Source organism: Kitasatospora sp. CB02891 (assembly GCF_002803145.1).
GTDB classification, from domain to species: Bacteria; Actinomycetota; Actinomycetes; order Streptomycetales; family Streptomycetaceae; genus Kitasatospora; species Kitasatospora griseola.
In genome coordinates this window covers 113,991-169,530 of the sequence record NZ_NNBO01000018.1, presented here as the reverse complement: position 1 = coordinate 169,530, position 55,540 = coordinate 113,991, and the positions used below count along the sequence as shown (strand labels likewise).

Genomic DNA, 55,540 nt, shown 5'->3' with positions numbered 1-55,540 from the left:
GCGGCGGAGGACCAGCCAGCGGCCGTGCAGCAGGTCGTCGGAGGTGGCGACGGCCTCCTCGTCGGTGACCTTGGCGTTGTTGAGGTAGGCGCCGCCTTCCTTGATGGTGCGGCGGGCGCCGGAGCGGCTGGGGGCCAGGCCGGATTCGACCAGGAGGTCGACGAGCTGGCCGAGTTCGGCGACGGTGGCCTTGGGGACCTCGGCGAGGGCCGCGGCCAGGGTGTCGGGTTCGAGGTCGGCGAGGTCGCCCTGGCCGAACAGGGCCTTGGAGGCGGCGACGGCGCGCTCGTACTGCTCGGCGCCGTGGACGAGGGTGGTGAGTTCCTCGGCGAGGGCGCGCTGGGCGAGGCGGGCGGCGGGGCGTTCGGCGGTGTCGCGCTCCAGCTGCTCGATCTCCTCACGGGTGCGGAAGGAGAAGATGCGCAGGAACTTGGCGACGTCCCGGTCGTCCGCGTTCAGCCAGAACTGGTAGAAGGCGTAGGGGGTGGTGAGTTCGGGGTCGAGCCAGACGGTGCCGGACTCGGTCTTGCCGAACTTGGTGCCGTCCGCCTTGGTGATCAGCGGGGTGGCGAGGGCGTGCACGGAGCGGCTCTCGGCCTTGCGGATCAGGTCGGTGCCGGCGGTGAGGTTGCCCCACTGGTCGCTGCCGCCGGTCTGCAGGGTGCAGCCGTAGCGGCGGTTCAGCTCCAGGTAGTCCATGCCCTGCAGGATCTGGTAGCTGAACTCGGTGTAGCTGATGCCCGCGTCGGAGTTGAGCCGACGGGCCACCGCCTCCTTGGCGATCATGTTGTTGACCCGGAAGTACTTGCCGACGTCACGCAGCAGGCTGATCGCCGACATGCCGGACGTCCAGTCCAGGTTGTTGACCATGCGGGCCGCGTAGGGGCCCTCGAAGTCGAGGAAGCGGGCCACCTGGCCGCGCAGGCGCTCGACCCAGGCGGCCACCGTCTCGGGGGCGTTCAGGACGCGCTCGGCGGTGGGCTTGGGGTCGCCGATCAGGCCGGTGGCTCCGCCGACCAGGCCGAGCGGGAGATTTCCGGCCTGCTGGATGCGGCGCATGGTCAGGATCTGGACCAGGTTGCCGAGGTGCAGGCTGGGCGCGGTCGGGTCGAAGCCGCAATAGAACGTGACCGGGCCGTCCGCGAACGCCTTGCGCAGTGCGTCCTCGTCAGTGGACAGGGCGATCAGCCCGCGCCACTGGAGCTCGTCGACGATGTCGGTCACGGTCCCGCGTCTCCTTCGGTCGTGGGTCCGGCGCGGTCGGGCCCGGTGGGCTCGCGCCGGACGGTTCCAGCGGGGTAGAGCCTACGCGGTCGCGGCCTGCGGGTTCGGGGACAGGTCGGTGGGTGGGACGGAAATTCCGTTGTTCGAGGCGGGACGGACCTTCACAGTGGGTGCCACCGCCGACCGGCGGAGCGAGCACCGGAGGTGGCCCGTCATGCGCAACACCCTTGTCCTGAACGCGAGCTACGAACCACTGACCACGGTGCCGCTGCGCCGTGCGGTGGTGCTGGTCCTGCAGGACAAGGCGGTGGTCGAGCAGGCGCATCCGCTGCGGGTGGTGCGCGGTTCGGGGGTGCAGGTGCCGGTGCCGCGGGTGATCAGGCTGACCAGGTACGTGCGGGTGCCGTTCCGACAACGGGCTCCGTGGTCGCGGCGGGGTGTGCTGGCGCGGGACCAGCACCGGTGCGCGTACTGCGGTCGGCGGGCCACCACCGTGGACCACCTGGTGCCGCGGTCGCGCGGTGGTGCGGACAGCTGGCTGAACACCGTGGCGGCCTGCGCGGAGGACAACCAGTACAAGGCGGACCGGACGCCGGAGCAGGCCGGGATGCGGCTGCTGCGGCGTCCGTTCGAACCGACGCCGGAGGCGACGTTGATGCTCGCGCTCGGGCTGCGGGCGGGTGAGCTCGGAGAGCTCGCCGCCTGGCTGCCTGCGGGCGCGTGAAAGGCCGACGGGCCCGACCTGATCAGGGGACAGGTCGGGCCCGTCGTCGTACGGGCGGGGCCGGCGGGTCAGCTCTTGCTGGTGAACCCGGTGGCGATGCCGAAGTTGGTGGCGACCTCGGGGACGGCGACCACGTGTCCGGCGGTGGTGAAGACCCGGCCGGCGGAGAGCAGCGAGCCGGTGCCCTGCGGGAAGGCGCCGCCCTGGGTCTCCTGCCCGCCGGCCAGCGCGAAGCGGCTGAGGTGGGCGGGCTGGTCGGCGCGTTCGTCGACGACGACCAGCAGGCCGCTGCTGTCGACGCCGGCGGGGCGCGCCCGGCCCTTCTCGGCGATGGGGGTGCGCCACTGCGGCTTGCCGGTGCCCAGGTCGTAGGCGGCGATCGCGGTGGGGCTGCCGCCGCCGTCGGGGACGACCGCGGCGAGCATGGTGGTGCCCTGGAAGTGGACGCCGGGGACGGCGGCGAAGCTGCCGCGGGCGACGTCCAGGCGGCCACCGCCCTCGACGGCGAGCGGGATCTCGACGCCGGGGTCGCCGTTGGCGCCCCAGGCGAAGACCCGGTCGTCGGTGGGCTTGCTGCCGGTGGTGAGGACGACGGCGGGCTCGGCGGACAGCACCGTGACGGTCGTCGGCTGGTTGTTGAGGCCGCGCCAGTACTTGACCTTGCCGTCGGACACGTTCAGCGCGACGGCCTGCGGGCCCGGGGTGGAGTCGGCGCAGTTGCTGTGCAACAGGACGGTGGTGGGGCCGGAGCTGCCGGAGAGGGTGCAGTACTTGCCCTGGCCGGTGTACTGCCAGGCCTCGGCGCCGTCGTTGGCGGCCCAGGCGGCGGCCTTGTCGTCGCCGACCGCGATCACCTTGTCGTCGGTGACGGCGACGTGGGCGGCGTACTTCCCCTTGGTGTCGGACAGCGTCTTCGACCAGGTGATCTTTCCGGCCTTGGTGTCGACCGCGACGGCGGTGCTGCACGGGCCGTTCGGGTCGGCGGCGGGCCGGTAGACCACGGCGCCGATGCCGCCGGAGCTGACGCTCGGGGACAGTCCGCAGGGGACGGCGCCGTCGGCGGGCGGGGCGAGCGTCCAGCCGGGCTTGCCGTCGGCGAGGCTGTAGGCGTGCACGCCGGTGGCGTCGGCGCGGACCACCGCGTCGGCGAGCAGCCAGCTGCCGACCAGGGTGTCGTCGGCGCCCTGGGCTCCGGCGGCGGCCGGGTCGGCGGCGGCGGTCCAGGCCTTGGTGTGGGCGACCGCGATGTTCTGGGGGGCGCCCTGGGCGCCCTTGTCGGCGGCCGGCTTTCCGCTGTCGCTGTCGGAGGTGGCCAGCACGGCGGCGGTGCCCAGCACGGCGAGTGCGGCGACGCCGGCGCCTATCCGGATGGCGAGGCCGCGCTTGCTGGGCGCGCCGGGCCCGGAGGTGACGGCGGCTCGGGCCCGGGCGGCGAGGCCGCCGGCCGCCGGCCGGCCGTCCGTCGACGTGTCGTCATCGACGGTGTGGGCAGCGAGAGTTGAGGTGCCGTCGGCACCGGGCGCGAACGGGTCGGCGGCGCTGGTCTGCGGGTAGCCGGTCGCGGTGACCGGGCTCGCCCCGGCGGCGGGCTGCTCGAACGCGCCCGGCGTCGGCGGCGTCTCCGGCTGCGCGAACGGGTCGGTGGGCGCGTACAGCTGCTGGGCGGCGGGGTCGGCGTACGCGTCGGGCTGCGGGTAGCCGCCGTAGGCCTGCTGCTGCTCGGCGTAAGCCTGCTGCTGGTCGGCGTAGAGCTGCTGCTGACCGTAGGTCTGCTGGTCGACCCAGCCCTCCGGGTAGCCCTGCTGCTGACCGTACGCCTGGGCGTAGTCCTGCTGCTGGTAGGGCTGGTCGGGGCGGCCGTAGAGCTGCTGCTGGGCGGCCGGGTCCACCTGCCCCCCGGGCTGCGGGTAGCCGCCGTAGGCCTGCTGCTGCTCGGCGTAGGCCTGCTGCTCGGCGTAGGCCTGCTGCTCGCCGTGGACCGGCTGCTGCCCGTACGCCTGCTGCTCGCCGTAGGTCGGCTGCGGCTGGGGGTACCAGGGCTGCTGCTGGTCGTACCCGGGGGTCGTGGAGGGTTCCTGAGCCATGCGTTCCGTCCGTCCCGACTGCGGTCTGGCAAGCAGAAAGCATCTCACGCTTCGTGGGCGGGTTTTGGCCGGGGCGCGGGGGGTGGGTCAGGAGGCGGTGTCGAGGGCCTGGTCGATCAGGTGGGCAAGGGTGAAGTCGAGGCCGGTCAGGCCGCCCGCGCTGTGGGTGCTGAGGACGAAGGTGAGGGTGCGCCAGCGGATGTCGATGTCGGGGTGGTGGTCGAGGGCTTCGGCCTGTTCGGCGACGGCGTCGACGACCTTGATCGCGGTGGGGAAGCTCGCGGTCTCGGCGGTGCGGGTGAGCGCCTCGCCGGTGCGGGTCCAGTGCGGGAGGTCGGCGAGGGCGGCGGTGATCTGGTCCTCGGTGAGGCGGGTGCGGCTCATGGCGTTCTCCGTCCGGGTGGTGCGGCGGCTGTCGGGCCGAGCCTACGACGGGTCAGAGGAACAGCAGCTTGGTGACGGCGGCGAGTCCGACCACGACGATCAGGGTGCGCAGGGCGATCGGCGGGAGGCGGCGGCCGACCTTGGCGCCGAGCAGGCCGCCGAGGGTGGAGCCGACGGCGATCAGGGCGGCGGCGGTCCAGTCGACGGTGGAGGTGAAGACGAAGAAGACCGCGGCGACGCCGTTGACGATCAGCGCGAGGACGTTCTTGATGCCGTTGATCGTCTGCAGGCTGTCGGGGAGCAGCATGCCCATCAGGGCGAGCAGCAGGACGCCCTGGGCGGCGCCGAAGTAGCCGCCGTAGACGCCGGTGAGGGCGATCAGCAGGAGCAGCAGCGGGCCGCCGTCGGTGGCGGGCGGCAGGGTGCCGGCGGCGCGGCGGGCGGCCATCGCGCGGGCGACCCGGGGTTGCAGGACGACCAGGACCAGCGCGGTGAGGATGAGGACGGGGACCACGGCGTCGAACGCGCCGGGGAGCACGATCAGCAGGGCGGCGCCGACGAGTCCGCCGGTCAGTGAGGCGGCGCCGTAGCGGAGCAGTCGGCGGCTCTGGCCGGCGAGTTCGGCGCGGTAGCCGATCGCGCCGGCGAGTGAGCCGGGGGCCAGGCCGAGGGTGTTGGAGACGTTGGCGGTGACGGGGGGCAGGCCGATGGCGAGCAGCACGGGGAAGGTGATCAGGGTGCCGGAGCCGACGATGGCGTTGATGGTGCCGGCGGCGGTTCCGGCGAGCAGGACGGCGAGCGCCTCCCACATCGTCATCTGCGTTCCCCTCGTTGGCTGCTGTCGGGCCGGTCGATCATGCCGGAGGGCGCGGCGTTTGGCCAGGGGCGGTCCGGGATGCGATCAGGCCCTCAACATGCCCGCAGGCCCCGTCCGTCGGTTCGGGCAGGGCCTGCGGGGGTGGGGCCGGCTACTCGTCGATCTTCGGGTACTCGCGGGTGGGCTCGACCCGGGGGCGGAGGGTCTTGTCGGTGTCCACCGGGCGCGGGGCGTTGGCGGGGTCGACCGGGACGCGGGCGGCGGTCGGCGGGACGACCGGGGCCGCGGGGGCCGCGCCGTTGCCGCCGCCGGTCGCGCCCTGGAACGCGCCGCCGAGGCCCTTGAGCGCGTCGCCGACCTCGCTGGGGATGATCCACAGCTTGTTGGCGTCGCCCTTGGCGAGCTCCGGCAGGGTCTGCAGGTACTGGTAGGCGAGCAGCTTCTGGTCGGCGTCGCCCTCGTGGATGGCCTCGAAGACGGTGCGGATCGCGGCGGCCTCACCGTCGGCCTTCAGCACCGCGGCCTGGGCCTCACCCTCGGCCTGGAGGACGGCGGCCTGCTTCTCACCCTCGGCGCGCAGGATCTGGGCCTGCCGGGCGCCTTCGGCAGTGAGGATGGCGGCGCGCTTGTCACGGTCGGCGCGCATCTGCTTCTCCATCGAGTCCTGAATGGAGGTCGGCGGCTCGATCGCCTTGAGCTCGACCCGGTTGACCCGGATGCCCCAGCGGCCGGTGGCCTCGTCGAGGACGCCGCGCAGGCCGGCGTTGATGACCTCGCGGGAGGTCAGGGTGGACTCCAGGTCCATGGAGCCGATGATGTTGCGCAGCGTGGTGACGGTGAGCTGCTCGATGGCCTGGATGTAGCTGGCCACCTCGTAGGTCGCGGCCCGCGGGTCGGTCACCTGGTAGTAGATGACGGTGTCGATGTTGACGACCAGGTTGTCCGAGGTGATGACCGGCTGCGGCGGGAACGGGACGACCTGCTCGCGCAGGTCGATCCGGTTGCGGATGGTGTCGATGAACGGCACCACGATGTTCAGGCCGGCGCTGAGAGTGCGGGTGTAGCGGCCGAAGCGCTCCACGATCGCGGCGCTGGCCTGCGGAATCACCTGGATCGTCTTGATCAGGGCGATGAAGGCCACCACGACCAGGACGATCAGCACGATGAGGACGGGTTCCAACGCTTCTCCCCTAGACGACCAGGGCGGTCGCGCCCTGGATTTCGACGACGTCGACCTGCTGGCCGGGCTCGAAGACCGAGCCCGGGTGGAGCGCCCGGGCGGACCAGATCTCGCCGTTGAGCTTGATCCGGCCGCCCACCCCTCCGTCGACGGTTTCCTGTACCACTGCGGTGGCGCCGGTCAGCGCCTCCACGCCCGTGCGGTACCCCGGGCCCTGCTTCAACTGGCGGTAGGCGATCGGTCGGACGAACACCAGGAGTGCCGCCGACACTCCGACGAACACCAGGAACTGCGGAACCACGCCGCCGCCCAGGCCGGCCGTCAGGGCGGCCGCGCCGGCGCCGACCGCGAACATCGCGAATTCGGGCATCGCGGTCGCCACCAGCGGAATGCCCAGGCCGACTGCGAGCAGCAGCCACCAGATCCAGCCGTCCACGCGTCCATCCTAGGGAAGTCTGAGCTCTTCAGGCGTAGCTTCCCGCAGCTGGGGGTGCGGAAACCGGCCAGGTGTGCGACCGGTCCGGTCTGCGTATCGGATCCGGCCGTCAGCCGAGCGGCAGGCCGTGCGCGGTCCAGCGGTCGCCGCGCTGCTCAAGGGTCAGCGGCAGGCCGAAGCAGTGCGAGAGGTTGCGGGCGGTGAGGGTGCTCTCGATCGGCCCGGCGGTCATGACCTTGCCCTGGCGGATCATCAGGACGTGGGTCATGCCGGGGACGATCTCCTCCACGTGGTGGGTGACCATCACCATGGACGGCGCGTACTCGTCCTGGGCGAGCGCGGCGAGGCGGCGCACCAGGTCCTCGCGGCCGCCGAGGTCGAGGCCGGCGGCGGGCTCGTCCAGCAGCAGCAGTTCGGGGTCGGTCATCAGGGCGCGGGCGATCAGGGTGCGCTTGCGCTCGCCCTCGGAGAGGGTGCCGAACTTGCGCGTGGTGAAGGCGGCCATGCCGAGCCGGTCGAGCAGCGCCAGGGCGCGGGCCTCGTCGGGCTTCTCGTAGGTCTCCTTGCCGTGCACGGTCAGGCCCCAGGCGGCGGTCAGCACCGTCTCCAGCACGGTCTGGTTGCCCGGCAGCTTGTCGAACATGGCGGCGCTGGCGAGGCCGATCCGGGCCCGCTGCTCGAACACGTCGATCTCGTCGAGCTTCTCGCCGAGCACGACGGCCTGGCCCGAGCTCGGGAACAGGTACGCGCCGGCGATCTGGAGCAGCGTCGTCTTGCCCGCGCCGTTCGGTCCGAGCACCACCCAGCGCTCGCCCTCCTTGACCGTCCAGGACACGTGATCGACGAGCGCGCGTCCCTCCCGGACCACGGAAACGTCCACCAGCTCCAGAACGTCGCTCATGCCTACGCCTTCCCCAAATGCAAGAATCCGGCCGTCCGTGGAACCTGCGCGAAGGTCCTCGGGGTGCGGTCCAACCTGTGTCAGGCCAAACCTACGCCACCCGCCCCGCCCGGTTGTCCGTAGGCTGGTCCGATGCTCGCGACTCCTGCCGACAATCCGTACCAAGAGCCCCGTTCGGGGCGGCTCACCGCGTGGGGCAACGCGCTGCTGGCCGGCGCCTGCTCCCCCGACGACGCGGCGACGGCCGTCCAGGGCACGGACGACGCCCACCGGGTGACCGGCCTGCCCGGCGACGAGCCGGACGCGCTGCACGGCCTCACCTGGGCGCTGGGCAGGCTCCGCGTGCTGGGCGCGAAGGGCCTGCGGCTGGCGCTGCCGGTGGCCGGGCACCCGCTGGGGCTGACCGGGCCGCCGGCCTTCAACGCGCTGGCGATGGGCGCCGGGGAGGCGGTCCTCGCGGTGGGCGTCCCGTACGGGCTGGTGCCGGAGGTCGAGGTGTACGGCCCGGAGGGCGACCAGGGCGTGCGGGTGCTGTGGCAGTGCCTGCCGGTCAACGACGCGCTGCCCGCGGACGTGCCCTCGCTGGACGAGGCGGAGCGCGAACTCGCGGACGGGCTGCGGCAGGCCACCGTCCTGCTGACCCGGCTGGACGTGGCCGGCGCCGGGCCGGAGACGCTGCGCGCACTGGAGGGCTTCCGCCGCCGCGGCCACCACGAGCTGCTCGCGCCCGGCTACCCGCCGCGCGCGGTGCGGGTGCTGGAGTCGGCCCGGCAGGTGTCGGCGCTGCTCGGGATCGCCGCGGGCGGCCACGGCGCGGCGGTCTCCGCGTCCGAGATGGCGACCCGGCGGGAGATCCTCGCCCCGCTGGACCGCACGGCCCGCCGGGCCCAGGTGGCGGCGTACAACGCGATCGTGGACGAGCGCGACTGAAGGACCGTCAGGACTGGTTGCGGACCGCCCACAGCGCGGCCTGGGTGCGGTCCGCGACGTCCAGCTTCATCAGGATGTTCGACACGTGGGTTTTGACTGTCTTCTCACTGAGGTGCAGCGCACGGGCGATCTCCCGGTTGGAGCGGCCGTCGGCGAGGTGGGAGAGGACCTCGCGCTCGCGGTCGGTGAGGCTGCCGCCGCGGCCCTGCGAGGGGGCGGGGACGTCCTCGGCGAGGAGTGCGGCGGCCAGTTCGGGCTGCAGCAGGACGTGGCCGGCGTGCACCGAGCGGATCGCCCCGGCCAGCGCCTCCGGGTCGACGTCCTTGTACACGTAGCCGGCCGCGCCGGCCCGCAGGGCGGGGACCATGGTGCGGTGCTCGGTGAAGCTGGTGACGATCAGCACCTTGGCCGGATTGGCCTGTTCGCGCAGCAGGCGCAGGGCCTCGATGCCGTCCACCCGGGGCATCTTGAGGTCCATCAGCACCACGTCGGGGGCGAGCTCGCCGGCCCGTTCGACGGCTTCCGCGCCGTCGGCGGCCTCGCCGACCACCTCGATGTCGTCCTGCACCTCCAGGAAGGTGCGCAGGCCGCGCCGGACCACCTGGTGGTCGTCCACCAGCAGCACGCGGATCGGTGACGCGGTGTCAGGCACCGGGGACCTCCAGTTCGACCAGGGTGCCCCGGCCCGGGGCGGACTCCAGGGACAGTCGGCCGCCGACCGCGGCGGCCCGGTCGCGCATTGACACCAGGCCCAGGTGGCGGCCGGCCCGGCGGACCGATTCGGGGTCGAAGCCGCGGCCGTCGTCGGCGACGGTCAGCCGGACGCCGCGGCCGGGCGTGCCGGTGAGGGTGACGGTGACGGACGTCGCCCCGGCGTGCCGCAGCGCGTTGTGCAGGGCCTCCTGGGCGACCCGCAGCACCGCCGCCTCCTGGCCGGCGGGCAGCGCGCGCACACCGGTCGCGGTGAACCGCACGGCGGCGCTGTGCGCCCGGTCGAGGACCTGGGTCTGCGAGGCGAGGGTGGCGACCAGGCCGTCCTCCTCCAGCGCGGCGGGGCGCAGCTCGACCACCACGGCGCGCAGTTCGTCGGCGGCCTCGGCGGCCAGCCGGGCGACCTCGGCGAGGTTGTCGCGGGCCCGTGCGGGGTCGCGTTCGACCAGGGTGGCGGCGGCCCGGGCGGTGAGGCGCAGCGAGAAGAGCTTCTGCGAGACGGCGTCGTGCAGGTCGTGGGCGATCCGGGCGCGTTCGCCGGACAGCGTGAGTTCGCGGCTGCGTTCGTAGAGCCGGGCGTTGCCGAGGGCGAGCGCCGCGTGGGCGACCAGGATCCGCAGCAGGGCCTCGTCGTGCTCGGTGAAGCCGCCGGGCTTGTTGGCCAGGAACAGGGCGCCGGCGATCTCGTCCTCGTCCATGATCGGCATGCCGAGGAAGTCGGTCATGTCGGGGTGCGCCTCCGGCCAGCCGCCGAAGTCGGGCGCGGTGTGGACGTCCTTGAGCCGGGTGGGTTCGCGGTCGTGCAGCATCGAGGCGAGCACGCCGTGCTGGCGGGGCAGCGGGCCGATCGCCCGCCACTGCTCGTCGCTGACGCCGTCCACCACGAACTGCGCGAACCCGCCGTGGTCGTCGGGCAGGCCGAGGGCGGCGTACTCGGCGCCGAGCAGGGTGCGTGCGGAGGCGGTGATCCGACGCAGCACCTCGCGCACTTCGAGCGGTCTGCTCATCGCCAGTACGGCCGCGCTGACCGCCTCGATCCCCTTCAGTGAGGGATCGCACCCGGGACTGTCCATGCGGCCACGCTACCGCCGCGATCATGGCGGGCGCCTCGGGCGGCAGACCTACGTCGAAGGGCCGGGGAAGCGTGTGCTCCCCCGGCCCCGTCCGACCCTCGCGGGCGTCAGCCCTTCTGCATGACCTCGGGCTCGTGGCGCTTCTGGAAGCGCTGGATGGCGAACGCCAGGCCGACCGAGATGGCGATCATCATGGTCCAGTTGAGGAACATGATCCCGGCGGAGTGGTTCCACAGGGTGTCGTACGGGCCGGTCTCCGGGGGCTTGACCACCACGACCGGGGAGATGTGCGCCAGGTCGAGGGTGTTGCCGCTGGCGGCGACGCCCCAGCGGGCGGGCATCAGCCAGGCGAACTGCTCCAGGCCGGGCTTGTCGAAGAGCTGGAAGATCGCGCCGGTGAACACCATCTGCACGATGGCGAACATCACCAGCAGCGGCATGGTCTTCTCGGCGGTCTTCACTAGCGAGGAGATCGCCAGGCCGACCATCATCGAGGTGAAGCTGAGCAGGATCACGCCGATCGCCATCTCCGCGGCCGGCAGGTGCTTGAGCAGCAGGCCCTCGGCGGGCAGCGTGCGGACCTTGAACGCGATGGCGGAGATGATGCCGCCCTGCAGGAAGCTGATCGCGCCCAGCACGATGATCTTCGACATCAGGTACGCCGTCCGGGACAGGCCGGTGGCGCGTTCCCGTTCGTAGATCGCCCGTTCCTTGATCAGCTCGCGGACGGAGTTCGCCGAGCCGGACAGGCACGCGGAGAACGCGACCACCATCAGGATCAGCCGGGCCACGTCGTTGCGGCCGTTGCTGGCGCAGGGCGCCAGGCCGCACTTGTCGGGGATCACCGCGGAGACCGCGCCGAGCACCAGTGGCAGCAGCAGGGACAGCAGGATGAAGCCCCGGTCGGAGGCGATCACCGCCAGGTAGCGGCGGACCAGCGTCCACAGCTGGGAGCCCCAGCTCTGCGGCTTCGGCGGGCGCAGCTGGGTGAGCGCGTTGGGCTGGACGTGGGTGACGGCGGCGTCCACGTTCGCCGAGTACTGCTGGTGGTGCACCGAGTTGCGGTAGCGGCCGGCCCAGTCGTGGTCGGGGTAGTTCTCGAAGGCCTGGAAGACGTCCGCCCAGGTCTCGTAGCCGAAGAAGTGCAGGGCCTCCGCGGGCGGGCCGAAGTAGGCTACCGAGCCGCCCGGGGCCATCACCAACAGCCGGTCGCAGAGCGCGAGTTCGGCCACCGAGTGGGTGACCACCAGGACGGTGCGGCCGTCGTCGGCGAGACCGCGCAGGGTCTGCATGACCTCGCGGTCCATGCCCGGGTCGAGGCCCGAGGTCGGCTCGTCCAGGAAGATCAGCGACGGCTTGGTGAGCAGCTCCAGCGCCACCGAGACGCGCTTCTGCTGACCGCCGGAGAGCGCGGTGATCCGGTTGTCGGCGCGCTTGTCCAGGCGCAGCTCGTACAGCACCTCGTCGATCCGGCGCTGGCGCTCGGCGGCCTCGGTGTCGCCGGGGAAGCGCAGCCGGGCGGCGTACTTGAGGGCGGTGCGGACGGTGAGTTCCTTGTGCAGGATCTCGGACTGCGGCACCAGGCCGATCCGGGAGCGCAGTTCGGCGAACTGCCGGTACAGGTTGCGGCCGTCGTACAGCACGTCGCCGCGGTCGGCGGGCCGGTAGCCGGTGAGGGCGCGCAGCAGGGTGGACTTGCCGGAGCCGGACGGGCCGATCACCGCGACCAGCGACTTCTCCGGGACGGCGAACGAGACGTCGTCGAGCAGCGTCTTCTTGCCGCCCTTGAAGTCGACCTCGACGGTCAGGTGGTGGGCGGAGAAGGTGACGGCGCCGTTGTCGACGAACTCCTGCAGCTGGTCGCCGACCAGCACGAAGGAGGAGTGGCCGACGGTCAGCCGGTCCTGCGGGCCCATCAGCTGGCGGCGCGTCGGCTGGCCGTTCAGGAAGATCCCGTTGTGGCTGCCGAGGTCGACGATCTCCCACTGGTTGCCCGGCAGCTGGCGCAGTTCGGCGTGGTGCCGGGAGACCTGGAGGTCGGACACCACGATGTCGTTGTCCAGCGCGCGGCCGATCCGGATGGTCCGCCCGCCGCTCAGGCTGCGGATCATGGTCGGGCTGCCGAGCCCGCCGGCCGGCCCGGGCTGCTGCGGCGGCACCGGGTGGTGCTGCTGCGCGGGCGCGGGCGGCTGCTGGAACTGCTGCTGCACGGGCGGCTGCTGCTGGAACTGCGGCGGGACGGGCGCGCCGCCGCCCTGGGCGGGGAAGCCCTGCTGCTGTTGCTGCGGGAAACCCTGCTGCTGCGGGAAGCCGGGCCGCGGGGTGGGCGCGTCCCAGCTCTGCGGGATCGGCTGCTCGACCGGCGGCGGCCGGTGGCCGGGCCGGGCGGCCGGACCCGGCCCGAACGACGGCTGCTGGACGGGCGGCTGCTGGAACGGCGGCTGCTGCTGGAACGGCGGTTGGGCCTGCGGGCCGGGGGCTCGGCCGGTGACGGCCTCGTGCAGCGGGCCGGGCTGCACGGGCGCGGGCGCGGCGGCGGGCGCGGTGAAGGCCAGCCGGGGACCGTTCTGGCCGTTGCCGAGGTGCACCACGGTGCCGGGGTGCAGGGCGGTCCGCTCGACCCGGGCGCCGGCCACGAAGGTGCCGTTGGTGGAGCCGTGGTCGGTGAACAGCCACGCCGTGCCCTCGAAGCCGATGGTGGCGTGCCGCCAGGAGACCCTGGCGTCGTCGAACGGGAAGTCCGACGCCGGGTCACGGCCGATGGTGTAGGCGCGGCCGGGTTCCAGTACCCGCTGCCGGCCGTCGATTTCAAGTACGAGTTGCGGCAACTCTCCGCCCGCCCCGCTCTCCGGTCCCCCAGGATGTTGCATCTGACGGGGGGAATCATTCCAGCCGGGGCAGTGGGCCCGGAAGCCGGGACACGGTTCTGTGACCGCCCGGCTACCGCTCGCGGACCTGGCGAGGTGTCCGCCGGGCGTCCCACGAGCCGGACGCGGGCGGCTCGCGCGGGGAGGCTCCGGGTAGCGTGGGGGGCACCATGAACGCAACAGATCCGGCCGCTCAGGCCCTTTCCGCCGCGCCGCCCGTGAGCACCGACACCGAGCGAACGCTGCTGGTCAAGGTGTTCGGCAAGGACCGCCCCGGCATCACCGCGGGCCTGTTCACCCAGCTCGCCGGTTTCGGGGTCGAGGTGATCGACATCGAGCAGGTCGTCACCCGTGGCCGGATAACGCTGTGCGCACTGGTCACTCCCCCGCCCGCGCCGGGTGCCGAGGGCGCCCTGCGGGTGACGGTGCACCGCTGGGCGGAGGAGCACCGGCTGCAGGCCGAGATCATCTCCGGCACCGGCGACAACCGCCCGCGCCGGGAGGGCCGTTCGCACGTCACGGTGCTCGGCCACCCGCTGACCGCGTCCGCGGTGGCGGCGCTGTCCGCCCGGGTCTCGGAGGCCGGCGGCAACATCGACCGGGTGTTCCGCCTGGCCAAGTACCCCGTGACGGCGGTGGAGCTGACCATCTCCGGTGTGCCGACCGAGGAACTGCGCGCGGTGCTTGCGGCGGAGGCCGCCGTGCAGCGGGTGGACATCGCGGTGGTCCGTTCGGGGCTGCACCGGCGGGCCAAGCGCCTGGTGGTGATGGACGTCGACTCCACGCTGATCCAGGACGAGGTGATCGAGCTGTTCGCCGCCCACGCGGGCTGCGAGGCGGAGGTCGCCGAGGTCACGGCGCAGGCGATGCGCGGCGAACTGGACTTCGCCGAGTCGCTGCGCGCCCGGGTGGCGCTGCTGGCGGGCCTGGACGCGACGGTCACCGAGAAGGTCCGCTCGGAGGTCCGGCTCACCCCCGGCGCCCGGACCCTGATCCGCACCCTGAAGCGGCTCGGCTACCAGGTGGCGATCGTCTCCGGCGGTTTCACCCAGGTCACCGAGCACCTGGTGGAGCGACTGGGCCTGGACTTCGCGGCCGCCAACACCCTGGAGGTGGTGGACGGGAAGTTCACCGGCCGGGTCACCGGCGAGATCGTCGACCGGGCCGGCAAGGCCCGCTGGCTGGCCCGGTTCGCCGAGCGGGCCGGGGTGCCGCTGGAGCAGACGGTGGCGATCGGCGACGGCGCCAACGACCTGGACATGCTGAACGCGGCGGGCCTGGGCGTGGCGTTCAACGCCAAGCCGGTGGTCCGCGAGCAGGCCGACACCGCGGTGAACGTGCCCTTCCTGGACACCGTGCTGTACCTGCTGGGCGTCACCCGCGAGGAGGTCGAGGCGGCCGACGAGGTGGACGGCGCGCCCACCGGGGACTGATCCGGCACGCACGTCGAAGGGGCGGGGTCCGGTCGGACCCCGCCCCTTCTGCTGCCGTCAGTCCTGCGGCATGAAGTACGACTCCAGCCGGGCCACGCCGGGCTCGACCAGCTTCCACGGGCCGTTCAGGCTGAGCACCGCCACCGCGGCCGGCGGGAAGCCGTTCAGCCGCATCCGGTTGAGCTCCTCGGCGTCGCCCTCGTCGCCGGCCAGCACCTGGGTCAGGCCCAGCACGCCGGGGTTGTGGCCGACCAGCAGGAGGTCGGCGTGCTCCTCGGGGGTCTCCTGGATCACCTCGATCAGCCGGCCGGGCTGGGCCTCGTACACCCGGTCCTCGTAGACCGTCTTCCGGGGCCGCTTGGGCAGCTCGTGGGCGACCAGCTTCCAGGTCTCCCGGGTGCGCAGCGCGGTGGAGCAGAGCACGTGGTCCGGGTTGACGCCGGAGTCGGCGAGCCAGCGGCCCGCCTCGGTGGCCTGGCCGCGCCCGCGGTCCGCCAGCGGGCGGTCGTGGTCGTCGACCTGGTCGGGCCAGTCGGCCCGGGCATGGCGAAGAACGATGATCCTACGGGGAGTGTCGGCGCTCATACCCCTAGAGCTTCGCAGAAAACCGCCGCCCGGTCGCGTGGTCGGCGAAGCTGCCACCCCTGCGGGTGGCCGCTCCCCCGCTCGGCGCGGGCGGCGGCCGCGAGGCCGGATCAGCCCATGTTCTGGGCGACGGTCGCGACGATCGCGATCAGCACCACGATCCCGGCGATCACGCCGAGCATCTGCAGCAGCTTCTTCTGGCCGCCCTGGGGATTCGGTTCGAGAACTGGCATGTCGCCGAGCCTAACCGACGACCTCGTCCTCGATGTGCCGGGCCCGGGCGGCACGCACGCCGACCAGGATCTGCGGCACCAGCAGCAGCGCCAGCAGGCCCAGCGGCAGGTACCACTCGCCGGTGTTCTCGTAGAGCGCGCCCATCACGATCGGGCCCGGGATGCAGATCAGGTAGCCCAGGCTCTGCGCGAACGCCGACAGCTGGGCCACCCCGCCCGGGGTGCGGGCGCGCAGGCCGAGCATGGTCAGCGCCAGCGGGAACGCGCACATCGACAGGCCGACCAGGATCGCCCACAGCCACGGCACCGTCCCGGCGGCCAGCATCAGCCCCAGGTAGCCGGCGATGCCGCACAGGCCCAGCACCACCACGTACAGCCGCTGGTCGCCGCCCCGGGCGGCCAGGTTGGGCAGCGCGAACGAGACCGGCACGCTGATCGCCATCACCAGGGCCAGCAGCACCCCGGACGCGGACTCCGAGACACCGGCGTCGTGGTAGATCTTCGGCAGGAAGCCCATCGCGCTGTACGCGCTGGTGGACTGCAGGCCGAAGAACGCGCCCAGCGCCCACGCGGTGCGGCTGCGCAGGATCGGCAGCCGGACGTGGACCGGCGCGGGCTCGGCCGAGGCGCTGCCGCCCTTCTCGCGGCGGACGAACAGCACCGCCAGCCACAGCACCAGCGCGAGCACGGCGGGCAGCGCCCAGACGCCGAGGCCCAGCCGCCAGGAACCGCCGAGCGCGTCGGCCAGCGGGACGGTGGTGGCGGCGGCCAGCGAGGTGCCGACCGACAGCGCCATCGAGTACAGGCCGATCATCGGACCGACCCGGTCCGGGAAGTACCGCTTGATCACCACCGGCAGCAGCACGTTGGCCAGCGCCACTCCGGCCAGCGCCAGCGCGGTGAGCAGCAGGAACACCGCGGTGGAACCGGTGAAGGAGCGGGCCAGCACACCCGCCGTGATGGCGCCCATCGCGGCCGCCACCACGGTGATCGGACCCAGCCGGCGGGCCAGGCCCGGGGCGGCGACGCCCAGCGCCGCGAAACACAGCGGCGGCACCGCGGCGAGCAGGCCGGCCACCGTGGCGCTCATCCCGAGGTCCTTCTGGACCGGGTCGAGCAGCGCGCCGAGGCTGGTCACCACGGGACGCAGGTTGACCGCGGCGGCGGCCACGCCGACGGCCAGCAGGGCGGCGCCGGCATTGCGAACCGCCGGCGACGGGCCGGCGGCGGTGGAGGTGGTGGACGAAGGGGATGGTCGAAGGCTCTCGGTCTCGGTTGCTGAGGGGTCTGCTGCGGTAGACATGGCGCAATCATAGAATCATGGGATGACTTAAGTCGCCCCGGTATCCTGATGACGTAAACCACAGAAGGAGTCCGACCTTGGCGCTGTCGACCACTCGCCGCACCCCGCTCTCCGACCAGGTGATCGCCCAACTCCGGGCCCAGATCACCTCGGGCGAGTGGCCGGTGGGATCACGCATCCCGACCGAGGCGGAGCTGGTCGACCAGCTCGGCGTCGCCCGCAACACCATCCGCGAAGCCGTCCGCGCCCTCGCCCACAACGGGCTGGTCGACATCCGCCAGGGCTCCGGCACCTACGTCCTGGCCACCAGCGAACTCGCCGGCGTCATGCACCGCCGGTTCGCCGACGCCGACCAGAGCCAGGTCGCCGAACTCCGCGCCACCCTGGAGACCTCCGCCGCCGGCTTCGCCGCGACCCGCCGCACCGCGCGCGACCTCGAACTCCTCGACGCGGCGCTGGCCCGCCGCGACGCCGCCTGGCACGCCGGCGTCCCCGAGGACTTCATCCAGGCCGACGCCGCCTTCCACCACGCGGTGGTGGCCGCCGCCCACAACGACGTCCTCGCCGCGATCTACGCCGACCTCGGCGAGGTCCTGCTCGCCCACCTGCGCCACGACGTCGGCCCCGACCTCCTCCCCCACCGCTGGGTCTCGCACTCGGACATCCTCGACGCGATCAGGTCGGGCGACGCGGAGACGGCCGCGAAGGCCGCCGGCCAGGCGATCGGGGGGAACAGCGAGGGGCCCGGGGAACGGCGAGGCCAAGGCTGCTGGTGATCGACGGGGCGCGGACAGGTCCCGTTGTTCCGGGTCCCGTCCGTCACCGACAGCGGCCACGACCGACCGCCGTCCTCGACCACCAGCAGCTCGACCTCGCAGTTCTCCGAGCCCCTGGAAAAACTCGTTACGCGCCGATCGCGTGCAGACCGCCGTCGACGTGGATGATCTCGCCGGTGGTCTTCGGGAACCAGTCGCTGAGCAGCGCGACGACGCCGCGGCCGGCCGGCTCCGGGTCGGAGAGGTCCCACTTGAGCGGGGAGCGGGTGTCCCAGGTGGCGGCGAGGTCGGGGAAGCCGGGGATGGACTTCGCGGCCATCGAGCCGATCGGGCCCGCCGAGATCAGGTTGCAGCGGATGTCGCGCTCGCCGAGGTAACGGGCGAGGTAGCGGTTGGTGGACTCGAGGGCGGCCTTCGCCGGGCCCATCCAGTCGTACTGCGGCCAGGCGAACTGCGCGTCGAAGGTCAGGCCGACCACCGAGCCGCCGTCCTGCATGAGCGGGAGCAGCGCGGTGGTGAGGGACTTCAGCGAGTACGCGGAGACCTGCATCGCGGTGGCGACGGACTCCCACGGGGTGTCCAGGAAGTTGCCGCCGAGCGCGTCCTGCGGGGCGAAGCCGATGGAGTGGACGATGCCGTCCAGGGTCGGCAGGTGCTCGCGGACCTGGTCGGCGATGCCGGCCAGCTGCTCGGCGCTGGAGACGTCGAGCTCCAGGACCTTGACCGGCTTGGGCAGCTTCTTGGCGATGCGCTCGGTGAGGCTGGGCCGGGGGAAGGCGGTGAGGATGATCTCGGCGCCCTGCTCCTGCGCGAGCTTCGCGGTGTGGAAGGCGATGGAGGACTCCATCAGCACGCCGGTGATCAGGATGCGCTTGCCTTCGAGAATTCCAGTCATGGTCAGTGACCCATGCCCAATCCGCCGTCCACGGGAATGACGGCTCCGGTGATGTACGCGGCCTCGTCGGAGGCCAGGAACCGCGCGGCCGAGGCGATCTCGGCGGGGGCGGCGTAGCGGCCCAGGGGGACGCCGGAGACGATCTCCTTGCGGCGCTCCTCGCTGAGCACGGCGGTCATGTCGGTGTCGACGAAGCCGGGTGCGATCACGTTGACGGTGATGTTGCGGGAGCCGAGTTCGCGGGCCAGCGAGCGGGCGAAGCCGACCAGGCCGGCCTTGGAGGCGGCGTAGTTGGCCTGGCCGGCGGAGCCGCTGAGGCCCACCACGGAGGAGATCAGCACCACGCGGCCCTTGCGGGCGCGCAGCATCTTGGCGGCGGCGCGCTTCACGACCCGGAAGGTGCCAGTGAGGTTGGTCTCCAGGACGGACGTGAAGTCGTCCTCGGACATGCGCAGCAGCAGGGTGTCCTTGGTGATGCCGGCGTTGGCGACCAGGACCTCGACCGGGCCGTGGGCGGCCTCGATCTCGGCGAAGGCGGCGTCGACCTGCTCGGTGTCGGTGATGTCGGCGCGCACCGCGAGGACGTCGTACTTGGCGAGTTCCGCCGGAACCTCGCCGTTGCGGCTGGTGATGGCGACCTTGTCGCCCGCCTCGGCGAAGCTCTGGGCGATGGCGAGGCCGATGCCCCGGTTACCTCCGGTGACCAGTACCGAGCGGCTCAACGGTCCACCTCTTCCCTACTCGATGTGCGCGTGCCGACCGCACGCGTAGCCACCTGTGACGCTATCGGTAGGGTGCGAGCTCGGGCGAAGCTGCCTTCGACAGGCCTTGCCGGGTGAGTTCTGTTGCATCCCGACAATCCCGGTACCGGTCCCGTCCGGGTCCCTTCCGGGTCTCGTTCGGCTCCGGTCCGGGTCCTGTCCGGGTCCGGTCCGGGTCCGGTGCGGGGAACGCCGGGCCGGTGGCGGCCGTTGCCCCGGGGGTGCTCCGGAGAGTCCGGGCACCGGTTTCGAGCGAGCCGATCGGAGCGGACGCGATGAGTGGTGCACTCCCTGGCCGGGCAGGCCGCCGGGCGCTGGCGGCGGTGGCGGCCCTGACGGTGGTGGGTGCGGCGGCGTGGGCGCTGCGGGAACTGCCGGCCCAGTTCGGGCGACGGCCGGACCCGCTGGATCCGCGGGTGCGGGTGTCCCCGCAGTACCGGGACGGGGTGTTCCACAACGCGCCCTCGCAGGTGTCGGCCGGTGTGCCGGGCAGCCCGGACGCGGCGACGCTGCGCCGGATGCTGTTCGAGAAGGAGGGCCGGGTGCCGGCCGGTGCGGTGCCGCTGGCGGCGCCGGAGCCGTCGGCCGCGGCGTCCGAGGGCGTGGCGGTGACCTGGTACGGGCACGCGTCGGCGCTGCTGGAGCTGGACGGCTGCCGGGTGCTGGTGGATCCGATGTGGTCGGACCGCTGTTCGCCGTCCCACCTGGCGGGCCCGAAGCGGCTGCACCCGGTGCCGGTGGACCTGGCGTCGCTGCCGCAGGTGGACGCGGTGCTGATCTCGCACGACCACTACGACCACCTGGACATGGCGACGGTGCGCCGCCTGGTGGAGCTCCAGTCGGCGCCGTTCGCGGTGCCGCTGGGCATCGGCGGGCACCTGCGGCGCTGGGGCGTGCCGGAGCACCGGATCATCGAGCTGGACTGGGACGAGACGTGCACGCTCGGCGAGTTGACGCTGACGCTGACCGCCGCGCACCACTTCTCCGGCCGGGGTTTCACCCGCAACACCACGCTGTGGGGCTCGTGGGTGGTGGCGGGGCCGGAGCGCCGGGTGTTCTTCACCGGCGACTCGGGCTACTTCGAGGGTTTCGCCCGGATCGGCGAGCAGCACGGCCCGTTCGACGCCGCGCTGATGGCGATCGGCGCGTACGACGCCGCGTGGGCGGACATCCACCTGACTCCGGAGGACGCGGTCCGGGCGCATCTGGAGCTGCGCGGCGGCCTGCTGCTGCCGGTGCACTGGTGCACGTTCAACCTGGCGCCGCACCGCTGGGCGGAGCCGGTGGAGCGGCTGCTGGCGGAGGCGAAGGCACAGGGGGTCGCGCTGGCGGTGCCGCGTCCGGGGCAGCGGGTGGAGGTGTCCGATCCGCCGGAGCTGGACGGCTGGTGGGAGGCGCTGGCGTGACGCCGAACTGACGGGACGTCAGGGCGGCTCGGCCAATATTTGCTGGCCGAACGCCCTGCGGCCGGGGATGATGCGAGCGGGTGTGCCCTCGACCCGGGGGCGGCCCGCCGCACCCGATCCTCGACCCAGGGAGCCCGATGCCCCCCTCCGCGCTGGACCCTCAGTTCCTCTCGTACCCGTTGCGCCCGTTGGCGGACGCGGCCCTGTCCCGGGCTCGGCAGTTGGGCGTCTCGCACGCCGACTTCCGGCTGGAGCGGGTGCGGTCGGCGTCCTGGCGGCTGCGTGACGCCCGCCCGGCCGGCTCGTCGGACTCCGTGCAGTTGGGCTTCGCCGTCCGGGTGCTGCTGGACGGCGCCTGGGGCTTCGCGGCAGGCGTGGACCTGACGCCCGCCGCCGCTGCGGCCGTCGCCGAGCAGGCCGTGGCGGTGGCCCGGCTGGCCGGCGGGATCAGCCGCGCGGCCGGGTCCGGCGAGCGGGTGGAGCTGGCCCCGGAGCCGGTGTACCCGGAGGCCGAGTGGGTCTCCGCGTACGAGCTGAACCCGTTCGACGTGCCGGACGCGGAGAAGACCGGCCTGCTGGCCGAGTGGTCCTCCCGGCTGCTGGCCGCCGACGGCGTCTCGCACGTGACGGCGGCGGTGCTGACGGTGCAGGAGAACAAGTTCTACGCGGACACCGCGGGCACCGTGACGACCCAGCAGCGGGTGCGCCTGCACCCGTGGCTGGAGGCCACCAGCGTGGACGAGCGGACGGGCGCGTTCGACTCGATGCGCACCATCGCGCCGCCGGCCGGCCGCGGCTGGGAGTACCTCCGCGGCACGGGTTGGGACTGGGACGCCGAACTGGCCGAGCTGCCCGAGCTGTTGGCGCAGAAGATGGCCGCGCCGAGCGTCACCCCGGGCCGCTACGACCTGGTGATCGACCCGTCCAACCTGTGGCTGACCATCCACGAGTCGATCGGCCACGCCACCGAGCTGGACCGCGCGCTGGGCTACGAGGCCGCCTACGCGGGCACCTCGTTCGCCACCTTCGACCAGCTCGGCAGCCTGAAGTACGGCTCCGAGCTGATGCACGTCACGGGCGACCGGACGGCCGAGCACGGCCTGGCCAGCATCGGGTACGACGACGAGGGCGTCGCCACCCAGTCCTGGGACCTGATCCGCGACGGCGTCCTGGTCGGCTACCAACTCGACCGCCCGATGGCCGGGTTGAAGGGCTTCGAGCGCTCCAACGGCTGTGCCTACGCGGACTCCCCGGCGCATGTGCCGGTGCAGCGGATGGCCAACGTCTCGCTCCAGCCGGCCGCCGACGGCCCGGACACCTCCGGCCTGATCTCCCAGGTGGAGAACGGGCTGTACATCGTCGGCGACCGCTCCTGGTCGATCGACATGCAGCGGTACAACTTCCAGTTCACCGGCCAGCGCGCCTACGCCATTCGCGACGGCGAACTGGCGGGCCAGGTCAAGGACTTCGCCTACCAGGCCACCACCACCGACTTCTGGGGCTCGATGAGCGCCGTCGGCGGCCCGCAGACGTACGTGCTCGGCGGGGCCTTCAACTGCGGCAAGGCCCAGCCGGGCCAGGTCGCCGCGGTCAGCCACGGCTGCCCGTCCGCGCTGTTCCGTCAGGTCAACGTGCTCAACACCCAGCAGGAGGCGGGTCACTGATGTCCCTCACGCACCCCCACGAGCTGGTGGAACGCGCCCTCGAACTGTCCCGCGCCGACGGCTGCGTGGTGATCGTCGACGAGGAGTCCACCGCCAACCTGCGCTGGGCCGGCAACGCGCTGACCACCAACGGCGTCACCCGCGGCCGCCGGCTGACGGTGATCTCCACCGTGAACGGCACGCAGGGCACCGCCGCCGGCGTGGTCGCCCAGGAGGCCGTCACGCTCGACGACATCGAGCAGCTGGTGCGCGCCGCCGAGGCCGCCGCCCGGGCCGCCGAACCCGCCGAGGACGCCCAGCCGCTGATCACCGGTCGGCCCGCCGACCCGCGCTTCACCGAGGCCCCGCTGGTCACCGACATCGGCGTGTTCGACGCGTTCGCGCCCGCCCTCGGCGAGGCCTTCGCCCGCGCCCGGGCGGGCGGCGAGCTGCTGTACGGCTTCGCCCGGCACGAGATGACGTCCTCGTACCTGGGCAGCTCCACCGGCCTGCGGCTGCGCCACGACCAGCCCACCGGCGCCGTCGAGCTGAACCTCAAGACCGCCGACCTGTCCGGCTCCGCCTGGGTCGGCGCCGGCACCCGGGACTTCGCGGACGTCGACGTCACCGCCCTGCACGCCGACCTGACGCGCCGGCTCGGCTGGGGCCGCAAGCGGATCGACCTGCCGGCCGGCCGCTACGAGACCATCCTGTCGCCGTCCGCCGTCGCCGACCTGCTGGTCTACCTGAGCTGGTCGTCCGGCGCGCGGGACGCGGTCGAGGGCCGCTCGGTGTTCTCCAAGCCCGGCGGGGGCACGCGGATCGGCGAGCAGCTCAGCCCGCTGCCGCTGACGCTGCGCTCCGACCCGGCCGAGCCCGGCATCCAGGCCGCCCCGTTCGTGCTCACCCACGCCTCCGGCGAGAACGACTCGGTGTTCGACAACGGCGCGCCGCTGACCGCCACCGACTGGCTGCGCGACGGCAGGCTCACCCACCTGCTGACCACCCGCCACTCCGCGGGCCTGGCCGGGCTGCCGCTCAACCCGCCGATCGACAACCTGGTGCTGGAGACCTCCGCACCCGACGCGCCGACGCTGGAGGAGATGGTCGCCCGCACCGAGCGCGGCCTGCTGCTCACCTGCCTCTGGTACATCCGCGAGGTCGACCCGGCCACCCTGCTGCTCACCGGCCTCACCCGGGACGGCGTCTACCTGGTCGAGAACGGCGAAGTGGTCGGCGCGGTCAACAACTTCCGCTTCAACGAATCCCCGGTCGACCTGCTCGGCCGGATCACCGAGGCGGGCCGCACCGAACGCTGCCTGCCCCGCGAGTGGGGCGACTGGTTCACCCGGGCCGCGATGCCGCCGGTGCGCGTGCCCGACTTCAACATGAGCTCGGTCAGTCAGGCCTCCTGACCGGCCGACCGAACCCCTGGGGGGACTCCGATGGACGAGAAGCACACCGTCAAGACGTCGAAGATGCTCAGCCGCATCCTGCGGCACGACCCGGGCTCCGTCGGGGTCTCCCTGGACGAGGCGGGCTGGGTGGCGGTCGACACCCTGCTCGCCGCGCTGGCCCGGCACCGCCGGCCGCTCAGCCGCGCCCAGCTGGACCACGTGGTCGCCACCAACAACAAGCGCCGCTTCGCCTACTCCGAGGACGGCAGGTCCATCCGGGCCAGTCAGGGCCACACCGTCGAGGTCGACCTGGGCCTGCCCGCCACCACCCCGCCCGACGTGCTGTTCCACGGCACCGCCGAGCGCACCCTGCCGTACATCCTGGCCGAGGGCCTGCGCCCGATGACCCGGCAGGACGTCCACCTCTCGGCCGACACCGGGACGGCGGTCAAGGTCGGCTCCCGGCACGGCCGGCCGGTGGTGCTGGAGGTCGACGCGGCCGCGATGGCCGCCGACGGCCACGAATTCCGAGTGTCTGCGAACGGTGTCTGGCTCACCGACGCCGTGCCCGTCCAGTACCTCCGCCGCGCCGCCTGACCTCCGGACCGACCCCAGGTGGGTCGGTCCGGCGTCAGCGGGGTTACCGTGGTCGGTCGTAGGGAGCCGGAAAAGCCGACCGAGGATGGATGGACCATGCGCAAGAGCGCGGACGACGACCAGGTCTTCCGGATCACCGGTGCCCGCAGCAGCCTCAGCGAGGACGTCCGGGGCCGGCAGCGGCGGTACGTGATCTCCATGCTGATCCGCACGGTGTGCGTGCTGCTCGCCGTCATCCTGTGGGACGTCCAGCGCTGGCTCGCCTTCGCCGCGCTGGCCGGCGGCGTCCTGCTGCCCTACTTCGCGGTGCTGATCGCCAACGCGGGCCGCGAGCGCGCACCCGGACTGCCCTCGACCTTCGCCTTCTCCCCCGACACCCCGCTGATGCTCGGCCCCGGCGGGACGGGCGGCGGCGGGGCGGCGGCCGCCGCCCCGGCCGCCGAGAACCGGCCACAGGATTGAGAATCCCTCAATTCCCTTGTCCGATATGACCGTTCATCGACCGGTATGACCGCCGGAAAGCTCAGACGATCCTCAAATTAGTCACCGGACGGACGAGCTTCCGAGCCCTTGGCCGTGCCATACTTCCTTAGCGCTCCGCATCCCCCGTCGGAGCGACAGACCGACGCCGGGCAGCTCCCCCCGTGGCTGCCCGGCGTCGTCATGCCCGGGCATAGGATCGGATCCATGGACACCGCGCACCCCCTCTTCGGCACCCCCACCGGCCCCGACGGCCCGGCGGGCCCTCCGAAGTGCTCCGCCAAGGGCTGCCGCGAGCTCGCCACCTGGACCCTGCTGTGGAACAACCCCAAGCTCCACACCCCCGACCGCCGCAAGACCTGGCTGGCCTGCGACGAACACCGCGACTCCCTGGGCCAGTTCCTCGCCGTCCGCGGCTTCCTCAAGGACACCGAGCCCTTCTCGGCGTAGCACGGCGCCCGGAGCACCGACCGGCTGATCGCCTCCCCGGTCGCCGACCGTGCCGCCGTCGCGCTCGACCTGCTCGGGCAGCGGCGGCTGCGCGAATTCCCTGGCATCCGCCGCCGGGCGGCCGCCATGCTCTCCGCATGGGTGATCGAGCGAATTTCGTCGTGGTCCGCGAGAGCGGCGAGCACGAGCTGTACCTGTCCCGCTTCGGCGCCGTCGGCATCGACCTCGACCTGTTGGCCGGGCCGACCGCCGCGCTCGCGATGGTCGAGGCGCTGCCCGCGACCGACTGGTGGCTGGACGACGTGCACTGCCAGGGCGCGGCGCTGATCGATCTCGGCCGGAAGGTGCTGCTGCTGTTCGCCTGGGAGGGTTCGAGCACCGAACTCCGGCACCGCGCCGCCACGTTGGAGCTGCTGCGGGAGGCGTGGCCGGGCTGGGAGGTGCGCTGGCTGTACGACGGCAACGCGGAGGTACGGGCCTACCTGGGGCTGGACCCGGCATTCGTCCGGGACCGCGACGCTGCGACCTGCCACGTCATGCTGCTGGAGCCGGACGACGAGGAACTCGCGGAGCCGGAGCCGATGATCGCGGTGCTGACGGTCGGATCGGACCAGTGCTTCGTGGCCTCCAACGCCAACGACCACCCCGTCCTGGCAGGACCCGCCCTGCTCGACCGACTGGCGGACGCCCCGGAGCACGAAGTCTGCCGGGCTGCGGCCCAGGCCGGAGTGCACGTCGATCCGGTGCGGCGCCGGGTGGGCTGGTGGACGCTGGGGGCGACGGCGGAGGCGTACGAGATGGCGGAGCGGTGGCCGGGATGGACGGTCGAGTTCTGGCAGGACCGCTGGGAGGAGCACGTCCGGGTGGCCGCCGACCGGTTCCAACCACCCACCGTTGAGAGCGAGTTGGCGCGCGAGGAAGTCCGCGCGGCTGCCGAGCGCCACCGCCGCTGACAGCCGTCACCACGCACGGGACCGGCTCACGCCTGCTGCCAGGGGTTGCTCCGATAGCAGTCCAGCAGGAGCGCGGTGACCTCCGGATCGACGGTCAGCGCCTGCTCGTCGATGCCCGCGACCGGCACGACCGGCGCGATCGAGTTCGACAGGAACGCTCCGAGGGCCGGGGAGTCCGCCGCCCACCGTCCGAGGTCGCGGAGCCGGATCTCCCGCCGCTCGGACGGGATGCCCGCGGCCGCCAGACCCCGTTCCAGCAGTTGCCTCGTGATGCCGGGCAGTACGGCCGCCTCCGGCCAGACCACCCGCCCGCCGTCGAAGAACCCGATGTTCGCGATCGCCGCCTCGGCGATCCGGCCGTCTCGGTCGGTGAACAGCGTGTCGTCGTACCCGGCGAGCGCCGCCTGCCGACCGGCGAGCACCAGCCCGAACGTCCCGGCGTGCTTGACGTGCGGAAGATCCCGCTCGTACTCGATCGCCCGCAGGCGCACCGACGCCGCCCCGGCCCCGGCCGGCGCGCTCGTCATCACCGCCACGTCCGGCTCGACGTCCTCGCCGCGCAGCACCGCGTCCACCCGGCGGCTGAAGACCGTCACCCGGGCCGAGACCGCGTCGGGCGCGGCGCGCAGGGCCCGCCGGATCCAGCCCCGCACCCGGTCGGTGTCCAGGGCGGTCCCGAACAGCTCACGCGTGCCGGCGTCCAGCCGCGCGAGGTGCAGGTCGAGCCCGCGGACCGCGCCGCCCCGTGCCTGCATCGAGGTGAAGTGCGCGTAGGTCGCCCGCGCGAGCACCATCAGGTCCTCGCGCGCGGCCTCGCTGCCGTTGACGTCCACCCGGTCGATGACGACCCCTCCCTCGGCCTGGCCACAACCGGCCCAACCACGAAGGCCGTTCGGCCATTCCCGGCCGCCGGGCGGTGACGCCGCCCGACCGCCCGTCAGGTCGCCCGCCTACAGTGAGGTCCGTGAGCGATCTCCCCGCGCCCGGTCGGCACGCCGTCGAGAACCTGATCGCCCGGTACGCCGAGCTGGTGGACGACGGGGACTTCGCCGGCCTCGGCGCGCTGCTCGCGGACGCCGCCTTCACCGGCAGCGGCGAGCCGGTGAGCGGGCGGGAGGCGATCGAGCGGATGTTCCGGGACCTGCTGGTCGTGTACGCCGACGGCACCCCGCGGACCCAGCACATGACCACCAACCTCGCCGTCGAGGTCGACGAGGAGGCGGGCACGGCGGCCGCCCGCTCGTACGTCACGGTGTTCCAGTCGCTCCCGGGGCTGCCGCTGCAGCCCGTCGTCTGCGGGCGCTACCACGACCGCTTCGAACGGCGCGACGGACAGTGGCGTTTCACGGAACGACGCTTCCGCGCCACGCTGGTCGGCGACGTGAGCCGCCACCTGCGGAGCCGCGGCTAGCCGCCGATCGCCGACATCGGGCGCGCGGGCTGGAGGAACTCCGGGTCGTCGATGCCCGCGCCGGCCTTCTTGCCCCACATCGCCGCGCGCCACAGCTCCGCCAGCTCCGCGTCGCTCGCGCCCGAGCGCAGCGCGCCGCGCAGGTCCGTCTCGCCGGTCGCGAAGAGGCAGTTGCGGATCTGGCCGTCGGCGGTGAGGCGGGTGCGGTCGCAGGCGCGGCAGAACGGGCGGGTGACGGAGGCGATGACGCCGACCGCCGTGGGTCCGCCGTCGACCAGCCAGCGTTCGGCGGGGGCGGCGCCGCGCGCCGAGGACGGTTCGGGCGTGAGGGTGAAGCGGGTGCGCAGCAGCGCGAGGATCTCCTCGGCGGTGACCATCTGCGAGCGGTCCCAGCCGTGTTGGGCGTCCAGCGGCATCTGCTCGATGAACCGGAGCTGGTACCGGTGCTCGATCGCCCAGGCGAGCAGGTCGGCGGCCTCGTGGTCGTTGACGCCGCGCATCAGCACGGCGTTGAGCTTGACCGGTCGCAGCCCGGCGGCCTCGGCCGCCGCCAGGCCGTCCAGCACGTCCTGGTGCCGGCGGCGGCGGGTCAGGCGGGCGAAGGTGTCGGGGTTCAGGGTGTCGATCGAGACGTTGACCCGGTCGACTCCGGCGTCCCGCAGGGAGGTTGCCACCCGGGCCAGGCCGATGCCGTTGGTGGTGAGGGAGATCTCGGGGCGCGGGTCGAGGGCCGCGCAGGCGGCGATGATCGGGACGAGCCCCGGGCGCAGCAGCGGTTCGCCGCCGGTGAAGCGGACTTCGCGGACGCCGAGGTCGCGGACGGCCAGTCCGACCAGCCGGACGATCTCCGCGTCGGTGAGCAGGTCGTCCCGGCCGAGCCAGTTCAGGCCCTCTTCGGGCATGCAGTAGGTGCAGCGCAGGTTGCACCGGTCGGTGAGGGAGACCCGCAGGTCGACGGCCTGTCGTCCGTAGGTGTCGAGGAGCATCCCGGTCCCGCCCTTCCTCGGGGGCCGCGCCGGCCCGGCCGCCGGGTGGCGGCCGGGCCAGCTTAACCGGGCCGGGTACGGGGTCAGTCCGCGCCGAGGCCGGTGAGCGAACGGACTTCCAGTTCGGCGTACTTCGCGGGGTCGGCCTGCTCGCGGGCCAGCCAGGTGCCGATCGCGCCGGCCAGGAAGCCGACCGGGATGGAGATCAGGCCGGGGTTCTCCAGCGGGAACCAGTGGAAGTCGCTGTGCGGGAAGAGCGAGGTCCTGGGGTTGCCGGAGACCACTGGCGAGAAGATCACCAGGGTGACGGAGGTGATCAGGCCCGCGTAGGTGGCCGAGACCGCGCCGACGGTGTTGAACCGCTTCCAGAACAGCGAGTACAGCAGGGTGGGCAGGTTGGCGGAGGCGGCGACCGCGAAGGCCAGCGCGACCAGCGCCGCGGCGTTCAGCTTGTCGGCGAAGATCGACAGCACGATGGCGACGGCGCCGATCGCGACGGCGGCGAGCTTGGCGCTGGCCACCTCCTCCTTCTCGCTCGCCTTTCCGCGCCGGATCACGTTGGCCCAGAGGTCGTGGGCGAAGGACGAGGAGGAGGCCAGGGTGAGCCCGGCGACCACGGCGAGGATGGTGGCGAAGGCGACGGCGGAGATCACCGCGAGCAGCACCGCGCCGCCGGTGGAGCCGGCCCCGCCGCCGAGTTGTTCGGCGAGCAGCGGGGCGGCCGTGTTGCCGGCCGCGTTGGAGGCCTTGATGGTCTTGGAGCCGACCAGGGCGGCGGCGCCGAAGCCGAGGGCGAGCGTCATCAGGTAGAAGACGCCGATGATGCCGATCGCCCAGAGCACCGACTTCCGGGCGGCCCTGGCGGTGGGGACGGTGTAGAAGCGGACCAGGATGTGCGGCAGTCCGGCGGTGCCGAGGACGAGCGCGAGGCCGAGGCTGAGGAAGTCGAGCTTGGTGGTGCCGGTGAGGCCGTACTTGAGCCCGGGTTCGAGGAAGGCGCGGCCCTTGCCGCTGGCGTCGGAGGCGGCGCCGAGCAGGCTGGACAGGTTGAAGTGGTACTTGGCCAGCACCATGACGGTCATCAGCGCGGCGCCGGCGATCAGCAGCACCGCCTTGACGATCTGCACCCAGGTGGTGCCCTTCATGCCGCCGACGGTCACGTAGATCACCATCAGCGCCCCGACCGCCACGATGGTCCAGCGCTTGGCGCCGTCGCCGCTGACGCCGAGCAGCAGGGCGACCAGCGAGCCGGCGCCGACCATCTGGGCGAGCAGGTAGAAGATCGACACCACGATGGTGGAGATGCCGGCGGCGGTCCGCACCGGGCGCTGGCGCATCCGGAAGGCCAGTGCGTCGGCCATGGTGTAGCGGCCGGAGTTGCGCAGCGGTTCGGCGACCAGCAGCAGGGCGACCAGCCAGGCGACCAGGAAGCCGATGGAGTAGAGGAAGCCGTCGTAGCCGAACAGCGCGATGAGTCCGGCGATGCCGAGGAAGGACGCGGCGGACATGTAGTCGCCGGAGATCGCCAGGCCGTTCTGGAAACCGGTGAAGGCGCGGCCGCCGGCGTAGAAGTCGGCGGCGTCCTTGGTCTGCCGGCCGGCCCACAGGGTGATGCCGAGGGTGGCGATCACGAAGACCCCGAACAGCGACATGATCAGGGTCCGGTGCTCGCTCGCGGAGGTGGCCAGCTGGATCATTCGGCGCTCCCCTCCACGGCCGGGACGGCGGCGGCGCGCCCCCGGATGACGGCGGCGCGCGGGTCGAGCCGGCGGTCGGCGTGACGGGCGTACCAGGCGGCGATGGCGAAGGTGCTGGCGAACTGGAGCAGGCCGAGCACCAGGGCCAGGTTGACGTTGCCGACCACCTTGGTGCTCATCAGGTCCGGCGCGTAGCAGGACAGCAGGACGTACAGCAGGTACCAGAGGACGAACCCGGCCGTGACCGGGAAGGCGAAGTTCCGGAAGGAGCTGCGCAGTCGGCGGAACTCCGGTGATTCCTCGATGCGGGCGAACTGTTCCGGGGCGGGCTCGGGCGGGGGTGTCACGCGGTGCCTCCTGACGTCTTCGGTGCGACGGACGATCGGATGGGCGTGAGCGGCGTCACATTGAGTGCCGAGCATGGTAGATCGGGGGCGGGGCCGCGAGAAGGTTCCTGGCATGATCCGGCCGAAAACCGCCGGGAACGCGAGACCGGGGCGGCCCGTCTCGGCCGCCCCGGCATGACACTCCGTCAATTCCCGTTCGTCACAGGGCGATGCGCACCTTCAGCGCCGTCCGCTCGTCCATCGCCCGGTAGCCCTCGGGCACCCCGTCCAGGTCCACCGTGCGGTCGAACACGATGCCCGGGTCGATCGCCCCGGACAGCACGTCGGGCAGCAGCTCGGGGATGTACGCCCGGGCCGGGGCGACGCCGCCGCGCACCGAGACGTTCCGGTCGAACATCTGGCGGATGTCCACGCCCGCGCTGCCGCCGTGCGGCACGCCGACGTAGCCGACCGCGCCGCCGTCGCGGGCGATGGAGATCGCGGTGCGCATCGACTCCTCGGTGCCGACGGCCTCCAGCACGGCGTGCGCGCCCCGGCCGCCGGTCAGCTCGCGCACCGCCTCGATCGCGGCCTCGCCGCGCTCGGGCACCACGTCGGTGGCGCCGAAGGTGCGGGCGATCGCGGTGCGGCCCTCGTGCCGGCCGAGCGCGATGATCCGGCCGGCGCCCAGCCGGTGCGCGGCCAGCACGCCGCACAGGCCGACCGCGCCGTCGCCGACCACCGCGACGGTCGCGCCGGGCCGCACGCCGGCCGACACCGCCGCGTGGTGCCCGGTCGCCATCACGTCGGACAGCGCCAGCAGCGCGGGCAGCAGCTTCGCGTCGCCGGCGGCCTCCTTGGGCAGCTTCACCAGCGTGCCGTCCGCGAACGGCACCCGGACCGCCTCGCCCTGGCCGCCGTCCGAGCCGGGTATGCCCCAGAACCCGCCGTGCGGGCAGGAGGTCTGCAGGCCTTCGCGGCAGAACTCGCACACGCCGTCCGACCAGACGAACGGGGCCACCACCAGGTCGCCGACTGTGAGATCGCGCACCTCGGGGCCGACCTCCTCGACGAAGCCGAGGAACTCGTGGCCGATCCGCTGCCCGGCCTGCCGCTTGGCGATGCCGCGGTACGCCCACAGGTCGCTGCCGCAGATGCAGGCGTTCAGCACCCGCACCACGGCGTCGGTGGGCCGCTGGATCCGCGGGTCGGGCACCTCCTCGATCCGGATGTCCTGGGGGCCGTGGATCACTGTGGCACGCATGAGGGTTGCCCTTCGTTGCAGAGGTCGGATGCCGGGTTCGCACCCTCTTGTCACTCTAAAACGGCTGCCCGAGCAACCCGTTCCGGCCGGAGCCGTCCTCCGTTCCCCGTAAAGTGGTGCGCTATGTACGCGCCATTCCCCACCTCGCCGCTCCCGGCACAGCGCACCGGCCCCGGCGGGGACGCCGGGCGCGGCTTCGCGGTGGTCGACGTGGAGACCACCGGCCTCGGACGCACTGACCGGGTGATCTCGGCGGGCGTCTACCAGCTCGACCCGGACGGCGAGGTCACCGACCACTGGTACACCCTGGTCAATCCCGAGCGGGACCCGGGACCGATCTGGATCCACGGCCTGACCAGCGAGGTCCTGGCGGGCGCGCCGACCTTCCCGGAGGTCGCCGCCGAGTTCGCCGAGCGGCTGCGCGACCGGGTGATGGTCGCGCACAACGCGCTGTTCGACTGGAACATGATCTCCCGCGAGTTCTCCCGGGCCGGCCTGCGCGCCCCGGTCGAGCAGCGGCTGTGCACCATGGTGCTGGCCCGCGACCTGCGGCTGCCGCTGCCGAACGGCAAGCTCTCCTCGCTGGCCGCCCACTTCGGGGTGAGCCAGCGCCAGGCGCACCACGCGCTGGACGACGCCCGGGTGCTCGCCGAGGTGTTCCGGCCGTCCCTGGCGCTGGCCCGCAACGGCGGGGTGCCGCTGCCGCTGACCACCTGCGTGGCCGTCACCGACCTCGGCGAGAGCGCCCCGGCCGGCTCGTCCCGCGGCTCCTGGAGCAGCTCGTACCGGCCCGCCCGCAAGCGCCCGGCCTGCCCGTACCCGAACCCGGGCCGCTGGGTGGACGGCTCGCCGCTGATGCAGGGCATGCGGGTGGCGATCACCGGCGACACCGCCACCGACCGCCAGCTGCTGGAGGACCGGATGATCGAGGCGGGCCTGCACATCGCCTCCTCGGTGAGCCGGCTCACCAGCCTGCTGGTCACCAACGAGCCCACGTCGTGGAGCGGCAAGGCCCGCAAGGCCCGGGAGTACGGCACTCCGGTGGTCGGCGAGGACGCGTTCCTGCAGCTGCTGCGGGAGGTCGCGCCGCACCCCGGTGCGTGACGCGGCGGTAAGGAGGATTAGCGTGCCGGGTGTGTACCGATTCCTGCTGTCCGCGCGCTGGGCGGTCATCGTCCTGCTGGCGCTGGTGCTGATCCCGACCATGGTCCGGTTGGGGTTCTGGCAGTACCACCGTCACGAGGCGCGGGTGGCCCGCAACGACCTGGTGGCCCGGAACCTGGGCAGCCCGCCCGTCGCCTTCGACTCGCTCTCCTCCCCCGGCTGGTCGGTCCCCGGCGGCGAGGTGTGGCGCACCGTCACCGCGCAGGGGCACTACGACACCGCGCACGAGGTGGTCATCCGCGGCCGCACCGAGCCCGGCGGCAGCTCCATCGGCTACTTCGTGATCACCCCGCTGGTGCTGTCCGACGGCAAGGGCTCGGTCCTGGTCAACCGCGGCTGGGTGGACTCCGGCGCGGGCGCCGCCGACTTCCCCGCCGTGCCCGCCCCGCCGGCCGGCGAGGTGACGGTGACCGGGCGGCTGCGCGCCGACGAGACGTACGCCAAGGTCGGCGTGAAGAACCGCGGCGGCCTGCCGGACCGGATGTACAAGGTGATCAACACCGAGGAGCAGGCCAAGTACTCCGGCGCCACCGTGCTCGGCGGCTACCTGGAGCTCGCCTCCTCCCAGCCCGCCGCCGGCGCCACCCCCGTCCTGCTCGCCGAGCCCGGCCACTCCGACATCGGCCCGCACATGGCGTACGCCATCCAGTGGTGGCTGTTCACCACGCTGATCCCGGTCGGCGTCGTGGTGCTGGCCCGCCGCGAGGCCAAGCAGCACGCGGCGAAGCCGGTGGCGGCGGACGGGGAACTGGTCGGCGCTACCAGCTGAGCGGCGGCGGTTCGAGCAACTGCTCGGCCCAGATGGTCTTGCCGGTGCGGGTGTAGCGGCTGCCCCAGCGTTCGGTGAGCTGGGCGACCAGGTACAGGCCGCGACCGCCCTCGTCGGTGAGCCGGGCCCGGCGCATCCGCGGCTGGGTGGCGCTCGGGTCGGACACCTCGCAGGTCAGCACCGAGGAGCGGATCAGGCGCACCACCACCGGCCCGCCCGCGTACCGGATCGCGTTGGTGACCAGCTCGCTGAGCACCAGCTCGGTGGTGAACACCAGCTCGCCCAGCCCCCACTGCTCCAGCGTCCGACTGGCCGACTCCCGCACCCCGGCGACCGCCGCCGGGTCGGCCTCGATGGTCCAGGCGGCGGTGTCCTCCGGCAGGACGTGATGCAGCCGGGCCAGCAGCAGCGTCACGTCGTCGCTCTGGGCGGCGGTGGACATCTCCGCGACGATCGCCCGCCCGGCGGCAGCCAGGTCGCCGCGCAGATCGACCTCGCCGAGCTGCACGGCCAGCTGCGCCATGCCCTCGTCGACGTCGCCGCCGCCCCCGATCAGCCCGTCGGTGTACAGCGCCAGCACGCTGCCGGCCCGCGGCGCGCACTCGGCGGCCTCGAACGGCAGCCCGCCGATGCCCAGCGGCGGCCCCGGGTTGACCGCCAGGTACTCGACCCGCCCGTCGGGGTGCACCAGCGCGGGCGGCGGGTGCCCGGCGCTGGCGGTCTGGCAGATCCCGGTCACCGGGTCGTAGACGGCGTACACGCAGGTCGCCCCGGACGGGTCGGCGACGCCGCGTTCGCGTTCCTCCTCGCTGCCCTCGACCACCAGCTGGGAGACCAGGTCGTCCAGGTGCACCAGCAGCTCGTCGGGTTCCAGGTCCAGGTCCGCGAGGGTGCGCACGGCGGTGCGCAGCCGGCCCATGGTGGCGCTGGCCTGGAGTCCGTGGCCGACCACGTCGCCGGCCACCAGCGCGACCCGGGCCGAGGAGAGCGGGATGACGTCGAACCAGTCGCCGCCGACGCCGGTCGCGGTGTCGGTGGGCCGGTAGATGCTCGCGGTGGTCGCGGCGGGCACCGCCGTCTCGGCGGGCGGCAGCAGGCTGCGCTGGAGGCCGACGGCGGCCCGGTGCTCGCGGGTGTAGCGGCGGGCGTTGTCCAGGGCGAGCGAGGCCCGGGCGGCGATCTCCCGGAGCAGGTCGAGATCCTCGTGCCGGTACGGGCCCTCCGCCGGGTCCCGGCGCACGGTCACCCGGCCCAGCGGGCCACTGCGCGCCTTCAACGGGGCGCTCATCGACGGCGGATCCTCCGTCGAACCGGCCGACGTCCCGAGCGCCTCCCGCCCCAACGGACCGAGCGGGCGCCCGTCGGCCCGCGGCGGCCCCGCCGTCGCGGTACGGCGCACGGCGAGCCGACCGTCGGCGTCGGGCTGCGGATCGTCGCCGCTGAACACGGCCTCCGCGATGTCCACCTCGACGCGGTCCCCGAGCCCGGGGACCAGCACCCCGGCCAGGTCCTCGGCGTTGCCCGCCACCGACAGCGAACCGCCGACGGCGGCGGTGGCCCGGTGCAGCACATCGGCCCGCCGCCGGTACCGGTGCAACTCGGTGACGTCGCCGAACAGCGCGGTCACGCCGATCACCGCGCCGTCCAGCGCCTGCAGCCGGAACGCCTGGATCTCCATCACCGCCCCGCCCCGGGGATCGTCCAGCGGACGGATCCGCAGGGCGGTGCGCACCACCGGCTCCCCCGTGGTGATCACGTGCCGCAGGATCGCCTCCACGGCGTCGGCGTCCTCGGGCTGGAGGTAGTCGTGCAGCTTGGACCCGGCCAGGCCGTCGGGCAGGCCGGTGTACGGCAGCAGATGGGAGTTGGTGCGCAGCAGCCGCAGGTCGGAGTCGAACACGGCGAGGCCGAGCTGGTCCTGCAGGAACAGCTCCCGGGTGAACGCCTCGTCCTGCCGCCGCCGGGCCACCCTGTCGGCGGGAGTCGCCAGCACCAGCGCCCGCACCCCGCCGCCCTCCCCGGTCAGCGGCAGCACCTGGTACGCGACCTCCAGCGGAACCCCGCTGCCGGTCCGCAGCCGGACCTCGCCCGATCGACGGCCCAGCAGGTGCTCCTCGCCGTCGTCCGCCAGCAGCTCACGGGCGGGGCGGCCGGTGACCTGGGCGGCGTCCAGCGCGAGCAACTGCTCCGCGGCGGCGGTCCAGCCGACGACGAGGCCGTCGCGGTCGACCAACGCGGCCGCGACGCCGTCGATGTTCGGCAACCGCCTGCGTTCCATGGGCTGCACCTCGGGTGGGTGGTCCGGTCCCCCCATCTTCGAACGGTTCCCGGCCGCGCGCCATTGACACCCGGCCCGGCGCTCACCGTCGGTGACGAACCCCGGCGGCCCCGCATCCCGGTGGGCCTACCGTCGCCCGGCGACACCGACCGGCGAGAATGACCCGCATGGATCTCGGACTCAAGGACAAGGTGTACGTGGTCACCGGCTCGACCCGGGGACTCGGCCACGCCACCGCCGAACAACTGGTCGCCGAGGGCGCCCGCGTCGTCATCACCGGCCGCACCGAAACCTCGGTCGCCGCCGCGGCCCGCGCCCTCGGCCCCCACGCGTACGGCGTGGCCGCCGACAACGCCGACCCGGCCACCCCGCAACGCCTGATCGACGCCGCGACCAGCCGCTTCGGCGGCTTCGACGGCATGCTGATCAGCGTCGGCGGCCCCGCCGCCGGCCCGGTCGCCACCGCCAGTGACGAAGCCTGGGGCGCGGCCTTCGACTCCGTCTTCCTCGGCGCCGTCCGGCTGGCCCGCGCGGCCGCCGAGCGCCTCCCCTCCGGAGGCGTCATCGCCTTCGTCCTCTCGACCTCCGTCCGCCAGCCGATCCCCGGCCTCGGCATCTCCAACGGCCTGCGCCCCGGCCTCGCCATGGCCGCCAAGACCCTCGCCGACGAGCTCGGCCCGCGCGGCATCCGCGTCCTCGGCCTGCTCCCCGGCCGCATCGACACCGACCGCGTCCGCGAACTCGACGCCCTCGCCCCCGACCCCGCCGCCGCCCGCGAAGCCGCGACCGCCGGCATCCCCCTCCGCCGCTACGGCACCCCCGCCGAGTTCGGCCGCACCGCGGCCTTCCTGCTGTCCCCGGCCGCGTCGTACCTGACGGGAGTGATGGTGCCGGTCGACGGCGGAGCGACGCGAGGTCTGTGAGGGGAGCTGCACCACCGGGGGGCCGGGGGTACCCCCGGCCCCCTGAACTCGCGCCCGCCTGCTTCAGTGCACCCGCGGCGCCTTGTTCCGCTCCTTGCGCGGCCGCGCCACCCGGAGGCGGAGCTCGGCGGGAAGGGCCGCCAGGCCCAGGGAGTGCCGGGCGTGTTCCACCGGGCCGGTGTGGAAGGCGTCGATCAGGGCCGCGGTGTCCGCGCCGGGGGCGAGTCGCAGGACGGTGTGCACCTGGGGCCGGCGGGCCGCGCCGGTGACCCGGACGGTGACCCGGTCGACCTCCGGGAGGGCGATGGTCTCCGTCTCGATCGCGTCCTCGACGGCCCGGCTGCGCACGTGCAGGGCGAAGTGCTGCTGCCCCGGCGCGGCGGGCGACGGCAGGTCGACCCCGGCCGGGCCGCCGCGCCGCAGTTGCGAGAAGAGCCACCACAGTCCGCCGAGCACCACCAGCACGGGCACCGCGATCGCCACCGGCCACCACCAGTCGCGCTCGGTCCAGCGGGTACGACTCGCGGTGCTGAGCACCGGCTGGTCCGGCGAGGTGAGCGGCCACCAGTGCGGCGGGGTGATCCCCAGGTGCCGGTAGACGTCCAGTCCGCCGAGCAGCACCAGCGCCCCGCCGACCAGCAGCAGGAGCCCGACCACGGCCAGGACGGTGCGGTTGACGGCGCGTCGGCTCATCGGGGCGGCTCCAGCTCGGCGAGTTCGCGGCGGTGGTGACGCTCCCGCACCGACCGGGTGCGGACGTCCAGCCGGTGCGGGCCGGCCAGCGGGATCCGCTCCAGCTCGGCCCGCAGGTGGCGTTCCACCCCGGCCGGGTCGGTGGCGCCGGTGACCGTCACCCGGGTGCGCCACCGCCTCACCTTCACGTGCCAGGAGTGCAGGTCGGCGTGCTGCTGGGCCCGACGGGAGAGCAGCGCGGCGACGGCGCTGCGGTGGATCGCCGTGCCGCGCGGCTCCAGCGCGAGCCAGCCGCGCAGCCCGCGCCGGAACGCCAGCGTCAGCAGCACCAGTCCGAGCAGCACCGCGCCGGCGGCGAAGCCCAGCACCCACGGGTCGTCGAGGTGGCGGGTCGCCAACTGCTGCGCCAGGTCCCGTCGCCACGGCCGGGCCCGGCCGCCGGAGCGCACCGCGATCAGGTCGTACAGCAGCGTCCCGGCGGCCACCACCAGGACGGCCACCACCAGCGCCGTCACCACCCCGCGCTCGGACCGCAGCCAGCGGCCGGCCCGGCGCTTGCGCGGCTCCTCCACCATCGTGCTCATCGCAGCCCCGCCGGGTGCAGGCGGTCCACGATCACCTCGGCCGAGGCGACGGGAGTGCCGGTCAGCTCGGCGACCCGCGCGCACGCGGCGTCCCGCACCGTCCGGGCCAGCATCGCGACGTCGCACGGGAACGGCAGCTCGACGTGCAGGGTGAGCCGGACCCGGCCGTGCGTGTACAGCGCCGAGGCCTTCGGCTGCGGCACGGGCTCCGGGCGGGGGCGCCAGGCCGGGGCGAGCGCGTCGGCGGCGGCGCGGGCCGCGATCCGGCGGTACACCCGGTCGGCGATCTGCTCACTGCCGCGCTGTGCGGGCGGGGCCGCCACCACCCCCGGAACCGCCATCAGCGCCGCCGGTCCCGGCCGCGCAGCAGGTCACCGAGCTCGCCGAGCTCCAGGTCCCCCTCGATCACCCGGCCCACCACGAAGCCCACCGCGCCGAGCGCCGCGACCAGCAGGAACGCGGCGAACCCGCCGAAGTAGCCGGCGAAGCCGAGGGCCATGCCGGCGAGCAGGCCCACCAACGCCAGGTTCATCCGCTGCTCCTTCGCGGTCCGTCTGGAAAGGGTCCGTCCCCGTCAGGGGCGGCTCACTGCACCCGCGGTCGCCGTCCGGAGGACGAGGGCTCCTCTTCCTCCTCCTCGTCCGGCTCGTCCGGGAGGTGGACGTCGTTCACGGCGATGTTCACCTCGACCACCTCCAGTCCGGTCATCCGCTCGACCGCCTCGATGATGTTCGCCCGAACCTCCGTGGCCAGCCGCGGGATCACCACCCCGTACTCCACCACCAGCGCGATGTCGATGGCGGTCTGCTTCTCGCCGACCTCCGCCTTGATCCCGCGTCCGACACTCGACTTCGAGCCGGGCACCCGGTCCCGCATCGCACCGAACGTCCGCGAGAACCCCGACCCCAGCGCATGGATCCCGGACACCTCGCGGGCCGCCATCCCGGCGATCTTCTCCACCACCCCCACCGCGAGCGCCGTCCGCCCACGCTCACCGCTCGGCTGCGCCTCCGTCACGCTCTTCTGCAGATCCGCGGGCGTGGGGGTGTGGGGCTGCGCCATGTCGGGCCTCCTGACGTTCGAGTCCAGCTATATCGCAAATCACCCCAACCCTGACATTTCGCCACGCGACGCGCTCGCGGAGAGAGGCGGACGAACAGGGGCGCGTGGGGCCACCTCCCGGCCCGCACGCACCCCTGATCTCGCCTCCGCTACCTGCCGGCCAGGTCCCGGAGGCGGCGCGCCTGCGCCTCGCGTTCCGCCGCCCGCTGCTGGTCGTACGTCCGGTCGCCGGCGCCCTGGAGCAGGGCCTTGGTCTCGATGACGGCGTTGCGCGGCGCGGCCAACAGCGCGGCGGCGAGGTCGTTCGCGGCGGCCGCGAGATCCGTCACCGGGACGGCGACGTTGGCGAGGCCGGTGGCGACGGCCTCCTCGGCGCCCACGCGGCGACCGGTAGCGCAGATCTCCAGGGCGCGGGCGTAGCCGACCAGGTCGGTGAGGGGCTTGGTGCCGGTGAGGTCGGGGACCAGGCCGAGGGAGGTCTCCTTCATGGCGAACTGGACGTCGTCGGCGACCACCCGGAGGTCGCAGGCGAGGGCGAGCTGGAAGCCGGCGCCGACGGCGTGGCCCTGGACGGCGGCGACGGAGATCAGGTCGGTGCGGCGCCACCAGGTGAAGGCCTCCTGGTAGAAGGCGATGGTGGCGTCGAGTTCGGCGTCGGCGGAGGCGGCGAGCTGGAGGAAGCCGGTCTCGCCGGGGATGCCCTCGGGGGTGAACATGGCGCGGTCGAGGCCGGCCGAGAAGGAGGAGCCCTCGGCCTGGAGGAGGGCGACCCGGACGGTGCCGGGCAGGGCGCGGCCGATCGCGGCGAGGGCGCGCCACATGGCGGGGGTCTGGGCGTTGCGGCGCTTGGCGTCGCAGAGCGTGACGGTGGCGAGTTCGCCGTTCAGGTCGAGGCGGACGCCGGCCTGCTCCCACGCGGTGCGGTCGGTGTCGGGAATGTGGGTGGTCATGGCGGGGCTACCTCCAGCGACATGGCGGGGACGCCCGCCGACCCCGACGGGCTACTGGAGAGTAACAAAGCGCCGGATCGGCGTACAGGAATGCCGGCGGAATGCTCGCGAAATGGCCCGCGCAAGGACCCGGAAACGGCGGTCGGCGGCTCGGGAGAACCCGGCCGCCGATCCGTGTGGAACGTCTTGCATTGGCGAACAGCGTACTGGTGCAGCATGGGCAGTCGGGCTGCTCTGGCACCGCCCGCCGGAACTGATGGATCGTCAGGAACCGGCGGCCGCAGCGGTTTTGCCCTTGCCACGAGTGGCGCCGCCACGACCGCGGAGGTTGACCCCGGACTCACTGAGCATCCGGTGGACGAAGCCGTAGGAGCGGCCCGTCTCCTCCGCGAGGGCGCGAATGCTCGCGCCGGAGTCGTACTTCTTCTTGAGATCGGCCGCGAGCTTCTCACGCGCGGCACCTGTCACCCGGCTGCCCTTTTTCAGAGTCTCGGCCACCCGTGCCTCCTCGTAGAGGTGATCAGTCAGATTCCCATGATCACCCATTGCAAGGCTCCTGGCCACCCATTCGACAAGGTCCGTCGCCGGAAAGCGGGCTCGTCCGGTGGTGTTCGCTCCGCACCACGGCGCTCACGGAGGGTGTGCGCGCCCCTCCGCGATTCGCTCCGCCGAGCGAATCCGCTGCTCAGCCCGGCCGGGGCCGGGCCCCGGCGGCCCGGGCGTACAGAGTCAACGGGCGCGCCGGTCCGGGTGTTCCCGGGTTGGACGGATGACCAGTTCTTCTCGTACCGGTGGCCGACCCGGCGTCTACTCGCGGTTCAGGCGAGCGACACCAGGTCGTGATAGGCCGGGCTCCACAGGTCCTCGACGCCGTCGGGGAGCAGGATGATCCGCTCGGGCTGGAGCGCGTCCACCGCGCCCTCGTCGTGGGTGACCAGGACGACCGCGCCGGTGAAGGTGCGCAGCGCGCCGAGGATCTCCTCGCGGCTGGCCGGGTCCAGGTTGTTGGTGGGCTCGTCGAGCAGCAGCACGTTGGCGCTGGAGACCACCAGCGACGCCAGCGCGAGTCGGGTCTTCTCGCCGCCGGAGAGCACGCCGGCCGGCTTGTCGACGTCGTCGCCGGAGAACAGGAACGAGCCGAGGATCTTCCGGATCTGCACCAGGTCGGTGTCGGGCGCGGCGGACCGCATGTTCTCCAGCACGGTGCGCTCGGGGTCGAGCGTCTCGTGCTCCTGGGCGTAGTAGCCGATCTTCAGGCCGTGGCCCGGGATCACCTCGCCGGTGTCCGGCTTCTCCACGCCGGCCAGCATCCGCAGCAGGGTGGTCTTGCCCGCGCCGTTGAGGCCGAGGATGACGACCCGGGAGCCGCGGTCGATCGCCAGGCCCACGTCGGTGAAGATCTCCAGCGAGCCGTACGACTTCGACAGGCCCTCGGCCGTGAGCGGGGTCTTGCCGCACGGGGCCGGGTCCGGGAAGCGCAGCTTGGCGACCTTGTCGGACTGGCGGACCTGCTCCAGCCCGGAGAGCAGCTTCTCGGCGCGGCGGGCCATGTTCTGCGCGGCGACGGTCTTGGTGGCCTTGGCCCGCATCTTGTCGGCCTGCGAGTTGAGCGTCGCGGCCTTCTTCTCGGCGTTGGCGCGCTCGCGCTTGCGGCGCTTCTCGTCGTCCTCGCGCTGCTGCTGGTACTGCTTCCAGCCCATGTTGTAGACGTCGATCGCGGAGCGGTTGGCGTCCAGGTAGAAGACCTTGTTGACGACCGTCTCGACCAGCTCGACGTCGTGCGAGATGACGATGAAGCCGCCCTTGTAGGTCTTCAGGAAGTCCCGCAGCCAGGCGATCGAGTCCGCGTCGAGGTGGTTGGTGGGCTCGTCCAGCAGCAGGATGTCGGCGTCCGAGAACAGGATCCGGGCCAGCTCGACCCGGCGGCGCTGACCACCGGAGAGGGTGTGCAGCGGCTGGCCGAGGATGCGGTCGGGCAGGCCGAGCGCGGCGGCGATGGTGGCGGCCTCGGCCTCGGCGGCGTAGCCGCCCTTGGTGAGGAACTCGGTCTCCAGCCGGGCGTACTTCTTCATCGCGTTGTCGCGGGTGGCGCCCTTGCCGTTGGCCATCCGCTCCTCGTTCTCGCGCATCTTCTTGAGCACGGTGTCGAGGCCACGGGCGGACAGGATGCGGTCCCGGGCGAGCACGTCCAGGTCACCGGTGCGCGGGTCCTGCGGGAGGTAGCCGACCTCGCCGGAGCTGGTGACGGTGCCACCGGCCGGCAGGCCCTCGCCCGCGAGCACCTTGGTGAGCGTGGTCTTGCCCGCGCCGTTGCGGCCGACCAGACCGATCCGGTCGCCGGGGGCGATCCGGAAGCTGGCCGACTCGATCAGGATGCGGGCACCGGCACGAAGCTCCAGGGCGTTCGCGGAAATCATGGCTGGGGTCACTCCTAGACGTGGGTATGGCACTCAGCCATGCGCTCCAGTCTACGGGAGGGCGCGATCCGTTTTCCGGGCCGGTCGATCCGAGGGGTGCGAAGCCGGGGGGAGCGCGACCGGGGAGAGCGCCGCCGGGTGCAGCTCTCCGCGCTCGCCCCGCGCTACTTCTCGCAGGTGGGCGTCGTCGCCGCGAACGGCACCGAAGCCCCGCAGTTGCTCTCCCTCGCACCGCGGGTGGTGTCGTACACCCAGGTGCCGATGACCGGGCCGTCGTCGATCGCGATCCGGTGGTTGTCCAGCGGGTGCATCAGGACGTCGGGGCCGGTGTTGAGGAAGTTGCCGGGCGCCGTGAGGGAGAAGACCATGACGCCGCCGGGCAGTTGGCGGGCGCCGGGGCCGGTGGTGGGCGGGCAGACCCGGGGGATCAGGACCGCGTCGTCGCTCTGTGCGGTGCGGGCCGGGTCGAAGGTGCAGCCCGCCGGGGGGCGGGAGTTGAAGCGGAGGTCGCCGTCGCGGTCGCGGAAGCCCATCAGCAGGCCGGGGGTGACCACGGTGATGAACGCGTCGGCCTTCGGGTCCGCGGAGGGGTGCAGCGCGGCGGCAGCCCGCTTCGTCGCGAGCTGCTTGCGCTGTTCCTCGGTGCGGTCGGCCGCGCCGGGTTCGCCGTCGGCGCTCAGCCAGTCGGCCAGGCCGGGGACGCTGCGGTGCCAGCGCACCGAGTGGTCGGCCGGGTTGACGGACGTCACCATGCCGTCGTCCCAGACCACCGCGGCGTCCTCGCCGAGCATGGTGAGGTGGAGGGCGGTGCTGCCGTCCCGGCGGTAGGACCAGAGGTGCTCGCCGGTGGCGCGGGAGAAGGCCTCCACGCCGGGGCCGACCTTCAGCTCCAGGTCTCCGGCGCCGGTCGACTGGGCGCCGACCGGGCTGGCGTTCGCCGCGCCGGGCAGGACCTGGTCTCCGAACGGCTGCGGGCGGTTGGCGTGCGCCGCTGCACCGGCCGCGAGGACCAGCAGTGCGGCGGCGGCGGGCAGGACCGATCGGGGCGACAGACTGCGCAGCGGATTGAAGGACACGGCCGGAGCGTACCGTCCGGCCCCGACGGAAAGCAGCTGGATTCGAACGCGCCACGCCGTTGCCGCCCGCCTGATCCGGTTCCGGCGCAAACGGCTCCGACCTGCGTCGGCCAAGCCCTTCCCGCTCCGTGCGGCCCGCTAGGGTACGGCTTCGACCGGCCGACGGACTGTTACAGAGGTGAGACAGGATGCAATTCGACGACGACGCCCAGCTCGACGACTCGCAGGTGCAGGACCGCCGCGGCATTCCCGGCGGCGGGCTGGCGATCGGCGGTGGCGCGGTCGGCATCCTCGGCCTGGTGCTGGCACTGGTGTTCGGGTTCGACCCGGGCCTGCTGAACTCGGTGACCGGCTCCGGCGGCAGCAAGCCCGCGACGGGGCAGGCCGCCGGTTCCACCGACCAGCAGACCTCGACCTGCAAGACCGGCGCGGACGCCAACAAGCGGCAGGACTGCCGGATCCTGGCGGTGGTGAACAGCGTGCAGAACTACTGGCAGGGCGACTTCGCGAGCCGTGGCAAGCAGTACTCGCTCGCGCCGACCGTACTGTTCACCGACCGGGTTCAGACCGCCTGCGGCGCGGCGACCTCGGCGGTCGGGCCGTTCTACTGCCCGGGCGACCACAAGGCCTACTTCGATCTCGGCTTCTTCAACGACATGACCCGCCAACTGGGCGCCCAGGGCGGCCCGTTCGCGGAGGCGTACGTGGTGGCCCACGAGTACGGGCACCACGTGCAGACGCTGCTCGGCACCATGGCGAAGGTCGGCAACGACCGGCAGGGCGCGGACAGCGCCTCGGTGAAGCTGGAACTCCAGGCGGACTGCTACGCGGGCGTGTGGACGCACCACGCCACCACCACCCCGCAGGCCTCCACCGGCCGTCCGCTGATCACCAAGCTGACCGACGAGGACATCGCCCGGGCGCTGGACGCCGCCGAGTCGGTCGGCGACGACCGGATCCAGCAGCGCGCCACCGGAAAGACCAACCCGGAGACCTGGACGCACGGCTCCTCGGCGCAGCGCACCCAGTGGTTCACCACCGGCTACCGGACCGGCGACCTGACGAAGTGCAACACCTTCGGCTGACCGGCGGACTCGACGGGGTGATATGCAGCCTTTCTGACGGTCTGTCAGGTTAGGCTCCAGGGGCCGACGTTGTCCCCGATCTCGTTCGGAGTGAGCCCATGCGCCTCGGCCGACTGACCCTGGCCGCCGCCGCTCTGCTGCTGATGACGACCGCGAGCGTGCCCTCGGGCACGCCGCTCAGCCAGACCGAGCGGCACACGGCCCTCTCCTCGGACGCCGTCCGGCCCCGCGGCACGGCGCCCCGCCCTGCGGTGCAACGGGCCCTGCACGAGGTGCCGTTCGGCGCCTTCGTCGGCTCCTGGAACGACTACATCCCGAACATCGCCCGGATGGCGTCCTGGCTGAACAACGCCAACATGCAGGTCGGCCACACCTACCTGGCCGGCAACGGCTGGCAGGACGTCGAGGGCGAGCCGGTGGTGCTCGGCCTGTGGTCGCAGTGGCGGCAGGCCGACCCGGCCCGGCGGCTGGTGCTGGGCGTGCCGATGCTGGTCCCCAACGAGGCCGACGTGCCGGACGCCGAGGTGGCCGGCCTGCTGGCCCGCGGCAACAAGGGCGAGTTCGACCAGCACTTCCTGCGGCTGGCCCGCAGGTTGGTGGCGCTGGGGGGCGGCGACACCGTCCTCACCCTGGGCTGGGAGATGAACGGCACCACCTACACCTCGCGCTGCCGGCCCGACCCGAGCGCCTGGAAGACCTACTGGCGGCGGATCGTCGGCGTGATGCGCTCGGTGCCCGGGCAGCACTTCAGCTTCGACTTCACCCCCACCCGCGGGCTGGACGCGATCCCCTGGACGCGCTGCTACCCGGGTGACGACGTGGTCGACATCCTCGGGATGGACAGCTACGACATGCCCGCGGGCGCCACCTTCGACGACTACGTCAGGGAGCCCTACGGGCTCCAGGACCAGGTGGAGTTCGCAGCCAAGCGCGGCAAGCCGGTCTCCTACCCGGAGTGGGGGCTGTTCCACAACGGCGACAACCCGGAGTACGTGCGGCGGATGGTGGAGTGGATGCGCACCCACGACACCGCCTACCAGACCGTCACCGACTACTGCCCGCACGGCTTCTGGCAGTGCAAGGACAACCCGAAGTCGGCGGAGGTCTACCGGCAGTTGATGTCGGGCTCGACCGGGGCGGCGGGGTAGGCCGAGCCGTCACCGGAGCCGGGCCCGCACCAGCGCCTCCTTCAGCTTCGGCAGCCTGGTCCGCAGCAGCTGCACCGCGGCGATCCGGGCCCGCACCCGCAGGGCCCGGGCCGCGGCGGACGGGGCGAGCCGGCCGGGGCCGAACACCATTCGCTGGTTGGGGAGTTGATCCGGCCGCCAGCGCTGCTTGTACGGCTCCTGGCCGCGCAGCAGGCTCAACTGCGGGATCCCGGCGGCGCGCACCTCGTCCAGCGCGGCGCCGAACAGCAGGCCGGCGATGTCCAGCCGCTCGCGCAGCGCCGGGTGGGCGCCGTACATGTACAGGCCGCCGAACGGGGCGCAGAGCAGCACCAGGTCGACCGCCAGCACCTCCCCGTCGAGCTCGAAGCGCTGTATGGCCGCCCGGCGGGTGGCCACCAGTCCGGCGGTGGACTCGGCGAGGTGGTGTGCGAAACGCTCGCTGCGGTGCTCCGGGGTGACTCCGCGGGCCTGCCACTGGAGACGGTGCAGGCGGAGCAACTCGCGGACGGTGTCCGGGACTTCGTCGGCCGTGGCGGAGTGCACTCGGATCCCGGCCTCGGCGATCCTGCGCAGCTTGACCCGGCTGCGCTGCGCGGTCTTGCCGGGCAGCCGCTTGAGCAGCTCGTCCATCGGGACGGCGGGCAGGTACTGGCACATCGAGTCGGCGAACCGGTGCCGGCGGCCCGGCCAGTGCGCGAACACCCGCTGCACGGCCGCCTCGGGGCGCACCTCGCGCAGCTCCAGGCTGTGCCAGGGGCGGCGCAGCGGCAGTGCGGCGGCGAGTTCGGCCGCGGCCCGGTCGGCGCACTCGTCGTCCAGCAGCACGTCGGTGAAGTCGACCAGGCCCGCGCCCAGGTTGGTCAGGCCGCCGAACGGGCCGCGACGGCGCAGCGCGGCGGCGGCGACCAGCCGCCCGTCGCGGCGGACCAGCACCACGACCAGCCCGCCGGGCCGGCCGTAGCCGCGCCACCAGGACCGCAGCCATGGCGCGGCCTGGAACGCGGTGGCGGTGGAGCAGCGCCGGTACAGGTCGTCCCACTCGTCGGCGACCAGGTCCAACGCGTCGTCGGTGCGCAGCACTTCGGCGGCCCACCGGTCGCGGTCGGCGGCGGAACGGTCGCCCTGGGCGGGCACCCGGGCATCGGCGGAACGCTGTTGACGGAGCTTCACCGGTACACCCCCTCGGACCGCGAGGTCTCGGCCTGGACGGGCAGCACGGCCCCGACGGCTGGGACGGTCCTGCGGCGGGTCAGCATCGCCAGCGTGCCGAGCAGGACGCCGGCCGCGCCGCCGACCGCGGTGTCCAGCGCGGCGGACGGCGAGGTCGGGGTGTCGGGTTCGGCGGCGGCGGCCAGTTGGACCAGCTTGACGCCGGTCTCCCTGCTGCCCGCATTGCCGAACGCGATCAGCGACCTGGCGACCGCGCCGGCGTTCTGCACCGCGTCCTCGGGCCGAGGACCGGTGCCGGTGATCTCGATCACCGGGGCGTCCGGGGAGGTGGTGCCGCGCACCAGGGCGGCCAGCGCGGCCACCGAGTGGTGCGTCTCGGCGGCGGCGCCGAGCAGCACCTGCGGCTGGCCGGTGAGCCGGCCGTAAGCCTGCGCGAAATTGACGGCATTGGCGTTCTCGCCCTGAGCCTGCGGCACCACCACCACGTACGCGGACGAGGCGTAGGAGGGGTGCGCGACGACGGCATAACCGGCGCCGACCGCCGCACCGAGCGGAACGGCAACGGCCATCGGCCACCAACGGCGGGCCAACGCGCGAGCGCGGAGGCGTAGTTCGGGCATCGGGGTGACTCCAGAAGAACGAGAGGGGACGAGGTCAGTGGACGCGAGCCGCCGCACCTGGCGCGACGGCGACGGCCGCCGACCACCGGCGGCGCGCCAGCGCACAGACGCGGCGGCGGAGATCGGGCATCGGGAGGACTCCAGGAAAAGAGAGCGAGCGGGGTCAGTGCGCGACAGCGCGCGGCACCGGGCCGAGTCCGGGCAGCGAGGCGGACACGGCCGTCAACTCCCGGACGCGGTAGCCGGGTTCGAGCGACAGCGGTCGGGCGGGCCGGCGCCCCGGCGCGTCGGCAGGGCGAGGATCGGGCATCGAGAGGACTCCAGGAAAAGAGAGCGAGCGAGGTCAGTGCGCGACAGCGCGCGACACCGGGCCGAGTCCGGGCAGCGAAGCGGCCACGGCCGTCAACTCCCGGACACGACAACCGGGTTCGAGCGACAGCGGTCGGCCGGGCCGGCGCCCCGGCGCGTCGGCAGAGCGGGGGGATCGGGCATCGGGAGGACTCCAGGAAAAGAGAGCGAGCGAGGTCAGTGCGCGACAGCGCGCGGCACCGGGCCAGGTCCGGGCAGCGAGGCGGAGACGGCCGTCAACTCCCGGACGCAGTCGCCGGGTTCGAGCGACAGCGGTCGGCCGGGCCGGCGCCCCGGCGCATCGGCAGAGCGGGGGGATCGGGCATCGAGAGGACTCCAGGGAACAGAGGGAACGGGGTCAGTGCGCGCCGGCGCGGCGCCGGGCGGGGTGGCGGGGGCCCGGTAGGGTGCCTGCCGACTCGCGGTAGAGGGTGGCCAGTTCGGCTGCGATGCGGGTGATGTCGTAGTGGGCGACGGCGGGCGGTACCGGGACGGGGCCGGGTGGTGCGGCCGCAGCGGCCGTCAGTTCGCGGGCGTAGCGAGCGGGCTCGGAGGGCAGCAGTCGGGCGTGCGGGGCGGCGGCGGGCGGCAGTTCGGCCAGGGCCGGGCAGGCGGAGTGGAGGACCGGCAGACCGGCGGCCAGGGCCTCCAGCGCGGCGAGCCCGAAGGTCTCCGCGCGGGACGGCGAGACCAGGACGTCCATCGCGGTGAGCAGTTCGGGCACGTCGTCGCGTTCGCCGGTGAGCACCAGTCGGTCGCGGACGCCCAGCTGCTCGGCCCGGGCGGTGAGTTCGGCCCGTTCGGGGCCCTCGCCGACCAGCAGCAGCCGGGTGCCCGCCGGGAGCCCGGTGAGCGCCTCCAGCGGGACGTGGAAGCGCTTGCCGGGCGCCAGCCGGCCGAGCCCGCCGACCACGAACGCGTCGGCGGGCAGGCCGAGTTCGGCGCGCAGGCGGGTGCGGTGGGCGGCCCGTTCGGCGGGTGGGAAGCGGTAGCGGGCGGCGTCGATGCCGTTGGGCAGCCGCCGCACCCGGTGGGCGGGCACGCCCCAGGCGTCGAGCACGGCGGCGACCTGACCGGAGACCGCCAGGGTGGTGCTGCCGAGCCGTTCGGCGGCCAGGTACAGCGCCTTGACGCCGCGCGAGGTGGGCCGGCCCTCGATCACCCCGGCCTGCAGCGAGTGCTCGGTGGCGAGCACGCCCCGCACCCCGGCCAGCCGGGCGGCGAGGCGGCCGTACAGCATGGCCCGGTACAGGTGGGTGTGGACCAGGTCGTACCGGCCGGTGCGGATCAGCCGGGTGAGCCGGGGCAGTACGCCGAGGTCGCGGTTGCCGCGCATGGCGAGGTGGTGGACGGTGAAGCCGTCGGCGCGCAGTTCGCGGGCCACCGTGCCGGGGTTGGTGAGGGTGGCCACCTCGTGTCGCTGATCGGTCGGCAGGTGCCGGAGCAGCAGCGCGAGTTGGCGTTCCGCGCCGCCCGCGTGCAGGCCGGTGACCACGTGCAGGACCTTCACCGCCACTCCCCCGCGGTGGCCTTCGGCGGGGCCCAGCGCAGCCCGGTGACGGCCTCGCGCCAGCGGTGCCGGCCGTGCTTGGCGCGCAGCCGCCAGGCGCCGTCGCGGTCGCCGACGTAGCAGCGCGGCAGGGCGTGCCGGCCGGTCAGCGAGCAGTGGTCGATGGCGCAGGCGTAGTCGTAGCCGGCGTCCCGGACGGCCCGGGTGGCGGGCAGGTCGACGGCGCCGTACGGGTAGCAGAAGCCGGTGACGGGGCCGCCGACGACGTCCTCCAGCTTGTGCCGGCTCTCCTTGGTCTGGCGTTCCAGCGCGGCGGGCGGCAGCCCGGACAGCGCCTGGTGGCCGAGGCCGTGCGAGCCGATCTCCCAGCCGGACGCGGCCAGTTCGGTGACCTGTTCGACCGTCAGCAGCTTCTTCCGGGGCCCTTCGGCGTCCCAGTGGTTGGCGGCGCCCAGCAGGTCGGGCATCACGTACGCGGTGGCGGTGAAGCCGTATTCGCGCAGCACCGGGACGGCGTGCCGGGCGAAGTCGGCGTAGCCGTCGTCGAAGGTCAGGCCGACCAGCCGGGACTCCCGGCCGAGGGCCTGTGCGGCCAGCAGTTCCCGGACGCTGACGCCGCGTCGGCCGGAGCGGTGCAGCCAGTCCATCTGCTCGGCGAACCGTTCGGGGCTGACGGTGAGCTGGTAGGGATCCTCGTCCTCCTCGGCGACCGAGTGGTACATCAGGATCCAGGGTGCGAGCCGGGGCGCGAGCGACTGCGTCGGCAGACAGGTTTCAACGGCCATGCGGCTTCCCTTCGGCGGGTGCGGGGGCGTGCGGTCGGCGGGCCCGGGCCAGGAGTGCCAGGACCGGCCCGCGGACCTCGGGCACGCCGAACAGCGTGCCGAGGAGCGCGAAGACCAGCAGGACGGTGACGCCGCCGAGCAGGGCGGCGGACAGCGGCGTGGTGGCCGCGCGGATGGCGAGCGAGCCGGTCCCGGCGGCGGCGATCGCCGCGGCCAGCAGCCGGGCCTGCCCGCCGAGCACCAGCCCGAGCCGCAGCGCGACGCCGCGCAGCATCAGGCCGCGCATCAGCAGGGCCGCGGTGAAGGTGATCCCGACCGCGTTGCCGGCGGCCAGGCCGGGCGCCCCGAACCGCGGGGTCAGGGTGACGCCCAGGGTGAAGGTGACGACCAGCCCGAGCATCATCGCGCCGACCGGGTACCAGTCCAGCCAGGTGGTCCGGTCGCCCTCGGCGCGCGGGGCGTCGGCCCGCCGCACCACCGGCCGGACGCAGAAGTACGGCCGCACCATCACGCCGATCATCGCCTGGGCGGGCAGGCCGAAGCTGTACACCCGGATGACGGCCGCGGTGGCCTCGGTGTCGGCGGGCCCGAACGCGCCGCGCTGGAACAGCAGCGCGGCCACGGCGGGGGCGCAGGCCAGCAGGAAGGCGGTGCCGAGCAGCACCAGCGCGGCGGCCTGGCCGAGATCCTTCTCGACCCGGTCACGGGCGGCGGTGAGGTCGCCGGCGGCCATCGCCCGGGCCACCACCGGGAACGTCACGGTGACGATCAGGATCGCCGAGGTCATCGCCAACTGGCTGACTTTCGCGGCATAGTTGAGGTGCGAGATGGTGCCGGGCGGCAGCGCCGAGCCGAGGTAGCGCTCGATGAACACCTGGGACTGCCGGGTCAGCGAGAACGCGGCCACCGGCAGCAGCGCCAGCGGGATCAGCACCAGTCCGCGGCCGGCCCCGCGCCGCCGGGTCCGCCGCCGCTGCCGGGCGTGCAGCCGGCGGACGAACGGCACCACCAGCACGCCCGCCATCAGCAGGCTGCCGAGCGCCACGCCGAGCGCGGCGGAGCGCACTCCGAGCAGCCGGTGGCCGCTGAGCAGCAGCGCCAGGATGCCCAGGTTGTACATCACGTAGATGACGGCGGGCGCGGTGAAGGCGTGCAGCGCCCGCAGCGCGGAGGCCAGGTAGCCGGCCACCCCGAACGGCACCACGGTGACCGCGGTGATCCGGGTGCAGGTGACGGCGAGCCGCGGGTCGGCCAGGCCGGGGGCGAGCAGGTCGACCAGCTGCGGGGCGAACAGTGCGACCGTGCCGGACAGCGCGCACAGCGCGAGCAGCAGCCAGGGCAGCGTGGAGCGGGTCAACTGCCGCACCGGGTCCGGGCCCGGTCCGCGTTCCTCGCGCAGCACCAGGGCCAGGCTGAAGGCCGGGACCATCAGGAAGGCCATCGCGTCCTCGATCAGCAGCGGCGCGGCGGTCTCCGGCACCGTCCAGGCGACCAGGAACGCGTCGGTGCCCTGGTTGGCGCCGAAGTAGCGGGCCAGCAGCAGGTCCCGGAGCAGGCCGAGGCCGGAGCCGGCGGCGCTGAGCAGGGCCGTCACGCCGAAGGCCTTGGCCAGGAAGCCGCCCCGGGGCCCGGTGTCGTCGCCGTCGGTGCGCGGGCCCGGTACGGGGACGGTCGTGGTGACCGCGGCCACCGGCTGGTCGGTCGTCATGCGCCGTTCGCTCCACGGGAGTCGGGACCGGTGGCTGCCCGGGCGTCGGGACCCGGCAGCGCGGTGCGGGCGGCGAGCCCGAGCACCACGGAGGTCAGCACGGTGGTGGTGCCGCCGATGTCGGCGTACAGGAAGTCCCAGAGCACCCAGCAGAGCAGTGCGAGGGCGGCCAGGCCGGGGCCGGTGGCGCGGCGCAGGCAGCCCAGCAGCAGGGTCAGGAACAGCGCCAGGTAGGCGAGGACGCCGAGCAGGCCCTGTTCGCTGAGCACCAGGAAGTACATGTTGTGCGGGGAGAGCAGCGGTTCGCGCTGGAAGCCGATGGTGGAGTCGGCGGCGTCGCTGCCGGAGGAGAGCCGGAGCGGGGCGTGGCTGTCGCGCAGTTGCTGGAACGCCTTGGGTCCGGCGCCGGCCACCGGGTGGTCCTGCCAGATCCGGCCGGCGGTGGCCCACAGGTCGTAGCGGTCGGAGACGGACTGGTCGGGGGCGGCGGAGACCGAGCCGATCGAGCTGAGCCGCTCGGTGACGCCGGACGCGCCGAGGCCGAGCCCGCCGACCAGCACCACTGCGGCGGCCCCGCCGACCAGCACGCCCCGGACGGCCAGCCGGGCGTCGGCGCGCAGCAGCAGCACGGTGGCGGCGACCGCGGTGGCGATCCAGCTGCCCCGGCTGAACGACACCGCCAGCGGAAAGGCCAGGAACGCCGCGCTCGCCCACATCACGCGGCGCAGCGGGCGGCTGCCGCCCGGCCCGCGCTCGGCCAGGCCCAGCCCGAGGGCGGCCAGCAGCCCGAACGAGACCACGCCGGACATCGCCATGATGTCGAGCGCGCCGAAGGTGCCGACGGCGCGGATCGGCTGCCCGGTGTAGGAGGCGCCGGTCCGGGTCAGGTACTGGAACGCGCCGACCGCGCCCTCGATCAGCGCGGCCAGCACGAAGGAGCCGAGCACCAGCCGCTGGTCGGCCCGGTCGCGGACGGCGAGCACCACGGCGGCGGGCACCAGCACGAAGATCTGCACCAGCCGGACGAAGCCGGTGAGGCTGGTGGACGGGTCGACGGAGTGCACGGTGGCGACGGCGGCGGCCAGCACCACGGCGCCGAACAGCGCACCGGCGGCCGGGTCGAGCCGGGGCAGCCGGCCGCGCAGCAGGCCGACCGCGATCAGGGCGACCAGGGCCAGCGAGGCCAGGTCGGCCGGGGTGACGTGGACGGCGGCGGTGACGTCCTTCTCCCCGGTCGGGACGCAGACCAGCAGCACGGTGGCGGCCGCGAGCCGGCTCGGCCGGGGAGCGGCTATGCCGGTGAACCGGCCGGCGGAGAGCGGGAGTCGGAGGGTGACGGCCACGGTCCGGTTCAGCTCCCGTCCGGGCGGACCACCAGGGCGGCGGTGCGCAGCAGGATCTTGGCGTCCTGCCACAGCGTCCAGCCCTCGATGTAGCGGTTGTCGAAGCGGGCCCGGTCCTCGATGGAGGTGTCCCCGCGCAGGCCGTTGACCTGGGCCAGGCCGGTGAGCCCGACCGGGACGCGGTGCCGGTCGGCGTACTCGGGATAGGCCTGGCCGAACCGCAGGACGAAGTAGGGGCGTTCGGGGCGCGGGCCGACCAGGCTCATGTCGCCGCGGAGCACGTTCCACAGCTGCGGGAGCTCGTCCAGCGAGGCCTTGCGCAGGAACTTGCCGACGGTGCCCATCCGGTGGTCCTGCGCGATGTTCCAGCGGGTGGCCGACTCGTGCTCGTTGCTGGGGCGCAGGGTGCGGAACTTGAGGAGGGTGAACACCCGGCCGTCGAGCCCGGTGCGCTGCTGGCGGAACAGCACGCCCGGGCCGGTCTCCCAGCGCACCGCGAGGGCGCAGGCGGCCAGCACCGGGGAGAGCAGCAGCAGGCCGAGGCCGGCCGCCGCGATGTCGAAGCCGCGCTTGACCACCCAGCCGTGCCGGCGCATCGCGGGGGCGCCGAGCCGCAGGCAGGGGAAGCCCCACAGGTGGTCGCCGGCGCCCTGCACCGAGTCGAACTCGCGCAGGCCGGGCAGCAGCCAGACCTGGCAGCCGAGCCGGGCGGCCTGCCGCAGCGCGGCCAGCGTGTCCGCGTCGTCGGCGGAGCCGCCGGTGGCCAGCACGTGGTGGACGCGGTAGCGGCGCAGGACCCGGCCGAGCACCTCGCGGCCGCCGAGCACCGGCAGTGGGCTGCCGGGGGGCAGCAGCAGCGGGTCGGCGTCGAGGTAGCCGACCGGCCGCAGGCCGTACTCGGGGCGGGCGGCGAGCACCTCGGCGATCCGCTGGCCGAGTTCGCCGGCGCCGAGGATCAGCACCGGGCTGGGGCGGCGGCGGCGGGCCCGGCGGGTGCGGTGGTGGACGTAGGCGCGGCCGAGGGCGGCGAGCGGGAGCATCAGGAGCAGCAGGGCGAGCAGCCGCAGCGGGCCGGTCGCGCCGTGGTCGTTCCAGTGGCCGGTCAGGCAGGCGTCGGCGGTGACGGCGAAGGCCGTGGCGACGGCGGCGCGGGCGGCCAGGGCGGGGAACTCGTCGAGGACGGAGAGGCTGAGCCGGCTGCGGTAGAGGCCGCCGGCCAGGTTGAGCGGGAGCAGGGCGGGCAGCAGCAGGAGCGCGGTGACGGTGGGCCGGGCGGTGGCTGGGGCGGTGGCGGCGGCCGCCAGCGCGACGGCCAGGGTGTCGGCGCCGGCGAGCGCGAGCGGCAGGGCGGCCCGAGAGTGCAGCCGGCCGCGGTGGCGGCCGACCGCGGTCGAGGTCCGGGGTGGCAGCGCCCGCGTGCTCGGCCGGTCGAGCAGTCCCGCGCCGTGACGGTTGCCGTGGCGGCCGGAGGCCTCCAGCATGGAGGCCGGCCGCGACACACTCTCGTGGTCAATGCTCATCAGCGCACGAACTCCCCTGCTGTGAAGCCGTTCCAGGCAAGCACCTGCGGCCGAGAAGCGCGGTCGACCATTTCCCTGGAGAAAAATGGGACGAAGCAGGCAGAATCAGACATTACCGAACGCCTTTACCAGAACAGGCAGCTGACATGCCATTTCATTCCACCCGCCTAATAATCCGACCCTCAGGAGAGAAGGCCGCCCCGATGCGGGCGGCCGTTCACGGCCTGACAAACGATCAGAACCGCTGCGGGACACGGGATGTGCGGCCCACCGGGACCACCCGGCTCCGAACAATAGTCCGGTAAATTGCCGCCACCTGCGAGATTACTTGCCGGATATCGTGATGATCTGCCACGTGCGCCCGGGCCAGAACACCGCGCCGTTCGCATTCGATCCGATCCGAGAGGAATTCGACCAGCCGTTCGCCCATCGCACGGGG

56 protein-coding genes (2 of these 56 only partly in view) are annotated in these 55,540 nt (G+C 73.3%); 17 read left to right on the top strand and 39 right to left on the bottom strand.

Going from position 1 to position 55,540, the window contains the following annotated elements; genetic code table 11:
• Positions 1-1,224, bottom strand: partial view of a tyrosine--tRNA ligase gene (gene tyrS, locus CG736_RS31295; protein ID WP_100589509.1) — the 5' portion only. 42 nt of this gene lie to the left of the window's left edge; the window shows 1,224 of its 1,266 coding nt (coding positions 1-1,224); the start codon lies at positions 1,222-1,224; its stop codon lies beyond the left edge, outside the window.
• A gap of 214 nt (positions 1,225-1,438) precedes the next feature.
• Here tyrS and CG736_RS31290 point away from each other — a divergent pair, with 214 nt between their 5' ends.
• The gene (locus CG736_RS31290) at positions 1,439-1,948 is read left to right on the top strand and encodes an HNH endonuclease (RefSeq protein ID WP_043910218.1); all 510 of its coding nucleotides are present in this window, start codon (positions 1,439-1,441) and stop codon (positions 1,946-1,948) included.
• A gap of 68 nt (positions 1,949-2,016) precedes the next feature.
• Here CG736_RS31290 and CG736_RS31285 read toward each other — a convergent pair whose 3' ends face one another.
• From CG736_RS31285 to CG736_RS31260, 6 genes are all read right to left on the bottom strand, one after another.
• Positions 2,017-4,032 (bottom strand): PQQ-binding-like beta-propeller repeat protein, encoded by a 2,016-nt coding sequence (locus tag CG736_RS31285; protein WP_100589508.1) that lies wholly within the window; start codon positions 4,030-4,032, stop codon positions 2,017-2,019.
• 87 nt (positions 4,033-4,119) lie between these two features.
• Positions 4,120-4,416, bottom strand: coding sequence for a 4a-hydroxytetrahydrobiopterin dehydratase (locus CG736_RS31280; protein WP_043910214.1), 297 nt, complete (start codon positions 4,414-4,416; stop codon positions 4,120-4,122).
• A 52-nt stretch (positions 4,417-4,468) separates the two neighbouring features.
• Positions 4,469-5,233, bottom strand: a complete 765-nt coding sequence (locus tag CG736_RS31275; protein WP_043910212.1) for a sulfite exporter TauE/SafE family protein — start codon at positions 5,231-5,233, stop codon at positions 4,469-4,471.
• A gap of 151 nt (positions 5,234-5,384) precedes the next feature.
• Entirely contained in the window at positions 5,385-6,413 is a 1,029-nt protein-coding gene (locus tag CG736_RS31270; RefSeq protein ID WP_100589507.1) for an SPFH domain-containing protein, read from the bottom strand.
• A gap of 10 nt (positions 6,414-6,423) precedes the next feature.
• Positions 6,424-6,837 carry an NfeD family protein gene (locus tag CG736_RS31265; RefSeq protein ID WP_100589525.1) on the bottom strand — a complete coding sequence of 138 codons (414 nt, stop codon included), beginning with the start codon at positions 6,835-6,837 and terminating at the stop codon, positions 6,424-6,426.
• Between the two features lie 121 nt (positions 6,838-6,958).
• Positions 6,959-7,750 carry an ABC transporter ATP-binding protein gene (locus CG736_RS31260; RefSeq protein WP_100589506.1) on the bottom strand — a complete coding sequence of 264 codons (792 nt, stop codon included), beginning with the start codon at positions 7,748-7,750 and terminating at the stop codon, positions 6,959-6,961.
• A gap of 132 nt (positions 7,751-7,882) precedes the next feature.
• Between CG736_RS31260 and CG736_RS31255 the strand changes: the two genes are divergently transcribed.
• Positions 7,883-8,680: a hypothetical protein gene (locus tag CG736_RS31255; protein WP_100589505.1), complete on the top strand. Its 798-nt coding sequence runs from the start codon at positions 7,883-7,885 to the stop codon at positions 8,678-8,680.
• Positions 8,681-8,687: 7 nt separating this feature from the next.
• Here CG736_RS31255 and CG736_RS31250 read toward each other — a convergent pair whose 3' ends face one another.
• The 3 genes from CG736_RS31250 to CG736_RS31240 form a co-directional block, all read right to left on the bottom strand.
• A complete protein-coding gene (locus CG736_RS31250) occupies positions 8,688-9,332 on the bottom strand; it encodes a response regulator transcription factor (protein ID WP_043910205.1) in 645 nt (214 codons plus the stop codon).
• Positions 9,325-10,464 (bottom strand): GAF domain-containing sensor histidine kinase, encoded by a 1,140-nt coding sequence (locus CG736_RS31245; RefSeq protein ID WP_100589504.1) that lies wholly within the window; start codon positions 10,462-10,464, stop codon positions 9,325-9,327. Before CG736_RS31245 ends, CG736_RS31250 begins: the two co-directional genes overlap by 8 nt.
• A 107-nt stretch (positions 10,465-10,571) precedes the next feature.
• On the bottom strand, positions 10,572-13,334 hold the full coding sequence (locus tag CG736_RS31240; RefSeq protein WP_232734302.1) for an FHA domain-containing protein: 2,763 nt from the start codon (positions 13,332-13,334) through the stop codon (positions 10,572-10,574).
• A 167-nt stretch (positions 13,335-13,501) separates the two neighbouring features.
• On the opposite strand from CG736_RS31240, the gene serB reads away from it, so the two are divergent.
• Positions 13,502-14,764: a phosphoserine phosphatase SerB gene (serB, locus tag CG736_RS31235; protein ID WP_232734301.1), complete on the top strand. Its 1,263-nt coding sequence runs from the start codon at positions 13,502-13,504 to the stop codon at positions 14,762-14,764.
• Positions 14,765-14,821: 57 nt separating this feature from the next.
• Here serB and CG736_RS31230 read toward each other — a convergent pair whose 3' ends face one another.
• The 3 genes from CG736_RS31230 to CG736_RS31225 form a co-directional block, all read right to left on the bottom strand.
• Positions 14,822-15,349, bottom strand: coding sequence for a histidine phosphatase family protein (locus CG736_RS31230; protein ID WP_100589501.1), 528 nt, complete (start codon positions 15,347-15,349; stop codon positions 14,822-14,824).
• A gap of 110 nt (positions 15,350-15,459) precedes the next feature.
• On the bottom strand, positions 15,460-15,582 hold the full coding sequence (locus CG736_RS38460; protein ID WP_255419049.1) for an SGM_5486 family transporter-associated protein: 123 nt from the start codon (positions 15,580-15,582) through the stop codon (positions 15,460-15,462).
• Between the two features lie 10 nt (positions 15,583-15,592).
• Positions 15,593-16,885: an MFS transporter gene (locus CG736_RS31225; protein WP_100589500.1), complete on the bottom strand. Its 1,293-nt coding sequence runs from the start codon at positions 16,883-16,885 to the stop codon at positions 15,593-15,595.
• A gap of 77 nt (positions 16,886-16,962) precedes the next feature.
• On the opposite strand from CG736_RS31225, the gene CG736_RS31220 reads away from it, so the two are divergent.
• Entirely contained in the window at positions 16,963-17,661 is a 699-nt protein-coding gene (locus tag CG736_RS31220) for a FadR/GntR family transcriptional regulator (RefSeq protein ID WP_100589499.1), read from the top strand.
• Between the two features lie 127 nt (positions 17,662-17,788).
• Here the strand turns inward: CG736_RS31220 and fabI are convergent, their stop codons facing one another.
• On the bottom strand, positions 17,789-18,556 hold the full coding sequence (gene fabI / locus CG736_RS31215; RefSeq protein WP_100589498.1) for an enoyl-ACP reductase FabI: 768 nt from the start codon (positions 18,554-18,556) through the stop codon (positions 17,789-17,791).
• A 2-nt stretch (positions 18,557-18,558) separates the two neighbouring features.
• On the bottom strand, positions 18,559-19,278 hold the full coding sequence (gene fabG / locus CG736_RS31210; RefSeq protein ID WP_100589497.1) for a 3-oxoacyl-[acyl-carrier-protein] reductase: 720 nt from the start codon (positions 19,276-19,278) through the stop codon (positions 18,559-18,561).
• Between the two features lie 314 nt (positions 19,279-19,592).
• Here fabG and CG736_RS31205 point away from each other — a divergent pair, with 314 nt between their 5' ends.
• From CG736_RS31205 to CG736_RS31175, 7 genes are all read left to right on the top strand, one after another.
• On the top strand, positions 19,593-20,723 hold the full coding sequence (locus tag CG736_RS31205) for an MBL fold metallo-hydrolase (RefSeq protein ID WP_100589496.1): 1,131 nt from the start codon (positions 19,593-19,595) through the stop codon (positions 20,721-20,723).
• 137 nt (positions 20,724-20,860) lie between these two features.
• Positions 20,861-22,387, top strand: a complete 1,527-nt coding sequence (locus tag CG736_RS31200) for a TldD/PmbA family protein (protein WP_100589495.1) — start codon at positions 20,861-20,863, stop codon at positions 22,385-22,387.
• Positions 22,387-23,781 (top strand): metallopeptidase TldD-related protein, encoded by a 1,395-nt coding sequence (locus tag CG736_RS31195; RefSeq protein ID WP_198520671.1) that lies wholly within the window; start codon positions 22,387-22,389, stop codon positions 23,779-23,781. The genes CG736_RS31200 and CG736_RS31195 overlap by 1 nt, the downstream gene beginning before the upstream one ends.
• A gap of 30 nt (positions 23,782-23,811) precedes the next feature.
• Entirely contained in the window at positions 23,812-24,360 is a 549-nt protein-coding gene (locus CG736_RS31190) for an RNA 2'-phosphotransferase (protein WP_100589494.1), read from the top strand.
• 96 nt (positions 24,361-24,456) lie between these two features.
• Positions 24,457-24,822 carry a DUF3099 domain-containing protein gene (locus CG736_RS31185; protein WP_100589493.1) on the top strand — a complete coding sequence of 122 codons (366 nt, stop codon included), beginning with the start codon at positions 24,457-24,459 and terminating at the stop codon, positions 24,820-24,822.
• Between the two features lie 225 nt (positions 24,823-25,047).
• Positions 25,048-25,290 (top strand): hypothetical protein, encoded by a 243-nt coding sequence (locus CG736_RS31180; protein ID WP_100589492.1) that lies wholly within the window; start codon positions 25,048-25,050, stop codon positions 25,288-25,290.
• 137 nt (positions 25,291-25,427) lie between these two features.
• A complete protein-coding gene (locus tag CG736_RS31175; protein WP_157815811.1) occupies positions 25,428-26,243 on the top strand; it encodes a hypothetical protein in 816 nt (271 codons plus the stop codon).
• 26 nt (positions 26,244-26,269) lie between these two features.
• On the opposite strand, the gene CG736_RS31170 is transcribed toward CG736_RS31175, so the two are convergent.
• Complete coding sequence (locus CG736_RS31170; RefSeq protein WP_198520670.1) at positions 26,270-27,076, bottom strand: aminotransferase class IV; 807 nt, start codon at positions 27,074-27,076, stop codon at positions 26,270-26,272.
• 131 nt (positions 27,077-27,207) lie between these two features.
• On the opposite strand from CG736_RS31170, the gene CG736_RS31165 reads away from it, so the two are divergent.
• Positions 27,208-27,654, top strand: coding sequence for a nuclear transport factor 2 family protein (locus CG736_RS31165; RefSeq protein WP_232734300.1), 447 nt, complete (start codon positions 27,208-27,210; stop codon positions 27,652-27,654).
• Here the strand turns inward: CG736_RS31165 and moaA are convergent.
• From moaA to CG736_RS31145, 4 genes are all read right to left on the bottom strand, one after another.
• Complete coding sequence (moaA, locus tag CG736_RS31160) at positions 27,651-28,640, bottom strand: GTP 3',8-cyclase MoaA (RefSeq protein ID WP_100589489.1); 990 nt, start codon at positions 28,638-28,640, stop codon at positions 27,651-27,653. The genes CG736_RS31165 and moaA overlap by 4 nt on opposite strands.
• Before the next feature lie 83 nt (positions 28,641-28,723).
• Positions 28,724-30,337 (bottom strand): cation acetate symporter, encoded by a 1,614-nt coding sequence (locus CG736_RS31155; protein WP_100589488.1) that lies wholly within the window; start codon positions 30,335-30,337, stop codon positions 28,724-28,726.
• Positions 30,334-30,684 carry a DUF485 domain-containing protein gene (locus CG736_RS31150; RefSeq protein WP_232734299.1) on the bottom strand — a complete coding sequence of 117 codons (351 nt, stop codon included), beginning with the start codon at positions 30,682-30,684 and terminating at the stop codon, positions 30,334-30,336. Before CG736_RS31150 ends, CG736_RS31155 begins: the two co-directional genes overlap by 4 nt.
• Before the next feature lie 199 nt (positions 30,685-30,883).
• Positions 30,884-31,927: a zinc-dependent alcohol dehydrogenase family protein gene (locus CG736_RS31145; RefSeq protein ID WP_043910158.1), complete on the bottom strand. Its 1,044-nt coding sequence runs from the start codon at positions 31,925-31,927 to the stop codon at positions 30,884-30,886.
• Positions 31,928-32,050: 123 nt separating this feature from the next.
• On the opposite strand from CG736_RS31145, the gene CG736_RS31140 reads away from it, so the two are divergent.
• Both CG736_RS31140 and CG736_RS31135 read left to right on the top strand, forming a co-directional pair.
• Entirely contained in the window at positions 32,051-33,031 is a 981-nt protein-coding gene (locus tag CG736_RS31140; RefSeq protein ID WP_100589486.1) for a DEDDh family exonuclease, read from the top strand.
• A gap of 31 nt (positions 33,032-33,062) precedes the next feature.
• Positions 33,063-33,860, top strand: a complete 798-nt coding sequence (locus CG736_RS31135) for an SURF1 family protein (RefSeq protein ID WP_100589485.1) — start codon at positions 33,063-33,065, stop codon at positions 33,858-33,860.
• Here CG736_RS31135 and CG736_RS31130 read toward each other — a convergent pair.
• Positions 33,850-36,138 carry a SpoIIE family protein phosphatase gene (locus CG736_RS31130; RefSeq protein ID WP_232734297.1) on the bottom strand — a complete coding sequence of 763 codons (2,289 nt, stop codon included), beginning with the start codon at positions 36,136-36,138 and terminating at the stop codon, positions 33,850-33,852. The two genes, CG736_RS31135 and CG736_RS31130, sit on opposite strands and share 11 nt — an antisense overlap.
• Before the next feature lie 167 nt (positions 36,139-36,305).
• Here CG736_RS31130 and CG736_RS31125 point away from each other — a divergent pair, with 167 nt between their 5' ends.
• On the top strand, positions 36,306-37,061 hold the full coding sequence (locus CG736_RS31125) for an SDR family oxidoreductase (RefSeq protein WP_100589522.1): 756 nt from the start codon (positions 36,306-36,308) through the stop codon (positions 37,059-37,061).
• Positions 37,062-37,124: 63 nt separating this feature from the next.
• Here CG736_RS31125 and CG736_RS31120 read toward each other — a convergent pair whose 3' ends face one another.
• From CG736_RS31120 to CG736_RS31080, 9 genes are all read right to left on the bottom strand, one after another.
• Entirely contained in the window at positions 37,125-37,754 is a 630-nt protein-coding gene (locus tag CG736_RS31120; protein ID WP_100589483.1) for an alkaline shock response membrane anchor protein AmaP, read from the bottom strand.
• Positions 37,751-38,338, bottom strand: a complete 588-nt coding sequence (locus CG736_RS31115; protein WP_100589482.1) for a DUF6286 domain-containing protein — start codon at positions 38,336-38,338, stop codon at positions 37,751-37,753. Before CG736_RS31115 ends, CG736_RS31120 begins: the two co-directional genes overlap by 4 nt.
• On the bottom strand, positions 38,335-38,679 hold the full coding sequence (locus CG736_RS31110; RefSeq protein ID WP_100589481.1) for a hypothetical protein: 345 nt from the start codon (positions 38,677-38,679) through the stop codon (positions 38,335-38,337). The genes CG736_RS31115 and CG736_RS31110 overlap by 4 nt, the downstream gene beginning before the upstream one ends.
• Positions 38,679-38,870 (bottom strand): hypothetical protein, encoded by a 192-nt coding sequence (locus tag CG736_RS31105; protein WP_100589480.1) that lies wholly within the window; start codon positions 38,868-38,870, stop codon positions 38,679-38,681. Before CG736_RS31105 ends, CG736_RS31110 begins: the two co-directional genes overlap by 1 nt.
• A gap of 53 nt (positions 38,871-38,923) precedes the next feature.
• Positions 38,924-39,400, bottom strand: a complete 477-nt coding sequence (locus CG736_RS31100) for an Asp23/Gls24 family envelope stress response protein (protein WP_100589479.1) — start codon at positions 39,398-39,400, stop codon at positions 38,924-38,926.
• A gap of 149 nt (positions 39,401-39,549) precedes the next feature.
• Positions 39,550-40,350 (bottom strand): enoyl-CoA hydratase/isomerase family protein, encoded by an 801-nt coding sequence (locus tag CG736_RS31095; RefSeq protein WP_100589478.1) that lies wholly within the window; start codon positions 40,348-40,350, stop codon positions 39,550-39,552.
• A 264-nt stretch (positions 40,351-40,614) separates the two neighbouring features.
• Positions 40,615-40,848, bottom strand: a complete 234-nt coding sequence (locus CG736_RS31090) for a helix-turn-helix domain-containing protein (protein ID WP_043912348.1) — start codon at positions 40,846-40,848, stop codon at positions 40,615-40,617.
• Between the two features lie 320 nt (positions 40,849-41,168).
• Positions 41,169-42,767: a ribosomal protection-like ABC-F family protein gene (gene abc-f / locus CG736_RS31085; RefSeq protein ID WP_043910143.1), complete on the bottom strand. Its 1,599-nt coding sequence runs from the start codon at positions 42,765-42,767 to the stop codon at positions 41,169-41,171.
• Positions 42,768-42,931: 164 nt separating this feature from the next.
• The gene (locus CG736_RS31080) at positions 42,932-43,843 is read right to left on the bottom strand and encodes a hypothetical protein (RefSeq protein WP_100589477.1); all 912 of its coding nucleotides are present in this window, start codon (positions 43,841-43,843) and stop codon (positions 42,932-42,934) included.
• 188 nt (positions 43,844-44,031) lie between these two features.
• On the opposite strand from CG736_RS31080, the gene CG736_RS31075 reads away from it, so the two are divergent.
• Both CG736_RS31075 and CG736_RS31070 read left to right on the top strand, forming a co-directional pair.
• A complete protein-coding gene (locus tag CG736_RS31075; RefSeq protein ID WP_100589476.1) occupies positions 44,032-44,928 on the top strand; it encodes a neutral zinc metallopeptidase in 897 nt (298 codons plus the stop codon).
• 98 nt (positions 44,929-45,026) lie between these two features.
• A complete protein-coding gene (locus tag CG736_RS31070; protein ID WP_100589475.1) occupies positions 45,027-46,076 on the top strand; it encodes a glycoside hydrolase family 26 protein in 1,050 nt (349 codons plus the stop codon).
• Between the two features lie 9 nt (positions 46,077-46,085).
• Here the strand turns inward: CG736_RS31070 and CG736_RS31065 are convergent, their stop codons facing one another.
• From CG736_RS31065 to CG736_RS31030, 9 genes are all read right to left on the bottom strand, one after another.
• Complete coding sequence (locus tag CG736_RS31065) at positions 46,086-47,267, bottom strand: GNAT family N-acetyltransferase (RefSeq protein ID WP_157815810.1); 1,182 nt, start codon at positions 47,265-47,267, stop codon at positions 46,086-46,088.
• Positions 47,264-47,887: a Wzz/FepE/Etk N-terminal domain-containing protein gene (locus tag CG736_RS31060; RefSeq protein WP_157815809.1), complete on the bottom strand. Its 624-nt coding sequence runs from the start codon at positions 47,885-47,887 to the stop codon at positions 47,264-47,266. The genes CG736_RS31065 and CG736_RS31060 overlap by 4 nt, the downstream gene beginning before the upstream one ends.
• Before the next feature lie 163 nt (positions 47,888-48,050).
• On the bottom strand, positions 48,051-48,197 hold the full coding sequence (locus CG736_RS36670; RefSeq protein ID WP_157815808.1) for a hypothetical protein: 147 nt from the start codon (positions 48,195-48,197) through the stop codon (positions 48,051-48,053).
• A gap of 396 nt (positions 48,198-48,593) precedes the next feature.
• On the bottom strand, positions 48,594-49,745 hold the full coding sequence (locus CG736_RS31055; RefSeq protein ID WP_100589472.1) for a glycosyltransferase: 1,152 nt from the start codon (positions 49,743-49,745) through the stop codon (positions 48,594-48,596).
• On the bottom strand, positions 49,742-50,530 hold the full coding sequence (locus CG736_RS31050; RefSeq protein WP_100589471.1) for a polysaccharide deacetylase family protein: 789 nt from the start codon (positions 50,528-50,530) through the stop codon (positions 49,742-49,744). Before CG736_RS31050 ends, CG736_RS31055 begins: the two co-directional genes overlap by 4 nt.
• The gene (locus tag CG736_RS31045; RefSeq protein WP_100589470.1) at positions 50,520-52,238 is read right to left on the bottom strand and encodes a lipid II flippase MurJ; all 1,719 of its coding nucleotides are present in this window, start codon (positions 52,236-52,238) and stop codon (positions 50,520-50,522) included. The genes CG736_RS31050 and CG736_RS31045 overlap by 11 nt, the downstream gene beginning before the upstream one ends.
• A complete protein-coding gene (locus CG736_RS31040) occupies positions 52,235-53,581 on the bottom strand; it encodes an O-antigen ligase (protein ID WP_232734296.1) in 1,347 nt (448 codons plus the stop codon). Before CG736_RS31040 ends, CG736_RS31045 begins: the two co-directional genes overlap by 4 nt.
• Positions 53,582-53,589: 8 nt before the next feature.
• Positions 53,590-55,101 carry a sugar transferase gene (locus CG736_RS31035; RefSeq protein ID WP_232734295.1) on the bottom strand — a complete coding sequence of 504 codons (1,512 nt, stop codon included), beginning with the start codon at positions 55,099-55,101 and terminating at the stop codon, positions 53,590-53,592.
• Positions 55,102-55,336: 235 nt separating this feature from the next.
• Positions 55,337-55,540, bottom strand: partial view of a glycosyltransferase gene (locus tag CG736_RS31030; protein WP_100589468.1) — the 3' end only. 960 nt of this gene lie beyond the right edge of the window; 204 of the gene's 1,164 nt are visible here — the last part of the coding sequence; the start codon falls outside the window, past its right edge — the gene reads right to left on this strand; it ends in the stop codon at positions 55,337-55,339.

Bases quoted from the DNA above. Each gene is read 5' to 3' on its own strand.
- CG736_RS31175 (WP_157815811.1), top strand. From the start codon at position 25,428: ATGGGTGATCGAGCGAATTTCGTCGTGGTCCGCGAGAGCGGCGAGCAC.
- CG736_RS31120 (WP_100589483.1), bottom strand. From the start codon at position 37,754: ATGAGCCGACGCGCCGTCAACCGCACCGTCCTGGCCGTGGTCGGGCTC.
- CG736_RS36670 (WP_157815808.1), bottom strand. From the start codon at position 48,197: ATGCCCGATCCTCGCCCTGCCGACGCGCCGGGGCGCCGGCCCGCCCGA.
- CG736_RS31050 (WP_100589471.1), bottom strand. From the start codon at position 50,530: ATGGCCGTTGAAACCTGTCTGCCGACGCAGTCGCTCGCGCCCCGGCTC.
- CG736_RS31100 (WP_100589479.1), bottom strand. From the start codon at position 39,400: ATGGCGCAGCCCCACACCCCCACGCCCGCGGATCTGCAGAAGAGCGTG.
- CG736_RS31255 (WP_100589505.1), top strand. From the start codon at position 7,883: ATGCTCGCGACTCCTGCCGACAATCCGTACCAAGAGCCCCGTTCGGGG.
- CG736_RS31145 (WP_043910158.1), bottom strand. From the start codon at position 31,927: ATGCGTGCCACAGTGATCCACGGCCCCCAGGACATCCGGATCGAGGAG.
- CG736_RS31200 (WP_100589495.1), top strand. From the start codon at position 20,861: ATGCCCCCCTCCGCGCTGGACCCTCAGTTCCTCTCGTACCCGTTGCGC.
- CG736_RS31195 (WP_198520671.1), top strand. From the start codon at position 22,387: ATGTCCCTCACGCACCCCCACGAGCTGGTGGAACGCGCCCTCGAACTG.
- CG736_RS31155 (WP_100589488.1), bottom strand. From the start codon at position 30,337: ATGATCCAGCTGGCCACCTCCGCGAGCGAGCACCGGACCCTGATCATG.
- CG736_RS31140 (WP_100589486.1), top strand. From the start codon at position 32,051: ATGTACGCGCCATTCCCCACCTCGCCGCTCCCGGCACAGCGCACCGGC.
- CG736_RS31205 (WP_100589496.1), top strand. From the start codon at position 19,593: ATGAGTGGTGCACTCCCTGGCCGGGCAGGCCGCCGGGCGCTGGCGGCG.
- moaA (WP_100589489.1), bottom strand. From the start codon at position 28,640: ATGCTCCTCGACACCTACGGACGACAGGCCGTCGACCTGCGGGTCTCC.
- CG736_RS31185 (WP_100589493.1), top strand. From the start codon at position 24,457: ATGCGCAAGAGCGCGGACGACGACCAGGTCTTCCGGATCACCGGTGCC.
- CG736_RS31130 (WP_232734297.1), bottom strand. From the start codon at position 36,138: ATGGAACGCAGGCGGTTGCCGAACATCGACGGCGTCGCGGCCGCGTTG.
- CG736_RS31275 (WP_043910212.1), bottom strand. From the start codon at position 5,233: ATGACGATGTGGGAGGCGCTCGCCGTCCTGCTCGCCGGAACCGCCGCC.
- CG736_RS31115 (WP_100589482.1), bottom strand. From the start codon at position 38,338: ATGAGCACGATGGTGGAGGAGCCGCGCAAGCGCCGGGCCGGCCGCTGG.
- CG736_RS31095 (WP_100589478.1), bottom strand. From the start codon at position 40,350: ATGACCACCCACATTCCCGACACCGACCGCACCGCGTGGGAGCAGGCC.
- CG736_RS31240 (WP_232734302.1), bottom strand. From the start codon at position 13,334: ATGCAACATCCTGGGGGACCGGAGAGCGGGGCGGGCGGAGAGTTGCCG.
- abc-f (WP_043910143.1), bottom strand. From the start codon at position 42,767: ATGATTTCCGCGAACGCCCTGGAGCTTCGTGCCGGTGCCCGCATCCTG.
- CG736_RS31245 (WP_100589504.1), bottom strand. From the start codon at position 10,464: ATGGACAGTCCCGGGTGCGATCCCTCACTGAAGGGGATCGAGGCGGTC.
- CG736_RS31060 (WP_157815809.1), bottom strand. From the start codon at position 47,887: ATGCCCGAACTACGCCTCCGCGCTCGCGCGTTGGCCCGCCGTTGGTGG.
- CG736_RS31230 (WP_100589501.1), bottom strand. From the start codon at position 15,349: ATGAGCGCCGACACTCCCCGTAGGATCATCGTTCTTCGCCATGCCCGG.
- CG736_RS38460 (WP_255419049.1), bottom strand. From the start codon at position 15,582: ATGCCAGTTCTCGAACCGAATCCCCAGGGCGGCCAGAAGAAGCTGCTG.
- CG736_RS31280 (WP_043910214.1), bottom strand. From the start codon at position 4,416: ATGAGCCGCACCCGCCTCACCGAGGACCAGATCACCGCCGCCCTCGCC.
- CG736_RS31045 (WP_100589470.1), bottom strand. From the start codon at position 52,238: ATGACGACCGACCAGCCGGTGGCCGCGGTCACCACGACCGTCCCCGTA.
- CG736_RS31290 (WP_043910218.1), top strand. From the start codon at position 1,439: ATGCGCAACACCCTTGTCCTGAACGCGAGCTACGAACCACTGACCACG.
- CG736_RS31105 (WP_100589480.1), bottom strand. From the start codon at position 38,870: ATGAACCTGGCGTTGGTGGGCCTGCTCGCCGGCATGGCCCTCGGCTTC.
- CG736_RS31260 (WP_100589506.1), bottom strand. From the start codon at position 7,750: ATGAGCGACGTTCTGGAGCTGGTGGACGTTTCCGTGGTCCGGGAGGGA.
- CG736_RS31075 (WP_100589476.1), top strand. From the start codon at position 44,032: ATGCAATTCGACGACGACGCCCAGCTCGACGACTCGCAGGTGCAGGAC.
- CG736_RS31285 (WP_100589508.1), bottom strand. From the start codon at position 4,032: ATGGCTCAGGAACCCTCCACGACCCCCGGGTACGACCAGCAGCAGCCC.
- CG736_RS31190 (WP_100589494.1), top strand. From the start codon at position 23,812: ATGGACGAGAAGCACACCGTCAAGACGTCGAAGATGCTCAGCCGCATC.
- CG736_RS31225 (WP_100589500.1), bottom strand. From the start codon at position 16,885: ATGTCTACCGCAGCAGACCCCTCAGCAACCGAGACCGAGAGCCTTCGA.
- CG736_RS31180 (WP_100589492.1), top strand. From the start codon at position 25,048: ATGGACACCGCGCACCCCCTCTTCGGCACCCCCACCGGCCCCGACGGC.
- CG736_RS31110 (WP_100589481.1), bottom strand. From the start codon at position 38,679: ATGGCGGTTCCGGGGGTGGTGGCGGCCCCGCCCGCACAGCGCGGCAGT.
- fabI (WP_100589498.1), bottom strand. From the start codon at position 18,556: ATGACTGGAATTCTCGAAGGCAAGCGCATCCTGATCACCGGCGTGCTG.
- CG736_RS31035 (WP_232734295.1), bottom strand. From the start codon at position 55,101: ATGAGCATTGACCACGAGAGTGTGTCGCGGCCGGCCTCCATGCTGGAG.
- serB (WP_232734301.1), top strand. From the start codon at position 13,502: ATGAACGCAACAGATCCGGCCGCTCAGGCCCTTTCCGCCGCGCCGCCC.
- CG736_RS31070 (WP_100589475.1), top strand. From the start codon at position 45,027: ATGCGCCTCGGCCGACTGACCCTGGCCGCCGCCGCTCTGCTGCTGATG.
- CG736_RS31125 (WP_100589522.1), top strand. From the start codon at position 36,306: ATGGATCTCGGACTCAAGGACAAGGTGTACGTGGTCACCGGCTCGACC.